The 57,671-nt window shown below is 75.9% G+C and carries 51 protein-coding genes (2 of these 51 running past the window's edge); 40 read left to right on the top strand and 11 right to left on the bottom strand.

Going from position 1 to position 57,671, the window contains the following annotated elements:
- A protein-coding gene (locus tag BLQ97_RS17010) for an ABC transporter ATP-binding protein (RefSeq protein ID WP_091367198.1) crosses the window boundary here: on the top strand, positions 1–753 show its 3' portion. It extends 363 nt beyond the left edge of the window; only the last 753 of its 1,116 coding nucleotides appear in the window; its start codon lies off the left edge, out of view; its stop codon occupies positions 751–753.
- A 45-nt stretch (positions 754–798) separates the two neighbouring features.
- On the top strand, positions 799–1,410 hold the full coding sequence (locus BLQ97_RS17005; protein WP_091367197.1) for a hypothetical protein: 612 nt from the start codon (positions 799–801) through the stop codon (positions 1,408–1,410).
- A gap of 112 nt (positions 1,411–1,522) precedes the next feature.
- Here the strand turns inward: BLQ97_RS17005 and ileS are convergent, their stop codons facing one another.
- Positions 1,523–4,666, bottom strand: a complete 3,144-nt coding sequence (ileS, locus tag BLQ97_RS17000) for an isoleucine--tRNA ligase (RefSeq protein WP_175471789.1) — start codon at positions 4,664–4,666, stop codon at positions 1,523–1,525.
- Between the two features lie 98 nt (positions 4,667–4,764).
- Here ileS and BLQ97_RS16995 point away from each other — a divergent pair, with 98 nt between their 5' ends.
- A complete protein-coding gene (locus tag BLQ97_RS16995; RefSeq protein ID WP_091367196.1) occupies positions 4,765–6,276 on the top strand; it encodes a potassium/proton antiporter in 1,512 nt (503 codons plus the stop codon).
- Positions 6,277–6,355: 79 nt separating this feature from the next.
- On the opposite strand, the gene mqo is transcribed toward BLQ97_RS16995, so the two are convergent.
- Positions 6,356–7,849 carry a malate dehydrogenase (quinone) gene (mqo, locus tag BLQ97_RS16990; protein WP_245692329.1) on the bottom strand — a complete coding sequence of 498 codons (1,494 nt, stop codon included), beginning with the start codon at positions 7,847–7,849 and terminating at the stop codon, positions 6,356–6,358.
- A 305-nt stretch (positions 7,850–8,154) separates the two neighbouring features.
- On the opposite strand from mqo, the gene lspA reads away from it, so the two are divergent.
- The 6 genes from lspA (at position 8,155) to BLQ97_RS16960 (ending at position 15,478) form a co-directional block, all read left to right on the top strand.
- Positions 8,155–8,679, top strand: coding sequence for a signal peptidase II (lspA, locus tag BLQ97_RS16985; protein WP_091367194.1), 525 nt, complete (start codon positions 8,155–8,157; stop codon positions 8,677–8,679).
- Positions 8,680–8,705: 26 nt separating this feature from the next.
- Positions 8,706–9,641, top strand: coding sequence for an RluA family pseudouridine synthase (locus tag BLQ97_RS16980; RefSeq protein ID WP_091367193.1), 936 nt, complete (start codon positions 8,706–8,708; stop codon positions 9,639–9,641).
- 32 nt (positions 9,642–9,673) lie between these two features.
- Positions 9,674–10,471: a CPBP family intramembrane glutamic endopeptidase gene (locus BLQ97_RS16975; protein WP_091367192.1), complete on the top strand. Its 798-nt coding sequence runs from the start codon at positions 9,674–9,676 to the stop codon at positions 10,469–10,471.
- Positions 10,468–10,902 (top strand): GNAT family N-acetyltransferase, encoded by a 435-nt coding sequence (locus BLQ97_RS16970; RefSeq protein ID WP_091367191.1) that lies wholly within the window; start codon positions 10,468–10,470, stop codon positions 10,900–10,902. The genes BLQ97_RS16975 and BLQ97_RS16970 overlap by 4 nt, the downstream gene beginning before the upstream one ends.
- 234 nt (positions 10,903–11,136) lie before the next feature.
- Complete coding sequence (gene dnaE, locus BLQ97_RS16965) at positions 11,137–14,718, top strand: DNA polymerase III subunit alpha (RefSeq protein WP_245692328.1); 3,582 nt, start codon at positions 11,137–11,139, stop codon at positions 14,716–14,718.
- 34 nt (positions 14,719–14,752) lie between these two features.
- On the top strand, positions 14,753–15,478 hold the full coding sequence (locus BLQ97_RS16960) for an LPXTG cell wall anchor domain-containing protein (protein ID WP_175471788.1): 726 nt from the start codon (positions 14,753–14,755) through the stop codon (positions 15,476–15,478).
- A gap of 57 nt (positions 15,479–15,535) precedes the next feature.
- On the opposite strand, the gene BLQ97_RS16955 is transcribed toward BLQ97_RS16960, so the two are convergent.
- On the bottom strand, positions 15,536–16,357 hold the full coding sequence (locus tag BLQ97_RS16955; protein WP_091367188.1) for a phosphotransferase: 822 nt from the start codon (positions 16,355–16,357) through the stop codon (positions 15,536–15,538).
- A 15-nt stretch (positions 16,358–16,372) separates the two neighbouring features.
- On the bottom strand, positions 16,373–17,203 hold the full coding sequence (locus BLQ97_RS16950) for an LON peptidase substrate-binding domain-containing protein (RefSeq protein WP_091367187.1): 831 nt from the start codon (positions 17,201–17,203) through the stop codon (positions 16,373–16,375).
- Between the two features lie 103 nt (positions 17,204–17,306).
- On the opposite strand from BLQ97_RS16950, the gene hisD reads away from it, so the two are divergent.
- The 5 genes from hisD to BLQ97_RS16930 are packed head-to-tail and all read left to right on the top strand — an operon-like array spanning position 17,307 to position 21,056.
- Positions 17,307–18,611 carry a histidinol dehydrogenase gene (gene hisD / locus BLQ97_RS16945; RefSeq protein WP_091367186.1) on the top strand — a complete coding sequence of 435 codons (1,305 nt, stop codon included), beginning with the start codon at positions 17,307–17,309 and terminating at the stop codon, positions 18,609–18,611.
- Positions 18,608–19,711 (top strand): histidinol-phosphate transaminase, encoded by a 1,104-nt coding sequence (locus tag BLQ97_RS16940; protein WP_091367185.1) that lies wholly within the window; start codon positions 18,608–18,610, stop codon positions 19,709–19,711. The genes hisD and BLQ97_RS16940 overlap by 4 nt, the downstream gene beginning before the upstream one ends.
- A gap of 5 nt (positions 19,712–19,716) precedes the next feature.
- The gene (hisB, locus tag BLQ97_RS16935) at positions 19,717–20,313 is read left to right on the top strand and encodes an imidazoleglycerol-phosphate dehydratase HisB (RefSeq protein WP_091367184.1); all 597 of its coding nucleotides are present in this window, start codon (positions 19,717–19,719) and stop codon (positions 20,311–20,313) included.
- Positions 20,314–20,490 (top strand): hypothetical protein, encoded by a 177-nt coding sequence (locus tag BLQ97_RS23425; protein WP_175471787.1) that lies wholly within the window; start codon positions 20,314–20,316, stop codon positions 20,488–20,490.
- A gap of 47 nt (positions 20,491–20,537) precedes the next feature.
- Positions 20,538–21,056, top strand: a complete 519-nt coding sequence (locus BLQ97_RS16930) for a nucleotidyltransferase family protein (protein WP_217637236.1) — start codon at positions 20,538–20,540, stop codon at positions 21,054–21,056.
- A 10-nt stretch (positions 21,057–21,066) separates the two neighbouring features.
- Here the strand turns inward: BLQ97_RS16930 and BLQ97_RS16925 are convergent, their stop codons facing one another.
- Positions 21,067–22,155: a GGDEF domain-containing protein gene (locus tag BLQ97_RS16925; protein WP_139173715.1), complete on the bottom strand. Its 1,089-nt coding sequence runs from the start codon at positions 22,153–22,155 to the stop codon at positions 21,067–21,069.
- 137 nt (positions 22,156–22,292) lie between these two features.
- On the opposite strand from BLQ97_RS16925, the gene hisH reads away from it, so the two are divergent.
- The gene (hisH, locus tag BLQ97_RS16920; protein ID WP_091367182.1) at positions 22,293–22,928 is read left to right on the top strand and encodes an imidazole glycerol phosphate synthase subunit HisH; all 636 of its coding nucleotides are present in this window, start codon (positions 22,293–22,295) and stop codon (positions 22,926–22,928) included.
- Between the two features lies 1 nt (position 22,929).
- Here the strand turns inward: hisH and BLQ97_RS16915 are convergent, their stop codons facing one another.
- Complete coding sequence (locus BLQ97_RS16915) at positions 22,930–23,976, bottom strand: molybdopterin-dependent oxidoreductase (protein WP_091367181.1); 1,047 nt, start codon at positions 23,974–23,976, stop codon at positions 22,930–22,932.
- A 63-nt stretch (positions 23,977–24,039) separates the two neighbouring features.
- Here BLQ97_RS16915 and BLQ97_RS16910 point away from each other — a divergent pair, with 63 nt between their 5' ends.
- A complete protein-coding gene (locus BLQ97_RS16910; RefSeq protein ID WP_091367180.1) occupies positions 24,040–26,349 on the top strand; it encodes a M20/M25/M40 family metallo-hydrolase in 2,310 nt (769 codons plus the stop codon).
- Positions 26,350–26,363: 14 nt separating this feature from the next.
- On the opposite strand, the gene BLQ97_RS16905 is transcribed toward BLQ97_RS16910, so the two are convergent.
- Positions 26,364–26,654: a hypothetical protein gene (locus tag BLQ97_RS16905; protein WP_091367179.1), complete on the bottom strand. Its 291-nt coding sequence runs from the start codon at positions 26,652–26,654 to the stop codon at positions 26,364–26,366.
- A 97-nt stretch (positions 26,655–26,751) separates the two neighbouring features.
- On the opposite strand from BLQ97_RS16905, the gene BLQ97_RS16900 reads away from it, so the two are divergent.
- From BLQ97_RS16900 to BLQ97_RS16885, 4 genes are all read left to right on the top strand, one after another.
- On the top strand, positions 26,752–28,257 hold the full coding sequence (locus BLQ97_RS16900) for an HNH endonuclease signature motif containing protein (protein WP_091367178.1): 1,506 nt from the start codon (positions 26,752–26,754) through the stop codon (positions 28,255–28,257).
- Between the two features lie 95 nt (positions 28,258–28,352).
- Positions 28,353–28,736 carry a hypothetical protein gene (locus tag BLQ97_RS16895; RefSeq protein ID WP_091367177.1) on the top strand — a complete coding sequence of 128 codons (384 nt, stop codon included), beginning with the start codon at positions 28,353–28,355 and terminating at the stop codon, positions 28,734–28,736.
- Entirely contained in the window at positions 28,678–30,264 is a 1,587-nt protein-coding gene (locus BLQ97_RS16890) for a sensor histidine kinase (RefSeq protein ID WP_245692325.1), read from the top strand. Before BLQ97_RS16895 ends, BLQ97_RS16890 begins: the two co-directional genes overlap by 59 nt.
- Positions 30,261–30,923 carry a response regulator transcription factor gene (locus tag BLQ97_RS16885; protein ID WP_091367175.1) on the top strand — a complete coding sequence of 221 codons (663 nt, stop codon included), beginning with the start codon at positions 30,261–30,263 and terminating at the stop codon, positions 30,921–30,923. The genes BLQ97_RS16890 and BLQ97_RS16885 overlap by 4 nt, the downstream gene beginning before the upstream one ends.
- Before the next feature lie 12 nt (positions 30,924–30,935).
- Here the strand turns inward: BLQ97_RS16885 and BLQ97_RS16880 are convergent, their stop codons facing one another.
- Together BLQ97_RS16880 and BLQ97_RS16875 are read right to left on the bottom strand one after the other, a co-directional pair.
- Positions 30,936–31,694, bottom strand: coding sequence for an SDR family NAD(P)-dependent oxidoreductase (locus BLQ97_RS16880; protein WP_091367174.1), 759 nt, complete (start codon positions 31,692–31,694; stop codon positions 30,936–30,938).
- On the bottom strand, positions 31,691–32,305 hold the full coding sequence (locus tag BLQ97_RS16875; RefSeq protein ID WP_091367173.1) for a nitroreductase family protein: 615 nt from the start codon (positions 32,303–32,305) through the stop codon (positions 31,691–31,693). The genes BLQ97_RS16880 and BLQ97_RS16875 overlap by 4 nt, the downstream gene beginning before the upstream one ends.
- Positions 32,306–32,364: 59 nt before the next feature.
- Between BLQ97_RS16875 and priA the strand changes: the two genes are divergently transcribed.
- Genes priA through hisF form a run of 3 tightly spaced genes read left to right on the top strand, consistent with a single transcriptional unit; the run spans position 32,365 to position 34,273 of the window.
- Positions 32,365–33,099, top strand: coding sequence for a bifunctional 1-(5-phosphoribosyl)-5-((5-phosphoribosylamino)methylideneamino)imidazole-4-carboxamide isomerase/phosphoribosylanthranilate isomerase PriA (gene priA, locus BLQ97_RS16870; protein ID WP_091367172.1), 735 nt, complete (start codon positions 32,365–32,367; stop codon positions 33,097–33,099).
- The gene (locus tag BLQ97_RS16865) at positions 33,096–33,482 is read left to right on the top strand and encodes a RidA family protein (RefSeq protein WP_091367171.1); all 387 of its coding nucleotides are present in this window, start codon (positions 33,096–33,098) and stop codon (positions 33,480–33,482) included. Before priA ends, BLQ97_RS16865 begins: the two co-directional genes overlap by 4 nt.
- Complete coding sequence (hisF, locus tag BLQ97_RS16860) at positions 33,479–34,273, top strand: imidazole glycerol phosphate synthase subunit HisF (protein ID WP_091367170.1); 795 nt, start codon at positions 33,479–33,481, stop codon at positions 34,271–34,273. The genes BLQ97_RS16865 and hisF overlap by 4 nt, the downstream gene beginning before the upstream one ends.
- A 9-nt stretch (positions 34,274–34,282) precedes the next feature.
- On the opposite strand, the gene BLQ97_RS16855 is transcribed toward hisF, so the two are convergent.
- A complete protein-coding gene (locus BLQ97_RS16855; protein ID WP_091367169.1) occupies positions 34,283–34,924 on the bottom strand; it encodes a TIGR03085 family metal-binding protein in 642 nt (213 codons plus the stop codon).
- A 118-nt stretch (positions 34,925–35,042) separates the two neighbouring features.
- Here BLQ97_RS16855 and BLQ97_RS16850 point away from each other — a divergent pair, with 118 nt between their 5' ends.
- From BLQ97_RS16850 to BLQ97_RS16770, 17 genes are all read left to right on the top strand, one after another.
- A complete protein-coding gene (locus BLQ97_RS16850) occupies positions 35,043–36,818 on the top strand; it encodes an ABC transporter ATP-binding protein (protein WP_091367168.1) in 1,776 nt (591 codons plus the stop codon).
- A complete protein-coding gene (locus BLQ97_RS16845; RefSeq protein WP_245692323.1) occupies positions 36,815–38,650 on the top strand; it encodes an ABC transporter ATP-binding protein in 1,836 nt (611 codons plus the stop codon). The genes BLQ97_RS16850 and BLQ97_RS16845 overlap by 4 nt, the downstream gene beginning before the upstream one ends.
- 26 nt (positions 38,651–38,676) lie before the next feature.
- On the top strand, positions 38,677–39,093 hold the full coding sequence (locus tag BLQ97_RS16840; RefSeq protein ID WP_091367167.1) for a hypothetical protein: 417 nt from the start codon (positions 38,677–38,679) through the stop codon (positions 39,091–39,093).
- 17 nt (positions 39,094–39,110) lie between these two features.
- The gene (locus BLQ97_RS16835; RefSeq protein WP_139173713.1) at positions 39,111–39,638 is read left to right on the top strand and encodes a hypothetical protein; all 528 of its coding nucleotides are present in this window, start codon (positions 39,111–39,113) and stop codon (positions 39,636–39,638) included.
- Positions 39,639–39,648: 10 nt separating this feature from the next.
- A complete protein-coding gene (locus tag BLQ97_RS16830; protein ID WP_091367369.1) occupies positions 39,649–41,301 on the top strand; it encodes an FAD-binding dehydrogenase in 1,653 nt (550 codons plus the stop codon).
- Complete coding sequence (locus tag BLQ97_RS16825; RefSeq protein WP_091367165.1) at positions 41,298–41,960, top strand: hypothetical protein; 663 nt, start codon at positions 41,298–41,300, stop codon at positions 41,958–41,960. The genes BLQ97_RS16830 and BLQ97_RS16825 overlap by 4 nt, the downstream gene beginning before the upstream one ends.
- 52 nt (positions 41,961–42,012) lie before the next feature.
- A complete protein-coding gene (gene hisI, locus BLQ97_RS16820) occupies positions 42,013–42,402 on the top strand; it encodes a phosphoribosyl-AMP cyclohydrolase (protein WP_091367164.1) in 390 nt (129 codons plus the stop codon).
- Entirely contained in the window at positions 42,389–43,912 is a 1,524-nt protein-coding gene (locus BLQ97_RS16815) for an anthranilate synthase component I (protein ID WP_091367163.1), read from the top strand. The genes hisI and BLQ97_RS16815 overlap by 14 nt, the downstream gene beginning before the upstream one ends.
- The gene (locus BLQ97_RS16810) at positions 43,909–44,574 is read left to right on the top strand and encodes a Trp biosynthesis-associated membrane protein (protein ID WP_091367162.1); all 666 of its coding nucleotides are present in this window, start codon (positions 43,909–43,911) and stop codon (positions 44,572–44,574) included. The genes BLQ97_RS16815 and BLQ97_RS16810 overlap by 4 nt, the downstream gene beginning before the upstream one ends.
- Positions 44,575–44,633: 59 nt before the next feature.
- Positions 44,634–45,443 (top strand): indole-3-glycerol phosphate synthase TrpC, encoded by an 810-nt coding sequence (gene trpC / locus BLQ97_RS16805; RefSeq protein WP_091367161.1) that lies wholly within the window; start codon positions 44,634–44,636, stop codon positions 45,441–45,443.
- 72 nt (positions 45,444–45,515) lie between these two features.
- Positions 45,516–46,865 (top strand): tryptophan synthase subunit beta, encoded by a 1,350-nt coding sequence (trpB, locus tag BLQ97_RS16800; RefSeq protein WP_091367160.1) that lies wholly within the window; start codon positions 45,516–45,518, stop codon positions 46,863–46,865.
- A complete protein-coding gene (gene trpA / locus BLQ97_RS16795; RefSeq protein ID WP_091367159.1) occupies positions 46,862–47,662 on the top strand; it encodes a tryptophan synthase subunit alpha in 801 nt (266 codons plus the stop codon). Before trpB ends, trpA begins: the two co-directional genes overlap by 4 nt.
- Positions 47,659–48,621 carry a prolipoprotein diacylglyceryl transferase gene (gene lgt, locus BLQ97_RS16790; RefSeq protein ID WP_091367158.1) on the top strand — a complete coding sequence of 321 codons (963 nt, stop codon included), beginning with the start codon at positions 47,659–47,661 and terminating at the stop codon, positions 48,619–48,621. Before trpA ends, lgt begins: the two co-directional genes overlap by 4 nt.
- A gap of 317 nt (positions 48,622–48,938) precedes the next feature.
- On the top strand, positions 48,939–53,603 hold the full coding sequence (gltB, locus tag BLQ97_RS16785) for a glutamate synthase large subunit (RefSeq protein ID WP_217637235.1): 4,665 nt from the start codon (positions 48,939–48,941) through the stop codon (positions 53,601–53,603).
- On the top strand, positions 53,596–55,083 hold the full coding sequence (locus BLQ97_RS16780; protein WP_091367157.1) for a glutamate synthase subunit beta: 1,488 nt from the start codon (positions 53,596–53,598) through the stop codon (positions 55,081–55,083). The genes gltB and BLQ97_RS16780 overlap by 8 nt, the downstream gene beginning before the upstream one ends.
- A 198-nt stretch (positions 55,084–55,281) precedes the next feature.
- Positions 55,282–56,697 carry a pyruvate kinase gene (pyk, locus tag BLQ97_RS16775; protein ID WP_091367156.1) on the top strand — a complete coding sequence of 472 codons (1,416 nt, stop codon included), beginning with the start codon at positions 55,282–55,284 and terminating at the stop codon, positions 56,695–56,697.
- The gene (locus BLQ97_RS16770) at positions 56,694–57,569 is read left to right on the top strand and encodes an acyl-CoA thioesterase (RefSeq protein WP_245692320.1); all 876 of its coding nucleotides are present in this window, start codon (positions 56,694–56,696) and stop codon (positions 57,567–57,569) included. Before pyk ends, BLQ97_RS16770 begins: the two co-directional genes overlap by 4 nt.
- Here the strand turns inward: BLQ97_RS16770 and BLQ97_RS16765 are convergent.
- On the bottom strand, positions 57,547–57,671 hold the 3' end of the coding sequence (locus tag BLQ97_RS16765; protein ID WP_245692317.1) for an aminotransferase class V-fold PLP-dependent enzyme. The gene runs 1,507 nt beyond the window's last position; 125 of the gene's 1,632 nt are visible here — the last part of the coding sequence; its start codon lies beyond the right edge, outside the window — the gene reads right to left on this strand; it ends in the stop codon at positions 57,547–57,549. The genes BLQ97_RS16770 and BLQ97_RS16765 overlap by 23 nt on opposite strands.

Below are 57,671 nucleotides of genomic sequence, written 5' to 3'. Positions count from 1 at the left end.
CTGCTCGACCTCGAGCAGTACCTCGACCGCAAGCCCAAGGCCCTCTCCGGCGGCCAGCGGCAGCGCGTGGCCATGGGTCGCGCGATCGTCCGCGACCCGCAGGTGTTCCTCATGGACGAGCCGCTGTCCAACCTCGACGCGAAGCTCCGGGTGCAGACCCGCACCGAGATCGCCGCGCTGCAGCGCCGCCTCGGGACGACGACGGTCTACGTCACCCACGACCAGGTCGAGGCCATGACCATGGGCGACCGGGTGGCGGTGCTCAAGGACGGCGTCCTGCAGCAGGTCGACACGCCCCGCGCCCTCTACGACCGGCCGGCCAACGAGTTCGTCGCGGGCTTCATCGGGTCCCCGGCGATGAACCTCGTCCCGGCGCCGCTGAGCGAAGGCGGCGCGGTCCTGGGTGGGCACCCGGTGCCGCTGTCGCGCTCGGTCGTGGGCTTCCTGGCCGAGGAGGGCGGCCGGACCGCCACGCTCGGCTTCCGCCCCGAGGCCGTCCAGTTCGTCGCGCCCGGCGAGGGCTTCCCCGTCGAGGTCCAGGTCGTGGAGGAGCTCGGCTCGGACGCCTTCGCCTACGGCCGGCTGCAGGCGGGGCCGGAGACCGGCGAGACCACCGACCGGCCGCTGGTCCTGCGGGCCGACGCGCGCCGCCCCCCGGCCAAGGGCGAGGTCGTGCACGTCGCCATCCGCCCGGGCGAGGCGCACGTGTTCTCCGCGCAGACCGGGCGCCGCATCGGGCATGCCGGCGACTGACCGCCGTCCCCGTCGCGCGGGGTCACCGGCGGCCGGGGGCGGCCGGTGATCCCCGCGGCGGCCCTGCTCGTCCTCGCCGGCCTCGGCCTGTTCGTCGCCGGGGTGCTGACCGGCGTCAGCGCCTGGTACTGGGCGTGCGTGGGCGCCTGCGGCCTGGCCGTGGTGCTGCTCGTGCTGGCCCGGCGGCGCACCCCGGCCGCCGCCCCGGCACCCGCCGGCGACGCCCGCCCGTCCGGCCCGCCCGCGGCGACCGGGCAGGCGCCCGCGGCGCCCGCCCGGCACGCTCCGGCACCCCCGCCCGACGAGCGGCCCGCCGCGGCGGAGGACCCCGCGGGGACCGGTGGCCCCCGGGACACCGCCCGCCCGGCCGCGCCTCCCGCCAGCACCGGCGCCGCCGACGCGTCCGGGGACCCCGCGGAGGAGGACGTCGAGGTCACCGACCTGCTGATCGTCGTCGACCTGACCGACGAGGTCCTCGTGGTCGACGAGCACCCGCGCTACCACCTGGGCGACTGCCGCTGGTTGACCGGCCGGGAGACCGTCCCGCTGCCGGTGGGCGAGGCGCGCGCCGACGGGTTCACCCCGTGCTCGGTGTGCGGCCCCGACCGGTACCTGGCCGGGGTCGAGCGCGCCCGGAGAGCCGCCCGCCGCGACTGAGGGTCCCCGCTCGATGATCAGGTGACCTGATCCCAGCGCGTCCCACCCGACGTCCCACGGTCGGGTAGGACACTCCACGATCAGGTCACCTGATCATCGCGTGCCCGGGCGGTCAGGCGCGGGCGATGGTGAAGCGCAGCCCGCCGGGGCCCTCGAACACCCCGTCGCCGTCGACGGCGCCCTCGCGCACCGTGGTGGCCAGCACCTCGCGACCGAGCGCGTCGGCGTGCTCGGTCAGCGCGGTGCGCATCGGCTCCTCGGCGGCCCACGACAGCGCGATCCGGTCGCTGACCTCCAGGCCGCTGCTCTTGCGGGCCTCCTGCACCAGCCGCACCGCCTCGCGGAAGAGCCCGGCGCGCTCCAGCTCCGGGGTGAGGGTCAGGTCGAGGGCGACGGTCAGCCCGCCGCCGCTGGCCACCGTCCAGCCCTCGCGCGGCGTCTCGGTGACCACCAGGTCGCCGTCCTCCAGCGGCACGGTCGCGCCGTCGACGTCGACCGACGCCGTCCCCGCCCGGTAGGCGGCGACCAGCGCGGGCGCGTCGGCGGCGGCGACGGCCCTCGCCACCGCCTGCACCTGCTTGCCGAGCCGCCGGCCCACGGCGCGGAAGTCGACCTTGACGCTGACGTCCACCAGGTCGCCGCCGACGGCGGACAGGTCGGCCAGCTCGGCGACGTTGAGCTCGTCGGCCACCTCGGCGACCAGGTCGCGGGGGAGCGCGCCGAACCCGGCCGCGGCGACCACGGCGCGCCCCAGCGGCTGCCGGGTGCGCACCTTCGCCGACGTCCGCGCCGAGCGGCCCAGCTCCACCAGCCGCCGGACCAGGTCCACCTGCGCCACCAGCTGCGGGTCGCGGGCGTCGGCGTCCACGGCCGGCCACGCGGCGAGGTGCACCGAGTCGGGGGCGTCCCCGGGCAGGCCGGGCGCGACGACCGTCGTCCACACGTGGTCGGTGAGGAACGGGGTGAACGGCGCCAGGAGGCGGGTCAGCCCGTCGAGCACCTCGTGCAGCGTGCCCAGCGCCGCCGGGTCGCCGTCCCAGAACCGGCGGCGCGAGCGGCGCACGTACCAGTTGGACAGGTCGTCGACGAACTGCGCCAGCAGCCGGCCTGCGCCCTGGGTGTCGAAGGCCTCCAGCGCGTCGGTGACGCCCTCGGTGACCGCGGCCAGCTGCGCCAGCGCCCACCGGTCGAGCAGCGGCCGCTGCGCCCGCGGCGGGGCCGGCGAGGTGGCCGGGTCCCAGCCGTTGGTCTCGGCGTACAGGGTGAGGAAGCTCGCGGTGTTCCAGTAGGTCAGCAGGACCTTGCGGACCACCTCGGACAGCGTCTCGTGCCCCACCCGGCGCGCCGACCACGGCGAGCCGCCGGCGAGCATGAACCAGCGGACGGCGTCGGCGCCGTGCCGGTCCATCAGCGGGATGGGCTCGAGGATGTTGCCCAGGTGCTTGCTCATCTTGCGGCCGTCCTCGGCGAGGATGTGGCCGAGGCACAGCACGTCCTCGTAGGAGCTGCGGCCGAACACCAGCGTGCCCACGGCCATGAGCGAGTAGAACCAGCCGCGGGTCTGGTCGATGGCCTCGGCGATGAACTGCGCCGGGTAGGAGGCCTCGAACTCCGCCTGGTTGCGGTGCGGCGCGCCCCACTGGGCGAAGGGCATCGAGCCCGAGTCGTACCAGGCGTCGATGACCTGCGGCACCCGCCGGTAGGTGCCCTCCTCGCCGGGGCGGGTGAAGGTCACCTCGTCGATGAAGGGCCGGTGGGGGTCCAGGCCGGTGAGGTCGCGGCCGGCCAGCTCCGACAGCTCGGCCAGCGAGCCGACGACGACCACCCGGTCGGGGTCGGCGTCGTTGCGCCAGATCGGCAGCGGGGTGCCCCAGTACCGGTCGCGGGACAGCGCCCAGTCGACGTTGTTGTTCAGCCAGTCGCCGTAGCGGCCCCACTGGATGGTCTCGGGGTGCCAGTGGGTCTTCTCGTTCTCGGCGAGCAGCTGGTCCTTGACCGCGCTGGTGCGCACGTACCAGGAGGGCTGCGCGTAGTACATCAGCGGCGTGTGGCAGCGCCAGCAGTGCGGGTAGCTGTGCTCGTAGCGCTGCTCGCGCCACAGCACGCCCCGGGCCTGCAGGTCCTCGACCAGCGCGGCGTCGGCGGCCTTGAAGAAGTGCCCACCCACCAGCGGCACGTCGGGCAGGAAGTGGCCGGTGGCGTCGATCGGGTTGACCACGGGCAGGCCGTAGGCGCGGCAGACGGCGAGGTCGTCGGCGCCGAAGGCGGGGGACTGGTGCACCAGGCCGGTGCCGTCGTCGGTGGTGACGTAGTCGGCGAGGACGACGAAGTGGGTGTCCTCCCCCTCGGGGAAGTCGACCAGCGCGAACGGACGGCGGTAGTGCGTCCGCTCCCAGTCGCGGCCGGGGGTGCGGGCGAGCACCTCGACGTCGTCGAGGTCCCCGAAGACGGCGCCCAGCAGCGGCTCGGCGACGACGAGGGTGTCCTCGCCGCGCCGCGCGACGACGTAGGTCACGTCGGGGTTGACCGCGACGGCGGTGTTCGACGGCAGCGTCCACGGCGTCGTCGTCCAGACCAGCAGGTCGGCCTCGCCCGCCCACTCGCCGTCGGTGACCGGCAGCCGGACGTACACCGACGGGTCGGTGATGCTCTCGTAGCCCTGGGCGACCTCGTGGTCGGACAGCCCGGTGCCGCAGCGCGGGCAGTACGGGGCGACCCGGTGGTCCTCGACCAGCAGGCCCTTGTCGAAGACCTGCTGCAGCGACCACCAGACGCTCTCGACGTAGTGCGGGTCCATCGTCCAGTAGGCGGTGGACATGTCCACCCAGTAGCCCATCCGGCGGGTGAGCTCGCTGAAGGCGTCGACGTGCCGCATGACCGACTCGCGGCAGCGGGCGTTGAACTCGGCGATGCCGTAGCGCTCGATGTCCGGCTTGCCGGCGAAGCCGAGCTCCTGCTCGACGGCGATCTCGACGGGCAGGCCGTGGCAGTCCCAGCCGGCGCGGCGGGGCACGTGCCAGCCCTGCATCGTCTTGAACCGCGGGAAGACGTCCTTGAACGCGCGCGCCTCGATGTGGTGGGTGCCCGGACGGCCGTTCGCGGTGGGCGGCCCCTCGTAGAACACCCACTGCGGCCGGCCCTCGGTGGCCGCCAGCGACCGGGCGAAGACGCCGCGCTCCTCCCAGCGCCGCAGGACGTCCTGCTCGAGCGCGGGCAGGTCGACCTGGGGCGGCAGCGCGCGGAACGGAGAGCTCACGCCGCCATTGTCCCCGAGCCGTCGAGCACCTCCCGGCGGCGGGGCGGCAGCCGGCGCGCGCGGGTACGAGAGACTGCCGCCGTGATCGGCGGCGGGCGGTGAACACCACGGTCACCGTCGCCCTCGCCGTCGGCGCGCTCGTGGTGCTGGTGGCCGCGATCGCCCTGCGGCTGGCCGACCGGCTCGGGCTGCCCAGCCTGCTGCTCTACCTGGCGCTCGGCGTCGCGCTGGGGGAGAGCGGCGCGGGCATCCAGTTCGAGGACTACGCGCTCACCCAGACCCTCGGCGTCGCCGCGCTCGTCGTCATCCTGGCCGAGGGCGGTCTGACCACCCGGTGGGGCGACGTCCGCAGCGCCGTCGGGCCGGGGTTGTCGCTGGCCACCGTGGGCGTCGTGGTGAGCGTGGCGACGACGGCGGCGGTCGCCGTCGCGCTGCTCGGCGTGGACTGGCCCTTCGCGCTGCTGCTGGGCGCCGTCGTCAGCTCCACCGACGCCGCGGCGGTGTTCGCCACGCTGCGCCGGCTGCCGCTGCCGCGCCGGGTGGCCGCGGCCCTGGAGGCGGAGAGCGGCCTCAACGACGCGCCGGTGATCCTGCTGGTGATGGTCCTGGCCGACACGCTGACCGGCGGCGCGGCGACGTCCTGGTGGCTGACCGCGGTCGTGGTGGTGGCCGAGCTGGTCGGCGGGTCGGTGATCGGCGTCGTGCTCGGGGCCGCCGGCGCCTGGCTGCTGCGCCGCTCGGCGTTGCCGCTGTCGGGCTTCTACCCGCTGGCCACCCTGGCGCTGTGCGTGCTGGCCTACGCCTCGGCCACGCTGGCGCACACCTCCGGCTTCGTGGCGGTGTACCTGTGCGGGCTGGTGCTCGGCAACGCCGCCCTGCCGCACCGGGCCGCCTCGATCGGGTTCGCCGAGGGCATGGCGTCGCTGGCCCAGATCGGGTTGTTCGTGCTCCTCGGGCTGCTGGTGTCGCCGGGGCGGCTGCCGGAGGCGATCGGGCCGGCGCTGCTGGTCGGTGGCGCGCTGCTGCTGGTGGCCCGGCCGCTGTCGGTGCTGGCCAGCCTGGTGTGGTTCCGGATGCCGTGGGCGCAGCAGGCCTTCATCTCCTGGGCGGGGCTGCGCGGGGCGGTGCCGATCGTGCTGGCCACCTTCCCGCTCACCGCGCAGGTGCCCGGGGCGACCTTCGTCTTCGACACGGTGTTCGTGCTGGTCGTCGTCTTCACCCTCGTGCAGGGCCGGTCGCTGCCGTGGGTGGCCCGCCGACTGGGCATCGCCACCCCGGTGACGCCCCGCGACGTCCAGGTGGAGTCCGCGCCGCTGGAGGAGCTCGACGCCGAGCTGATGCAGATGCGGGTGCCCGAGGGCTCCCGGCTGCACGGCGTCTACCTGCCCGAGCTGCGGCTGCCCGAGGACGCCGCGGTGGTGCTCATCGTCCGCGACGGCCGCTCGTTCGTGCCCGACGCGACGACCCGGCTGATGCGCGGCGACCAGGCGCTGCTGGTGTCGGCCCGCCGCTCCCGCTCCGAGGCCGAGCGGCGGCTGCGCGCGGTCAGCCGCGCCGGCCGGCTGGCCTCCTGGCGCGGCGAGCAGGGCGCGGCCACCGAGGCGGACTGAGCGAGGACCCGGCGCTGTCGGCCCTCCTGCAGGGGCCTGCCCCGAGCGTGCGAGGGGTGGGGGGCAGGAGGGCCCTCTCTCAGCCGTTGAGCTCCAGGGTGCGGGTGGTCTCCTCGCGGACGGCGGCCAGCAGGGCCGGGTCGCGGGAGAGGTCGCGGCCGTAGGAGGGGATGGCCTCCTCGAGGGCCGTGCGACGGGCGGCCACCCGGTCGGGGAAGCACCTCTCGACGAGGGACAGCATCGCCGAGACGGCGGTCGAGGCACCCGGGGAGGCGCCGAGCAGCCCGGCGATCGAGCCGTCGGCGCCGACGACCAGCTCGGTGCCGAACTGCAGCACGCCCTTGCCGGTCCTCGGGTCCTGCTTGATCACCTGCACCCGCTGGCCCGCGGTGATCATCTCCCAGTCGGCCTGCTCGGCCAGCGGCACGAACCCCTGCAGCGTGCGGTGCTTCGCGCCGCGGGAGGCCAGCACCTCGGTGACGAGGTACTTGGTCAGGTCCAGCTCGGTGCGGGCGACGCCGAGCATGGAGCCCAGGTTGTTCGGCTTGACCGACAGCGGCAGGTCGAACACCGACCCGGCCTTGAGGAACTTCGGCGACCAGCCGGCGTAGGGGCCGAACAGCAGCGAGTACTCGCCGTCGACCAGGCGCAGGTCCAGGTGCGGCACCGACATCGGCGGCGCGCCGACGGCGGCCTGCCCGTAGACCTTGGCCTGGTGCCTGGTGACCAGCTCGGGGGAGCGGGTGCGCAGGAACTTGCCGCTGACCGGGAAGCCGCCGAAGCCGCGGATCTCGGGGATGGCGGCCTTCTGCAGCAGCGGCAGCGCGCCGCCGCCGGCGCCGACGAAGACGAACCGGGTGCGCAGCGTGCGCTCCTCGCCGGTCCGCCGGTCGGCGACGGTCACCTTCCAGCGGCCGTCGGTCATCCGGTCGAGGTCGGTGACCCGCTGGGAGGTGTGCACCTGCACGCCGCGGGCCTCGCCCTGGGCGAGCAGCAGCCGGGTCAGGGCACCGAAGTTGACGTCGGTGCCGGCCACCGAGCGGGTCGCGGCGACGACCTCCTGCGGGTCGCGGCCGTCCATCACCAGCGGTACCCAGGAGGCCAGCTCGGCCGGGTCGTCGGTGTACTCCAGGCCCGCGAACAGCGGCTCGGCCGAGAGCGCGGCGTGCCGGTTGCGCATGTAGTCGCGGCCCTGCTCGCCGGTGACGAAGCCGACGTGCGGGACCGGCGTGATGAAGTCCTTGGGCGAGCCGGTCAGCCCGGTGCGCACCAGGTGCGACCAGAACTGGCGCGAGACCTGGAACTGCTCGTTGATCGCCCGCGCCTTGGTGGTGTCCACCCGGCCGTCGGGGCCGGCCGGCGTGTAGTTGAGCTCGCACAGCGCGGCGTGGCCGGTGCCGGCGTTGTTCCACGCGTCCGAGCTCTCGCCGGCCACGTCGGCCGCGGACTCGAACACGGTGACGCTCCACTCGGGCGCGAGGACACCGAGCAGCGACGCCAGGGTCGCGCTCATGACGCCGCCGCCGACGAGGACGACGTCGGGGTCGGTGGCTGATGCGAGGTCGGTGGACACGACTGCCTTCCTGACGTGGACGTGTGCCATCTCCGACCATCGGCGGGAAACGGTCCGGACACGCCTCGTTCACGGTGTGAGATGCGTCCGCAGGGCTGTGAGATGTCTCACCCGCGCCCCGGGTGGCGGGCCCGGCCGGTGTCTGCGGCGGTCGCGGGCCCCGCCGCGGCTATCGTCGGACGACGCCCCACGGCCCCCGACCGCGAGCAGGAGACCCCGCCCTGACCGAGCAGCCCGCGCAACCGCCCGCCGTCCCCGAGGGGACGACGGCGCCGGTCCGCCGTCCCCGCACCCGGCTGCTGCTCGTGCTCGCCGCGCTGGTCCTGCTCGCCGACCTGGCCACCAAGCTGCTGGTGGTGGCCACCGTCGCGCCCGGCGCCGACATCCGCCTGCTCGGCGGCCTGGTGTACCTCACCCAGGCGCGCAACACCGGCGCCGCGTTCTCCTTCGCCGAGGGCTTCACCGTGGTGTTCACGCTCATCGCCGTGGCGGTCGCCGTGGTGATCGTGCGGACGGCGCGGCGGCTGACCTCCCTGGGCTGGGCGGTGGCCCTGGGCCTCGTGCTCGGCGGCGCGGTGGGCAACCTCCTCGACCGGGTGTTCCGCGACCCCGGCTTCCTCCGCGGCGGCGTCGTCGACTTCGTCTCGGTGTTCGCCCCCGACGGCGAGGTCTACCCGATCTTCAACCTGGCCGACTCGGCGATCGTCTGCGGCGGGGTGCTCGGCGCCGTGCTGGCGCTGCGCGGGATCGAGTTCGACGGCACCCGCGGCGGCACCCGCGGCGGCACCCACGGCACGGACCGCGGGGACGACGCGGTCTCCCGCGGCTGACCGCCGCGGCCTGGGACGATGACCCCGTGACCTCCTCCGGCCCGCACCGGGCGCTGCCGGTCCCCGACGGGCTCGAGGGCCAGCGGGTCGACCAGGCGCTGGCGCGGCTGTTCGGCCTGTCGCGGGCGGTCGCCGCCGAGCTCGCCGACGCCGACAAGGTGTGGGTCGACGGCCGCGCCCGCGGCAAGGGCGACCGGCTCACCGGCGGGAGCTGGCTGGAGGTCGAGCTGCCCCCGCCGCCGGGTGAGCCGCCCGCGCCGGAGCCGGTGCCCGGGCTGACCGTCGTCCACGACGACGACGACGTCGTGGTCGTCGACAAGCCGGTCGGCGTCGCCGCGCACCCCAGCCCCGGCTGGGAGGGCCCGACCGTCGTGGGCGGGCTGGCCGCGGCCGGCTACCGGGTCTCCACCTCCGGGGCCCCCGAGCGGCAGGGCGTGGTGCACCGGCTGGACGCCGCGACCACCGGGCTGATGGTGGTGGCCAAGAGCGAGCGCGCCTACACCGTGCTCAAGGCCGCGTTCAAGGAGCGCACGGTCGACAAGGGCTACCACGCGCTGGTGCAGGGCCACCCCGACCCCTCGCGCGGCACGATCGACGCCCCCATCGACCGCCACCCGCGGCACGACTGGCGGTTCGCCGTCGTCAGCGGGGGGCGGCCCTCGGTGACCCACTACGAGGTCGTCGAGGCCTTCGCCGCCGCCAGCCTGGTCGACGTCCACCTCGAGACCGGGCGCACCCACCAGATCCGGGTGCACTTCTCCGCGATGCGCCACCCCTGCGTCGGCGACGCCACCTACGGCGCCGACCCCACCCTCGCCGCCCGGCTGGGCGTGTCCCGGCAGTGGCTGCACGCGGTGCGGCTGGGCTTCGCCCACCCGGCCGACGGGCACTGGGTGGAGTTCACCAGCGCCTACCCGCCCGACCTGGCCGGCGCGCTGGCCGTGCTGCGCGCCGAGTCCTGAGGCGGGGGCCGTCACCCGGTGAGCGCCGCCCCGTGACCGCGCTGCCCGACCAGCTCGCCGCCTTCGGGCCGGCGGCGCTGTCGGCCGTCGTCGTGGCCTGCTACCTCGTGGTCGGCGAGCCGCTCGTCGGGCACGTGCTGCACCGCCGCTTCGAGGGCCGGCTGCGCACCGACGGCTCGGCCCGGCAGTCCTTCTACCGGCGGCTGCTGGTGCTCGAGTGGGGGCTGGCGGTGCTCGCCGCCGTCCTGTGGCTGTCCGCCCCGGGCGTGGACGCCGCTGCGGTCGGGCTGGCCTGGCCCACCGGTTGGCCGGGCCCGGTGACCGGGACGGCGACCGTGCTGGTGCTGGTGCTCTCCCTGGTCTCGGTGCGCGCGCTGCGCGGCGGCGCGCTGGCGCGGGTGCAGCGGCCCGGCGAGGGGCGGCACGCCGAGCCGGAGGGACACGCCACCTTGGCGCTGCTGCCGCGGACGACGGCCGAGCGGCGGCTGTTCGGCGTCGTCGGGGTCACCGCCGGTGTCTGCGAGGAGTGGCTCTACCGCGGGTTCTTCCTCGCCGTCGTCGCCGCGGTCGGCCCGGACCTCCCGGCGCCGGTGCTCGTGCTGGTCGCGGCGGTCGCCTTCGGCCTGGCGCACGCCTACCAGGGGCCGCCGGGGGTGGTGCTCACCGGCGTCCTGGGCGGGGTGTTCGCCGCGCTCTACCTCGACACCGGCTCGCTGCTGCTGCCCGTGCTGCTGCACGCCGCCGTCGACCTGCGCTTCCTGCTGGTGCCGGCCTCGGCGCTGCCCGGCGGGCTGCCCGCGCCCCGCGCGGCCGGGGGAGCGGCCGCGTGACCGCCCGGCCCACCGCCCGCGTGGCGGGCCCCGAGGACTGGCCGCAGGTGGTGGCGCTGCGCACCCGGGTCTTCGTCGACGAGCAGGGCGTGCCGCCCGAGGTCGAGCAGGACGCCGCCGACGCCACCGCCGTGCACGCCGTCGCCCTCGACCCCGCCGGGCGGGTGGTGGCCACCGGCCGGCTGCTCGAGCGCGGCGGGCGCGCGGTGGTCGGCCGGATGGCGGTCGACGCGGCCGCCCGCGGCGGCGGGTACGGCGCCGCGGTGCTCGCCGAGCTGCACCGGCAGGCTGCGGCCCGTGGCCTGCCCGAGGTGGAGCTGCACGCCCAGGTCGGCGCCCGCGGCTTCTACGAGCGGGCCGGCTACACCGCGGTGGGCGGCGAGTACGAGGAGGCCGGCATCCGCCACGTGACGATGCGCCGCCGGCTGTAGCCCCCGCCGCCGCCGGCTGTGACGCTGCGCACGCGGACCGCGGCAGCCGTGCTCCGAGGCCGAGACACGTCCTGTCAGACCCTCGGCGTAGACAGGCGCCAGTGCGAGGATCGACGGCACCGGCCCGGGCCGCCGTCGGTCCGTCGCACCGCACCGCCCGGTCTTCCCCGCCGGTCGCCCGCCGGAGCACCCGACGGCTGGGCCAGCACGACCCGTGAGGAGCGCCGCAGCACCGTGAGCAGCCCAGGCCATCGAGCAGCGACCAGCTCGTTCGTGCACCTGCACACCCACACCGAGTACTCGATGCTCGACGGGGCGGCCAAGCTGCCCGAGGTCACGAAGGCCGCCGCCGAGTACGGCATGCCGGCGCTGGCGATGACCGACCACGGCAACGTGTTCGGCGCCTACGACTTCTACAAGCAGGCCAAGGCCGCCGGCGTGAAGCCGATCATCGGCATGGAGGGCTACTACACGCCCGGCTCGCGCTTCGACCGCGCGCCGTTCGACTTCGGCGACAACCTCGTCGACGAGGACGGCGAGGGTGGCTCCTCCCGCGGCAAGGCCGCCTACACGCACATGACGCTGCTGGCCCGCACCACCGAGGGGATGCACAACCTCTTCCGCATCTCCTCGATGGCCAGCCTCGAGGGCCAGTACCGCAAGCCGCGCTTCGACCGCGACCTGCTCGAGCGCCACGGCGCCGGCCTCATCGCCACCACCGGCTGCCCGTCGGGCGAGGTCAACATGTGGCTGCGCGCGGGCAAGTACGACCGCGCGCGGCAGGCCGCCGCCGACTTCCAGGACATCTTCGGCAAGGGGAACTTCTACGCCGAGCTGATGGACCACGGCCTGACGATCGAGCAGAAGACCCGCCCGCAGCTCATGCAGATCGCGCAGGAGCTCGGCATCCCGCTGCTGGCCACCAACGACCTGCACTACACGCGCAAGGAGGACGCCGAGGCGCACGACGCCCTGCTGTGCATCCAGACCGGCGCGCGGCTCAACGAGACCAACCGCTTCAAGTTCAACGGCGACGGCTACTACCTCAAGAGCGCCGAGGAGATGCGGGCGCTGTTCCCCGGTGAGCTCGCCGCGGCGTGCGACAACACGCTGCTGGTCGCCGAGCAGTGCGAGGTGGAGTTCACCGAGGGCGCCGACCTGATGCCCCGGTTCCCGCTGCCGCCGGGGGAGGACGAGACCTCCTGGTTCGTCAAGGAGGTCGAGCGGGGCCTGCACAAGCGCTACCCGAGCGGCATCCCCGACCACGTGCGCAAGCAGGCCGACTACGAGGTCGGGATCATCACCCAGATGGGCTTCCCGGGGTACTTCCTCGTGGTCGCCGACTTCATCAACTGGGCCAAGGACAACGGCATCCGCGTCGGCCCGGGCCGTGGCTCGGCCGCGGGCTCCCTGGCCGCCTACGCCATGGGCATCACCGACCTCGACCCGCTGGCGCACGGGCTGATCTTCGAGCGGTTCCTCAACCCCGAGCGCGTCTCGATGCCCGACGTCGACATCGACTTCGACGACCGCCGCCGCGGCGAGGTCATCCAGTACGTCTCGCAGAAGTACGGCGAGGAGCGGGTCAGCCAGATCGTCACCTACGGGACGATCAAGGCCAAGGCCGCCATCAAGGACGCCGCGCGCGTGCTCGACCGGCCCTACTCCGTGGGCGACGAGCTCACCAAGCTCATGCCGCCGGACGTGATGGGCAAGGGCATCCCGCTGTCGGGGGTGTTCGACCCGGCCCACCCGCGCTACAAGGAGGCCGCGGAGTTCCGCGCCCGCTACGAGTCCGACCCGGGCGCGGCCGAGGTGGTCGACCAGGCGCGCAAGCTGGAGGGCCTCAAGCGCCAGTGGGGCGTGCACGCCGCCGGCGTGATCATCGGCCGCTACCCGCTGATCGACTCGATCCCGATCATGCGGCGCGAGGCCGACGGCGCGATCATCACGCAGTTCGACTACCCGACCTGCGAGACGCTCGGCCTGCTGAAGATGGACTTCCTCGGCCTGCGCAACCTCACGGTCATCGACGACGCGCTGCGCAACATCGAGCTCAACGGCAAGGAGCCGATCGACCTCGACGAGATCAGCAAGGACCTCACCGACAAGGCCACCTACGACCTGCTGGCCCGCGGCGACACCCTCGGCGTCTTCCAGTTCGACGGCGGGCCGATGCGCTCGCTGCTGCGGCTCATGCGGCCGGACAACTTCGAGGACATCTCCGCCGTCGGCGCGCTCTACCGGCCCGGCCCGATGGGCGCGAACTCGCACACCAACTACGCGCTGCGCAAGAACGGCCAGCAGGAGATCACGCCGATCCACCCCGAGCTGGCCGAGCCGCTCGAGGAGATCCTGGGCGGCACCTACGGCCTGATCGTGTACCAGGAGCAGGTCATGGCGATCGCGCAGAAGGTCGCCGGGTACTCCCTCGGCAAGGCCGACCTGCTGCGCCGCGCCATGGGCAAGAAGAAGAAGTCGGTCCTCGACGCGGAGTTCGTCGGCTTCGAGGCCGGAATGAAGGAGCGCGGCTACTCCGACGCGGCGATCAAGACGCTGTGGGACATCCTCGTCCCGTTCGCCGACTACGCGTTCAACAAGGCGCACTCGGCCGCCTACGGCCTGGTCAGCTACTGGACGGCGTACCTCAAGGCGAACTACCCGGCCGAGTACATGGCCGGCCTGCTCACCAGCGTCGGCGACGACAAGGACCGCCGGCCCATCTACCTGGCCGAGTGCCGGCGGATGGGCATCAAGGTGCTCCCGCCCGACGTCAACGAGTCCTCCTGGGACTTCACCGCCGTCGGCACCGACATCCGCTTCGGCCTGGCGTCGGTGCGCAACGTGGGCACCAACGTCGTCGACTCGATCGTCCGGGCGCGCGAGGAGAAGGGCGCGTTCAAGGACTTCGCCGACTTCATGCGCAAGATCGACACCGTCGCCTGCAACAAGAAGGTGATCGAGTCCCTGGCCAAGGCCGGCGCGTTCGACTCCCTCGGCCACTCGCGGCAGGGCATCGCCGCCATCCACGCCCAGGCCGTCGACGCCGCCATGTCGCTCAAGCGCAAGGAGGCCGAGGGGCAGTTCGACCTGTTCGGCAGCTTCGGAGGCGACGGCGACGGCGGCGGCGACGACCCGTTCGGCGGCGCGCTGGACGTCGCCGTCCCGACGGCGGACTGGTCGAAGTCCGAGCGGCTGGTCTTCGAGCGCGACATGCTCGGCCTCTACGTGTCCGACCACCCGCTGCACGGGGTGGAGCACGTGCTGGCGGCCAACGCCGACACCCCGATCGCGGAGATCAACGCCGGCGGCGTGGAGGACGGCGCGAACGTCACCATCGCCGGCATACTCACCGCGGTCGCGCCGCGCACGAACAAGCAGGGCGCGCCGTGGGCGATCGCGACGCTGGAGGACCTGGAGTCCGGCATCGAGGTGCTGTTCTTCCCCAAGACCTGGGCCGAGGTCTCGGAGAAGGTGGTCCGCGACCAGATCGTCGTGGTCAAGGGCCGGATCAGCCGCCGCGACGACCAGCCCTCGCTGTTCGGCTCGGAGGTGAGCATCCCCGAGCTCACCGAGGGCCCGCGCGGGCCGGTGCTGGTGTCGATGGCCGCGGCCCGTTGCACGCCGCCGGTGGTGGAGCGGCTGCGCGAGGTGCTCGGCAGCCACCCGGGCACCACCGAGGTGCACCTCAAGCTGCTCAACAACGGCCGCGAGACCGTGCTGCGGCTCGACCAGGGGCTGCGGGTCCGGCCGAGCACGGCGCTGATGGGCGACATCAAGGCGCTGCTCGGGCCCACCAGCGTCGCGCTCCTGTGAGCGTCGTCCCGGCCGGGCGGGTTCACTGGGGCTTGTGAGCAGTCCCTCCCCGCTCCCCGACGGCCCGGGGGTGTCCCGCGGCGGCCCGGCCCACGGCGGCACGGTCGTCCCGGCGGTGGTCGCGGCGGCCGGCAGCACGGCGGCCGGCGCGGCAGGCACCCACGCGCCCGCCGCCGCGGCCCCGGCCCGGCACGCGGCCTGGCGCGCCGAGCTGCGCTCGGACCTGCGCGGCGCCGTGGTGTGGGCCGGGCTGCTGGCGCTGGCCGGGCTGCCGGCGGGGCTGCTGTGGCTGTGGCTGGCGCCGCGGGCCCGCTTCGAGGTCGTCGAGGGCGGCGCGGTGCCGCTCGGGCGGCCCTCGGCGGAGCTGCTGGTCGGCGACGACGCGGTCCTGGTGCTCGTCCTCGCCGGCCTCGGGCTGCTCGCCGGCGGGGGAGCCTGGGCGGTGCGCCGCCGCCGCGGTGTGGCCTGGCTGCTGGCGACGGCGCTGGGCACCACGCTGGCCGGGGTGCTGGCCTGGCAGCTGGGGGAGGGGCTGGCGCCCGGTCCCACGGCCGCGCAGCTGGCCGACGTCGGCGCCCGGGTGACCACCGGGCTGGACCTGTCCTCGCTGCCCGCGCTGGCGGTCGCGCCGTTCTGCGCGCTGCTGGTCTACGTCGTCGCCGCGCTGTTCGCCAGCAGCGACGACCTCGGCCGCGGCACCGCGGAGACGCCCGGCGCCCCCCGGCCCGGACCGACCGCGGACGGCGTGCCGGTCCGCTGAGCCCGGCCGGGGGCGTCCCCCGCGACGGGCGCCGCGCGCACGGCTCGTGGCGCGGGGTCAGGACCGCGCGGCGGGGCGCCGCCAGAAGGACCCCGGGAGCCCGTCCACCTGCCGGGCCGACCGGTCGAGGTCGTCGGCCTGGCCGCGGAGCGCCTGGAAGACCGGGTCGCCGCCGTCGGCGAGCCGGCGGGTCACCTCGGCGTTGCGCCGGGCGCGCGCGAGCACCGCTGCCCGCAGCGCGGAGCGGTCCTCGCCGTACCCGTAGCCGTCCAACAGCAGGTGCAGGCGCCGGCGGCGCTCGGCCACCGGACGGGGGACGACGGGCCACGCGGACCCCGCGGCGAGCAGCGGCACCCACAGCAGCGCCGACCAGGCGAGGTCGAACTCCCGGGAGGAGGGCCCCGCGAGGTCCCAGTCGACGAACCCGACCAGCCGGCCCTCCTGCCAGACCGCGTTGTACGGCGCCGCGTCGTGGTGCCCGACGACCAGGCCCGGTCGCCAGGGCCGGCCGGAGAACCACACCGCGTCCTCCGGCGGCACGAAGCCGGCCGTCGCGTCGTGCAGCCGCCGCAGCCAGGCGCCGACCTGGGGCAGGGCCTCGTCCGAGGACACCCACGCCGGCCACGGCGCCTCGCCGGCCACCTCGCCCGCCAGCCAACCGAGCACCTCCCGGCCCGCGTCGTCGAACCCGAGCACCCGGGGCGCGCCGGGGAAGCCGACCCGTTCCAGGTGCCGCAGCACCGCGTGCACCGTGGTCGTCCAGCGGCGGACCGGGCGGCGCACCGTGTCCCCGACGCGGACGACGCCGGGCGACGTCCTGCCCCCGGCGAGCAGCTCGCCGCCCGCGTCCCCGGCCGGCGGTGCCGGGTCCCCGCCCACGCCCGGCCCCGGGTCCTAGTTGAGGCCGAGCGGGCCGGCGAACTGGTGCAGCGGCGCGGGCACCGCGCCCACCGTCTCCAGCAGGGTCAGCTCCCGGCGCAGCAGCCGGGCCTCGGCCGCCAGCCGGCGCCGGGTGGCCGACTCGGCCAGCAGCGCCTGGCGGTCCTCGGTGGTCAGCAGGGCCGCCGAGGCGACCAGCCAGGACAGCGCCCGGGGGTCGCCGGCCACCGCCTCCAGCAGTGCCTCGGCGCCGGCCAGCTCCTCGGCCGCGCCGGCCGCGGCGGTCTCCTCGCGGCCGGTCTGCAGCGCCGCGACCGCCGCGACGTAGCGGGTGAACAGGCCGCCGACGCCGCGCTCCAGCACGCCGAGCGACCCGCTGGCCACCTCCCGCACCAGGCCCTCGTCGAGCCCGGCGGCGGGGGAGCCCAGCACCTGCTCCTGGTCACCGGCCGCCTCCTCGGCGGCCTCCTCGTCGGTCAGCCACTCCACCTCGGCCTGCAGGTAGGGCTTGTCCTCCTCGTCCTCGCCGCCGACGACGACGTCGAGCAGCCGGAACCGGTCGCCGCCCACGGTCACCAGGCGGAACCCGCCGTCGGGCTGCGGGCGCACCACCTGCAGCTCCGCGGTGCAGCCGACGTCGTAGAGCGCCTCGGCCGGCGCCACCCGCTCGACCTCCCAGCCCTGGCGGATCGCGACCACGCCGAAGCGCCGGCCGCCGCCGTCCTCGGGCAGGGCCAGCAGGTCGCGGACCAGGGCCCGGTACCGGGGCTCGAACACCTGCAGCGGCAGCACGATCCCCGGGAACAGCGGCGACCCGAGCGGGAACAGCGGGACGAGGTCACCCACGCCGCGAGCGTACGGGCGCGGGGGCCGCCCCGGCGGCGGTGACGAGGGACGGCGCCGCCGCTACTACCCTGGGGCTCTCCCCGAACTCTCCCCGGAGGTCCCCGTGCTCGCCCGCATCGACCTGCGCGGTTCCGCGCTGCCGGGGGTCCGCGACCTGGCCGGCCTGCTGCCCCGCGCCGCCACCGACATCGACTCGGTGCTGGCCACCGTCCGCCCGCTGTGCGAGGACGTCAGGATCCGCGGCGCGCAGGCGGTCCGCGAGATCACCGCCCGCCTCGACGGCGTCGACGCCGAGGACTTCACCGTCCCGCCCGCGGCGCTGCAGGCCGCCCTCGACGGCCTCGACCCGGCGGTGCGCGCCGCGCTGGAGGAGTCGATCGCCCGGGTCCGGACGGTGCACGCCGACCAGGCCCGCACCGACGTGACCACCCAGGTGGTGCACGGCGGCACGGTCACCGAGCGGTGGGTGCCGGTGCGCCGGGTCGGCCTCTACGTGCCCGGCGGGCTCGCGCCGCTGCTGTCCAGCGTGGTGATGAACGTCGTCCCGGCGCAGATCGCCGGCGTCGAGTCGATCGCGGTCGCCTCCCCGCCGCAGCGGGACAACGGCGGGCTGCCCGACCCCGGCGTGCTGGCCGCGTGCGCGCTGCTGGGCGTCACCGAGGTGCACGCGGTCGGCGGCGCGCAGGCGATCGCCGTCTTCGGCTACGGCGCGGGCGCCTGCGAGCCGGTCGACCTGGTCACCGGTCCCGGCAACGTCTACGTCACCGCCGCCAAGCGGCTGCTGCGCGGGCTGATCGGCATCGACTCCGAGGCCGGCCCCACCGAGGTCGCCATCCTCGCCGACGACACCGCCGACCCGGTGCACGTCGCCGCCGACCTGGTCAGCCAGGCCGAGCACGACCCGCTGGCCGGCGCGGTCCTGGTGACGACGAGCGAGGCGCTCGCCGACGCCGTCCTCGACCTCCTGCCGGCGCAGGTCGCGGCCACCAAGCACTCCGAGCGCATCCTCACCGCGCTCGACGGCAGCCAGTCCGGCGTCGTGCTGGTCGACGACGTCGACGCCGGCCTCGCCGTGGTCGACGCCTACGCCGCCGAGCACCTGGAGATCCAGACCCGGGACGCCCGCGCGGTGGCGCTGCGGGTGCGCAACGCCGGCGCGGTGTTCGTCGGCGCCTGGTCGCCGGTGTCGCTGGGCGACTACATCGCCGGCTCCAACCACGTGCTGCCCACCGGCGGCTGCGCCCGGCACTCCAGCGGCCTGTCCGTGCAGACGTTCCTGCGCGGCATCCACGTCGTCGAGTACGACGAGCAGGCGCTGGCCGCGGTGGCCGGGCACGTCGACGCGCTCGCCCACGCCGAGGACCTGCCCGCGCACGCGGCCGCCGTCCGGGTCCGCCAGCAGTCGTGACCACCCTCGACGAGCTCCCGCTGCGGCCGGAGCTGCGCGGCCGCACGCCCTACGGCGCCCCCCAGCTGCAGGTCACGCACCGGCTCAACACCAACGAGAACCCGCACCCGCTGCCCGACGAGCTGCTGGCCACGCTCGGCGAGGCGCTGGGGCACGCGGCGGTGGACCTCAACCGCTACCCCGACCGGGACGCGGTCGCGCTGCGCGCCGACCTGGCCGCCTACCTGTCCCGCGGCGGGGAGCGCATCGAGCCGGCGCAGGTGTGGGCGGCCAACGGCTCCAACGAGGTGCTGCAGCAGCTGCTGCAGGCCTTCGGCGGGGCGGGGCGGACGGCGCTGGGCTTCACGCCGTCGTACTCGATGCACCCGATCATCTCCGCCGGCACCGGCACGTCGTGGGTCGACGGGCACCGGCGCGCGGACTTCACCATCGACGCCGCGCAGGCCGTCGCCCAGGTGCGCGAGGTGCGCCCCGACGTCGTGTTCGTGACCAGCCCGAACAACCCCACCGGGACGGCGGTGGCGCTGGAGACGATCGAGCGGGTCCACGACGCCACCGAGGGCGTGGTGGTGGTGGACGAGGCCTACGCGGAGTTCGCCCGCACCGGGACCCCGTCGGCGCTGACCCTGCTGCCGGGCCGGCCGCGGCTGGTGGTCAGCCGCACGATGAGCAAGGCGTTCGGCATGGCCGGGCTGCGGCTGGGCTACCTGGCCGCCGACCCCGCCGTCGTCGACGCCGTCCAGCTCGTCCGGCTGCCCTACCACCTCTCGTCGCTCACCCAGGCCGCGGCGCGGGCCGCGCTCGCCCACACCGACGCGCTGCTGGCCACCGTCGACGCGGTCCGCCACCAGCGCGACCGGATCGTCGCCACGCTGCCGTCGCTGGGCCTGACCAGCGTGCCCAGCGACGCCAACTTCGTCCTGTTCGGCCGGTTCGCCGACGCGCCCGCGGCCTGGCAGGCGCTGCTCGACCGCGACGTGCTGGTCCGCGACGTCGGCATCCCCGGCTGGCTGCGGGTCACCGCCGGCACGCCCGCCGAGACCGACGCCTTCCTCGCCGCCCTGGGCGAGGTGGCCCCCGACCACCGCCTGGGAGACTGAGACCCATGAGCCGTACTGCACGCGTCGAGCGGGCGACCAGCGAGACCAAGCTCGTCGTCGAGGTCGACCTCGACGGCACCGGGACGAGCTCGATCAGCACCGGCGTCGGCTTCTACGACCACATGCTGACCGCGCTGTCCAAGCACAGCGGCATCGACCTCACCGTGCAGGCCGACGGCGACCTGCACATCGACGCCCACCACACGGTCGAGGACGTCGCCATCGCACTCGGCCAGGCGTTCGGCGAGGCGCTCGGGGACAAGAAGGGCATCACCCGCTACGGCGACGCCACCATCCCCATGGACGAGGTGCTCGTGCAGGCCGCCGTCGACCTGTCGGGCCGGCCCTACTTCGTGCACGCCGAGCCCGAGACGATGACGCCGGTGATCGGGCCGGACTACCCGACGTCGCTGACGAAGCACGTGCTGGAGTCGTTCGCGTTCAACGCGCGGATCACCCTGCACGTGCGGGTGCTCTACGCCGGCCGCGACGCCCACCACATCGTCGAGGGCCAGTTCAAGGCGCTCGCGCGGGCGCTGCGCACCGCGGTCGCCATCGACCCCCGGGTCGCCGACGTGCCCTCCACCAAGGGCGCCCTCTAGGTGTCCTCCGGCGCCGTCCTCGTCGTCGTCGGCGGGTTCCTGCTGGGCGGGGCGTGGAGCATCTGGCGGGCCGACCACGACACGAAGGGCCGCACCGGACCGCAGGTGGTGTTCGCGCTCGTCCTGCTGGTCGCGGCGCTGCTGGCGACGGCGTCGGGGATCCTGCGGTTGATCTGAGCGGCCGGTTCCTGGCGCTCGTCCTCGCCGACCCGGTGGTGGCCGCGGTGCTCGACCGGGCACCGGCTCTGGGACTCGGGGAGTGGTGGCTGACCGCCGGGGTGCTGTTCCAGGCGGCGTGGAACGGGCTCACCGGCCGGCCGCCGGGCACCGGCGTCCGCGACGCCGACCTCTTCTACTGGGACGCCGACACCTCGTGGGAAGCCGAGGACGCCGTCATCCGCCGCGCCGCGGACCTCTTCGCGGACGTGCCCGTGCCGGTCGAGGTGCGCAACGAGGCGCGGGTGCACCTCTGGTACGCCGGCCGCTTCGGCACCGCGGCGCCTCCGGCCTTCCGCTCGTGCACCGACGCCGTCGACGTCTTCGCCGCGGTGTGCTGCTCGGTGGCGCTGACCACGGAGGACGGCCGGCCGCGGCTGTACGCGCCGTACGGCCTCGACGACGCCCTCGGCATGGTCGTGCGGCCCAATCCGGACAGTCCCGCCCCCCGGGAGGTCTACGAGACCAAGGCCGCCCGCTGGCAGGCCGTGTGGCCCGAGCTCACCGTGCTGCCCTGGGACCGCTGACCCGGGCGGCTCAGGGGACGGGGACGGCGGTGTCCTCGGTGCTGTGCGCGGTGCCCTCGGTGCCGTCCGCGGCGGTGACCACCCGGTCGCGGCCACCGCGCTTGGCGCGGTACGCGGCCGCGTCGGCGGCGGCGTGCAGCGCGGTGGCGTCGGGGGCGGTGGCCGTGGCGACGCCCACGCTGAGGGTCGCGCCGAGCGCGGCGTCGGCGGAGCCGACCCGGGCCCGCAGCCGCTCGGCGATCGCGGCGGCCTCGGGCGTGGCGGTGCCCGGCAGCAGCAGCGCGAACTCGTCACCGCCGAGGCGGCCGGCGACGTCGCCGGGGCGGGTCAGCTCGGTCAGCGTGGCGCCCACCAGCTGCAGCACGCCGTCACCGGCCGGGTGGCCGAAGGTGTCGTTGACGGTCTTGAACGAGTCGACGTCGACGATGAGCAGGCTGACCGGGTGGTCGGCCGCGGACCGCCGCACGTGGGCGTCCAGCCGCTCGTGGAAGGCGCGGTGGTTCAGCGTCCCGGTGAGCCCGTCGCGCCGGGCGAGCGCGGCGATCTCCTGGGCGTAGGCGGCGGTGCGCTCGTAGGCGCGGACGTGGTTGGCCGAGGCGAAGGCGCAGGTGCCGGTGGCCACGGCCAGCGCCAGGACGCCGACGAGCAGGTCGGAGGGGCGCAGGCTGCCGTCGACCAGGCCCATCGTCAGGTAGCCCGCGACGATCGTCGTCCCGGCCAGCGCCACGCCGATCGGGGGGTAGGCGAGCGCGGCGTGCGCCAGCAGCACGAACAGGAACAGCACGTAGGGGCTCGTCGTCCCGCCGTCGAGCAGGCACAGCACGATCACCAGCGCGATGCCGGCGGCCTCCCAGGCGTCGTAGAACAGCCGGCCGCGGGGGTGGCGGACCAGCCGCTCCACGGGGACCAGCAGCAGCAGGGGCGCCGGGACAGCGACGGCCAGCGCGATGGGCACGATCACCGCGGCGTTGGGCACTCCGGCGGTGATCCAGGTGCGCACCAGGACGATGACGGGCAGCACGACGCAGAGCACGACACCGCCGATCGTGTGCCGGCGCCAGAAGTCGACGCGCTCCTCGTCCTGTGCCAGTGGTCGCATGACCGGCACATCGCCCGGCCGGGGGCCCGTCTTGAGCCGGGTGCGCCCGGCGCTCACCCCCGAGGGTGGGGCGGGTCCCCGTTCCCGGGCCGGGAATCCCGCCGGGGCCCGCGGCGCTGCTCGGTACCGTGGCAGGCGTGAAGAAGGTGGTCGTCCTCGACTATGGTTCGGGCAACCTGAGGTCGGCCGAGCGGGCGCTGCACCGCGTCGGCGCCGAGGTCACCGTGACCGCCGACCGGGAGGCGGCGCTGGAGGCCGACGGTCTCGTCGTCCCCGGGGTCGGTGCCTTCGCGCACTGCGTCCAGGAGCTGCGCGCCGTCGACGGGCCGCGCACCATCGGCCGCCGGCTGGCCGGCGGGCGCCCGGTGCTGGGCATCTGCGTGGGCATGCAGGTGCTCTTCGAGCGCGGCGTCGAGCACGGCCACGACGCCGAGGGCTGCGGCGAGTGGCCCGGCACGGTCGAGCAGCTGCAGGCGCCGGTCCTGCCGCACATGGGCTGGAACACCGTCTCCGCACCCGCCGACAGCGTGCTGTTCGCCGGCCTGGCCGACGAGCGCTTCTACTTCGTGCACTCCTACGGCGTCCGCGAGTTCCCCCTCGGCCAGGACGGCCGTCCCGGCCCGCTCGCGCCGCCGAAGGTGACCTGGGCCGAGCACGGCGACCGGTTCGTCGCCGGGGTGGAGAACGCGGCCCTGTCGGCCACCCAGTTCCACCCCGAGAAGAGCGGCGACGCCGGCGCGCAGCTGCTCACCAACTGGTTGGCCACCCTCTGAGTCACCGGAGGGGGACCGGCGGCTGCGCCCACCACGGCGCGTCCACGACCTCCACCCGCCGCACCCACTTCACCCACCAGTAGCCGCGCCGGCCGGGCGCCACCAGCCGCACCGGCGCGCCGTGCCCGGCCGACAGCGGCCGGCCCGCGCAGTGGGTGGCCAGCAGCAGCGACCCCGCGTCGCGGAGCGGCAGTCGCCGCCGGTACCCGCTGACGGCGACCACGTCGACGCTGCCGCCGTCGGGCAGGTCCAGCCCGGCGAGCAGCCTGTCCAGCCGCACCCCGCGCCACTGCTGCTCGGCGTACCAGCCGCCGGTGCAGTCGAGGACGGCGGTGACGCGGTCGCCGCGGTCGAGGTCGGCGGCGCGCAGCCGGGTGGTGCGGCTGCCCGCGACCAGCTCGACGGTGTCGTCGGGGTCGGAGCCGGCGTCGGCGGGGACGGTGTCGGTGAACCACTGGGTGACCGGCATCGCGGCGGGGTCCCCGCTGCCGCGCTCGTGCGAGCCGGTCCCGAGCCGCCGGGCGCCCGGCGCGCCGGCCAGCCGCAGGCCGCCCTCGACCGCGCCCCACAGCGCCACGGACCCGGCGGCCAGCGCGCCGGCGCGCAGCAGCGCCCGCCGGGACAGGTCGGCCGGGCGCGGCCGCTGCCGGCTGCCGACCGCGTGCACGACGAGCAGCGCGCCGGTGCCGACGCCGGCGGCGACGTGCACCTGCAGCAGGCCGACGCCGCCCAGCGTGGCGCCCGTCGCGGTGTGCACCACCCCGGTGACCAGCGTGAGCAGCAGGAGGACGGCCAGCGCCCAGGCGGCGACCGGGTCGCGGCGCCCGGCCGGGCGCGACCGCGACCGCCGGACGACGACAGCCTTCCACGGCACCAGCAGCAGCAGGCCCAGCCCCGCGGCGCCGTGCGCGGCGGCCACCAGCCGGGCGGGCAGCGGCGTCCCGACGCCGAAGGCGAGCACGCCGGTGCCGCCGGCCAGCAGCAGGAGGGCGAGCAGGCCGAGGTTGGTGCGCCGCCCGGCGCGGCGCGGGAGGTGCACGGCCGGCATCCCCGGAGTGTCCCCCCGCCCGACCTAGGGTGACCCGGTCCCGGCCCGGTCGAGGAGGACCCGTTGCCCGCCGCCCGTCCCCCCGTCCCCGAGCGGGGGCTGCTCGCCCCGCTCCTCGCGCTGGCCCTGCTGGCCGGCCTGGCGGCGTGGAGCGTGCTGGCGCTGCAGCCGCCGGCACCGGCTCCGGCCGACGCGCCGGCGACGTCGTTCAGCGCGGCGCGGGCGTTCGAGCACGTCGAGCGGTTCGCCGCGGAGACGCACGTCGCGGGCAGCGACGCGCACGGCCGGGTGGTCGACGGGCTGGTCTCCGCCCTGACCGACCTCGGCCTGGACACCCGCGTGCAGAACGCCGTCGGCACCTGGCAGTCCGCGCCGGGCGGGGCGGAGATGGCCCGCGTCCGCAACGTCGTCGCCGTCCTGCCGGGCAGCGAGCCCACCGGGCGGCTGTTCCTCGTCGCGCACACCGACTCGGTGGAGACCGGTCCGGGCGCGAGCGACGACACCGCCGGGGTCGCCACGCTGCTGGAGACGGTGCGGGCGCTGCGCGAGGGCGGGTCGCTGCGCAACGACGTCGTGCTGGTGCTCACCGACGCCGAGGAGGCCTGCCTCTGCGGCGCCGAGGCGTTCGCCGCGAGCCACCCGCTGGCCCCGCAGGGCGGCGTGGTGCTCAACCTGGAGGCGCGCGGCACCACCGGCCCGCCGATCACGTTCGAGACCTCGCTGGGCAACGCGGGCCTGGCCGCGCGGTACGCCGCCGCGGCGCCGCACCCGGTGGCCACCAGCTTCGCCGTCGAGGTGTACCGGACGCTGCCCAACGACACCGACTTCAGCGTGCTGCTGGCGCGCGGCTTCACCGGCCTCAACACCGCCTTCATCGACGGCAACGCCGCCTACCACACGCCGCAGGACACCCCCTCGCGGCTCGACCGCAGCACGCTGCAGGCGCTCGGCGACAACACCCTGGCGCTGACCCGCGAGCTCGGCGACGCCGACCTGACCGACCTCGCCCGGCCCGGGGACGGCGACGCCACCTACTTCCCGCTGCTGTCGGGGCTGGCCCGCTACCCGGGGTGGCTGGTGTGGCCGCTGGCCGCGGCGGCGGTGCTCGGGGCGGCCGCGCTGGCCGTCGTCGACCGGCGGCGGGGCTCCCCGCTGCCGCGGACGCTGCTGGGCACCGCGGCCGCCGTCGTGCCGCTGGTGCTCGCGCCGCTCGGCGTGGTCGGGCTGTGGCGGTTGCTGGTGCTGCTGCGGCCGGGGTACGCCTCGATGCTCGACCCGTGGCGGCCGGGGTGGTTCCGGCTGGCCGCGGTCGCCGTCGTCCTGCTGGTGGTGCTGGCCTGGTACGCGCTGCTGCGGCGGCGGCTGGGTGCGCCGGCGCTGCGCACCGGCGCGCTCGCGCTGCTCGCCGTCCTCGCGGTCGTGCTGGCGGCGCTGGCGCCCGGCGGCTCCTACCTGGCGGCGCTGCCCGCGCTGGCCGGGGCGCTGGTCGCGCTGCTGCCCGCGGGGTCGCGGTCGCTGCGGCTGGCCGCCGGGCTGCTGGCCGGGGCGGTCGCCGTGGTCGTGCTGGCGCCCACCGTGGCGCTGTTCTTCCCGGCGCTCGGGCTGGCCGGCGGGGCGGCACCGGCGGCGGTGACGACCCTGCTGGTGCTCGCGCTGCTGCCGGTGGTCGAGGAGCTGTTCCCGGCCGGTCCCGGACGGCTGCGCGCGCTGGCGGTGCCCGGTGCGGCCGCGGTGCTGGTGGTCGCGCTGACCGTCGTGGGGATCGCCGTCGACCGGTTCGACCAGCAGCACCCGGTGCCCAGCCAGCTGGTCTACGCGCTGGAGGCCGACACGGGCGAGGCGTGGTGGGCCAGCACGGAGTCGCAGCCGGGGGAGTACACGTCGCGCTACGTCGGCACGCCGCGGACGCTGCCGCACGAGTACCCCTACCTCGCCGGCCGCGCGGTCGCGGTCGGGCCGGCGGAGGTGGCCGACCTGCCGCCGTCGACGGTCGAGGTGCTGGAGGACTCCGTCGCGGACGGCCGGCGGACGGTGACCGTGCGGGTGCGGCCGCAGCGCGACGTCCGGCTGGTGGTGCTCGACCTCCGCACCGGCGGCGGGCGGGTGGTCGCCGCCCGTGCCGAGGCCCGGGACGTGCCCGAGGACGCGCTGGGGGCCGACCGGCTGTGGCTGACCTTCCACGCGCCGCCGCGCACGGGCCTGGAGGCGACGTTCACCGTGGAGGGTGGCGGCCCGCTGAGCCTGCGGGTGGTCGACGGCAGCGACGGGCTGGCGGGCCTGCCGGGCTTCGAGCCGCGGCCGGCCGGCGTCGACGCGGCCGGCACGCACAGCTCCGACCTCGTGGTCGTGGGGGCGACGACCGACCTCGGCTGACGGCGGTGTCTGCCTCAACCGGCGTGGGTCAGCGCCGCCAGCGTGCGCAGCCGCTCGACGTACGCCCGCTCCTGCTCGTCGAGCGTTCCCAGCCCGCCGAGCGCGGCCTCGGCGTCCCGCAGCAGGCCGGTGTCGTCAGGGCCGAGCCGGCCCCCGGCGAGGACGGTCCGGACACAGCCGGCCACACCGGCGTCGAGGGTGACCAGGTCGACGCCGTCGACGTCAGCTTCCCGGAGGCGGGTGGGGAACGGGCTGCGCCGGTGCTCCTCCCAGAGGTCGGCCAGCGACGACGGTCCGGACGGCACGTCACGAGCCTGCCAGCCGGCGTGCGGATCTGTGGACGACGTCCTGACCTGGGGATTCACCGAGCGGAGGCCAGGATGATCGGCTAGTGTCGAACACGTGTACGAACGTGCGGAGGTCCACCCCGACGGGACGGTGCGGTCCCTCGGCTGCTTCGCCGACGACGGCACCCCGGTCTCGCGGGAGGAGCTGCGCGCGGCGATCGGGCCGTTGCCGTCCACCGACGAGTTCATGGCACGGATGTGCCCGCCCGGCAGCGCCGAGCGCGCCGCCCTGCCCGACCACTGGGTGGTCCGCCTCCTCCAGCTCGCGGAGCGCCGGGCCGCCGCCCTGGCCGCCGAGAGGGCGGAGCTGGTGGGCCGGCTGGCCGACCAGCGACCCGCCGACGGCGGGCGGCCGGTGCGCGAGGTCATGGACGTCAGTGAGTGGCTGCCGTGCGAGCTCGCGCTGGTCCACCCGTACGGCGAGCGGCGGGCGAGCCGAGTGATCCGCACGTCGTTGGCCCTGACGTCGCGCTTCCCGGCGACGCTGCGGCTGCTGGCCCGGGGCGAGATCGACGAGGCGCGCGCCGAGGCGGTCGTCGACCTGCTCGAGCCGCTCGCGGACGACCTGGCCGCCCGGGTCGAGGCCCAGGTGCTGGCGCGGGCGGGGGAGCAGACGCCGACGAGCCTGCGGGCGAGCATCCGCCGCTGCATCGACCGGCTGGACCCCGCCGCCCGGGAGCGGCGGCACCGTCAGGCCCGGGCCGACGCGGACGTGCGCTGGTGGGCCACCGAGGACGGGATGGCCCGCCTGGCCACCGACCTCCCGCTCGCGGCCGCGGTAGCCTGCGGCAAGGCCGTCGACGGCCTGGCCCGGCAGCTGCGGGCCGACGGCGACGAGCGCCCGATCGGCCAGCTGCGCGCCGAGGTGCTCCAGGACCTGGTGCTGCGACCGTGGGCCACCCGCCCCGGCGTCGCCGTCTCCCTGGTCGTGCACGCGAACCTGGCCACGCTGCAGGGCGGGGACGAGCCGGCCGAGGTCGACGGCCACCCGGTGAGCGCCGCGGAGTGCCGGGCGCTGCTCGCCCAGGTGGGCGCGCTGTCCCTGCACCGGCCCGACGGCGGCACGCTCGAGTTCGCGCTGCACGACCACACCGGCGACCTGGTGACGGCCGTGACCCCGCGAGAGCTGCAGCGCGGAGCCCGGGGGAAGGGACTCCGGCGCCCGCCACGCACCCGCCGGTACCGGCCCACGCGAGGCCAGCGCCGGGTGGTGCACGCCCGCGACCGGCGCTGCCGCCACCCGCACTGCACCCGGCCGGTGGGCCGGGTCGACGCCGACCACGTCGTGCCCTGGCCGCAGGGCCACACCGACTGCGACAACCTCTGCTGCCTGTGCCGCAGACACCACCGGCTCAAGACCCACGCCCGCGGCTGGCGCTTCCGGCTGCTGCCCGGAGGGCGGCTCGAGGTGACCGCGCCCTCCGGGGTCACCCGGGTCACCGACCCGCCACGGGTGCTGCCCGACGCCTCCGCGACCGGGACGGCGCCGCGTCGAGGCGGCGGGGGTGACCCGCCCGCCGCGGACGACGCGCCGCCGGACGTGTCCTGCTGCCCCTCCTGAGCCGGGTGGGTCCGGAACCGGGACGACCGCTCCCGTGAGAGCCCTCTCATCCGGATCTCACGGGTCCGTCACCGGCGCGGCCGAACCTCGGCGGCGTGCGCTCCCGTCCGCTGCTCGCCGTGCTGGCCGGACTGGCCGCCGTGCTGCTCGCCGGCGCGACGGCGTGGGCGCTGCTCGGCGGCTCCGGCGGCAGCGGCGGTGCGGGGCGGGCACCGGTCCCGCCGCCGATCGACGTCCCGGCCCGCGAGGCGCCCGGCGACACCCCGGCCGACGGTCGCTCGGACCCACCGGCCGGCACCGGTGCGCCGGGGCCCGCGCCCGAGTCCACGCCACCGCCCACGCCGCAGCAGACCGACGTCGTCCCCCCACCACCACTACCGGACGACGACAGCGACGCCGATGACGACGACGATGGCGGCGATGACGACGGGCCCCGTGACACCGCCGATGCCGACGGCGTCGGCGACGGTGCCGGCTGATCAGCCGACGCCGGTCGGGTGGCGCGGTCGCGTCCGGAGCCGTCTGGCGCCCCGGGCCGCCCGGACGCGGATCATCGGCTGGGTCCTGCTCATGGTGCTGATGGCGCTGGCCGTGGTCACGCTGGTCACCTGGCAGCTGCTCGTGCGCGCCACCGACGATCGCATGGACGTCGCGCTGCGGGCCGAGGTCGGCGAGTTCCGGCGGATCATCGAGGGGGACGTCGACCCGCGCAGCGGCGAGCCGTTCGCCTCGGTGGCCGACGTCCTGCAGACGATGATCACCTACAACCTCGCCCGGCCGAACGAGAAGTTCCTCGGCTACGTCGACGGCGGGTACCGCTTCCAGAGCCGCATCGAGGCGCCCGTCCTGCTCAGCGAGGACGCCGCGTTCACCGCGCTCGTCGGCTCGGTCGAGGAGACCACCTGGGGGCGCTACGCCAGCGGGGCGGGGGAGGTCCGCTACCTCGCCGTCCCGGTGACGCTGGAGGGCGACCCGTCACGCGGTGTCGCCGTCGTCGCCTACTTCGCCGACCAGGAGCGCCAGGCCGCCGACGACACCGCCACGCTCATGCTCGGCGTCGGCGCGGTCACGCTGCTGCTGGCCGCGGCCGGCGCGTGGGTGGTCGCCGGACGGGTGCTCGCCCCGGTGCGCGCGGTGGCCGGCACCGCCCAGGGCATCACCGAGACCGATCTGTCCGGGCGCATCCGCGTCGACGACCGGCCGCCCGACGAGCTCACCGACCTCGCCGTCGCCGTCAACGCCATGCTCGACCGGGTGGAGTCCGGCGTCGCCGCGCAGCGCCGCTTCCTCGACGACGCCGGCCACGAGCTGCGGACGCCGATCACCATCGTCCGCGGCCACCTGGACGTCCTCGACCCCACCGACCCCGACGACGTCCGGCAGACCGTCGCCCTCGTCGACGACGAGCTCGAGCGGATGAACCGCATCGTCTCCGAGCTGCTGCTGCTCGCCCGCGCCGAGCAGCCGGAGTTCGTGCGCCCCCAGCCGGTCGACGTCGCCGAGCTCACCACCGAGGTCCTCGGCAAGGTGCGCCGCCTCGGCGACCGCGACTGGCAGCTCGCCGGCACCGCCCGTGCCGACCTCCTGCTCGACCCGCAGCGGCTCACCCAGGCGCTGGTCGCGCTGGCCGACAACGCCGTCCGCTACACCGAGCCCGGCGACCGCGTCGTCGTGGGCAGCCGGCTGACCGGCGGCGAGCTGCTCGTGTGGGTCGAGGACACCGGCCCGGGCATCGCCGAGGCCGACCAGGCGCGGGTGTTCGAGCGCTTCGCGCGGGGCAGCTCCGGCGCCCGCCGCGGCGACGGCGCCGGCCTCGGCCTGTCGATCGTGCGGGCCATCGCCGCCGCGCACGGCGGCCGCGTCGAGCTGGACAGCCGCCCGGGCGAGGGAGCGACCTTCACCCTCGTCCTCCCGGCCCGGCCGGCACCACCGCGGGACGCCGACACCGACGCCTCCGACCCTCTTGCCACACTGCCGCCGGCCGCCGTCGAGGGAGGAGCCCGGTGAGCAGGGTGCTGATCGCCGAGGACGAGCCGCGGATCGCCGCGTTCGTCGAGAAGGGCCTGCGGGCCAACGGGTTCGCCACCGCGGTGGTCGGCGACGGGCTGACCGCCCTCGACCGCGCCCGCAGCGGCGAGTTCGACCTCGTCGTCCTCGACATCGGCCTGCCCCTGCTCGACGGGTTCGCCGTGCTGCGCGCCCTGCGCGCCGAGCGCTGCGCCGTGCCGGTGGTCGTGCTGACCGCCCGCGACAGCGTCCAGGACACCGTGGCCGGCCTGGAGGGCGGCGCCGACGACTACGTGCCCAAGCCCTTCCGCTTCGAGGAGCTGCTCGCGCGGGTGCGGCTGCGGCTGGCCGGCGCGCGCCAGGGCGAGGTGGCCGTGCTGACGGTCGGCGACCTGTCGCTGGACCTGCGCACCCGCCGGGCCAGCGTGGGCGGCCGCACGGTCGACCTCTCGGCCCGCGAGTTCGCCCTCGCCGAGACCTTCCTGCGCCACCCCGGCCAGGTGCTGGCCCGTGAGCAGCTGCTCAGCCACGTCTGGGGCTACGACTTCGACCCCGGCTCCAACGTCGTCGACGTGTACGTCCGCTACCTGCGCAGGAAGCTCGGCGCCGGGCGGATCGAGACGGTGCGCGGCATGGGGTACCGCCTGGCCGCCGCGTGAGCGGGTGCCCGCTCAGCTGCGCAGGTAGGACGCCCCGTTCACGTCGACGATCGTGCCGGTGCTGAACCGTGCCTCCGGCGAGGCCAGCCACAGCACCGCCGCGGCCACCTCCTCCGGCCGCGCGACCCGCCCGTACGGCGACTGCGCGCGGACGGCGTCGCCGCCCGGCCCGTCGAGCACCTCGCGCGCCATCTCGGTCTGCACGAAGCCCGGCGCCACGGCGGTCACCGAGATGCCCAGGGGCGCCAGCGCGAGCGCCATCGACTGGGCGAGGGCGTTCATGCCGGCCTTCGACGCGCCGTAGGCCGGGTTGTCCGGCTCGCCGCGGAACGCCCCGCGGCTGGACACGTTCACCACCGCGCCGCCCCCGGCGGCCCGCAGGTGCGGCACCGCGCGGAAGGTCGCGTTGGCCGCGCCCACCAGGTTCACCGCGAGCGTCTCCGCCCACACCTGCTGCCAGTGCTCGTAGGAGGAGGTCAGCGGCGGGGAGGCCACGAAGACGCCGGCGTTGTTGACCAGCACGTCCAGCCCGCCCAGCGCCCCGGCCGCGTCGTCGACCATCACCCCGACGGACTCCGCGTCGGCCAGATCGGCCTGCACCAGCACGTGCCCGGACCCCGGGAGCTCGGCGAGCACGGCCTCGGCGCGGTCGCGGGAGGCACCCCAGTGCACGGCCACCCGGTCGCCCCGCTCGGCGAAGGCCCGGGCGACCGCGCGGCCGATGCCGCGGGAGCCACCGGTGACGAGGACGGCGCGTGAGGAGGAGGTCACGGGCCGGGAGTCAACCAGCGCCCCCGGTGGACGACCTCGTCGAGGCTCCGCCGGCCCCTGCGCAGCGACGGTGAGCGGCGGTCGTCCGCGCCCGGGTAGCCGACCGACACGACGCCCACCGGCCGGTGGGACGGCGGGACGCCGAACGCCGCGCGGAAGCCGTCCACCCGCTCCGCCGGGACGCCGAACAGGCAGGCGCCCAGCCCCTCGTCGACGGCGGTGAGCAGGATCAGCAGCGCCGCCATCCCGGCGTCGACGTCCCAGTAGGGCACCGGCCAGCGCGCCTCCTCCCGGTCGGTCCAGCCCTTGTCGGGCTCGGCGTAGCGGTCGAGGTAGGCGTCCTTCGACGACAACGGCACCACCAGCAGCGGTGCCCGCCGCATCCGGGTCAGCCAGGCGTCGGGCGCCCCCTCGGACGCCGTCACCGACCAGAACAGCTCCCGGTCGGCCGCCGACTCGAGCACCAGGAACGCCCAGCCCTGGGTGAACCCGGCCGACGGCGCCCGGGTGGCGTGCTCGAGCAGCCGGTCGCGCACCTCCGGGGGCACCGGCCGGTCGGGGTCGTAGTCGCGCACCATGCGGCGCCTGCGGACGACGTCGGCGAACTCCACGCCCGGCAGCCTGCCCGGGGCGGTCGGGGCGCCCGGACCCGGTCCCTAGGCTGGACGCCGTGCCGACCCTGCAGCTGCTCCCCGCCGTCGACGTCGCCGACGGCCAGGCCGTCCGCCTCGTGCAGGGGGAGGCCGGCAGCGAGACCTCCTACGGCGACCCCCTCGACGCCGCCCTGCAGTGGCAGCGCGACGGCGCCGGCTGGGTGCACCTCGTCGACCTCGACGCCGCCTTCGGCCGCGGCAGCAACCGCGAGCTGCTCGCCCGCGTGGTCGGCGAGCTCGACGTCGACGTGGAGCTGTCCGGGGGCATCCGCGACGACGAGAGCCTCGCCGCGGCGCTGGCCACCGGCTGCCGCCGCGTCAACCTGGGCACTGCCGCGCTGGAGTCGCCCGAGTGGTGTGCCCGCGCCATCGCCGAGCACGGCGACCGCATCGCCGTCGGCCTCGACGTCCGCGGCACCCGGCTGGCCGCCCGCGGCTGGACCCGCGAGGGCGGCGAGCTCTACGAGACCCTCGCCCGCCTCGACGCCGAGGGCTGCGCCCGCTACGTGGTCACCGACATCACCAAGGACGGCACGCTGCGCGGCCCCAACCTCGACCTGCTGCGCGAGGTCTGCGCCGCCACCCCGAAGCCGGTGATCGCCTCCGGCGGGGTCAGCTCCCTCGACGACATCCGGGCGCTGGCCGGGCTGGCCGCCGTCGGCGTCGAGGGCGCCATCGTCGGCAAGGCCCTCTACGCGGGCGCCTTCACGCTGCCCGAGGCGCTCGCCGTCACCCGCGAGGCGTCGGCGTGACCGTGCGGCGGATCGGCTCCGGCGGACCCTGGGAGGACGTCGTCGGCTACAGCCGGGTCGTCGTCGCCGCGGACTCCGCGTGGGTGAGCGGCTGCACCGCCACCGTCGACGGCGAGGTCGTGCACCCCGGCGACGTGGCCGCGCAGGCGCGGGTGGCCTTCGGCGTGCTGGTCGACGCGCTCGCCTCGGCCGGGTTCGCCCCTGCCGACGTCGTCCGCACCCGCATGTACGTCACCGACACCTCCCGCTGGGAGGAGGTCGGGCGCGTCCACGGCGAGGTGTTCGGCGCCGTCCGCCCGGCCACCGCGATGATCGGCGTCGCCGCCCTGCTGCACCCCGACATGCTCGTCGAGGTCGAGGCCGACGCGGTGCGGCTGCCGTGACCCTCGCCGTGCGGGTGATCCCGTGCCTGGACGTCGACGCCGGCCGGGTGGTCAAGGGCGTCAACTTCGTCGACCTGCGCGACGCCGGCGACCCGGTGGAGATGGCCCGCGTCTACGACGCCGAGGGCGCCGACGAGCTCACCTTCCTCGACATCACCGCCAGCTCCGGCGACCGCGAGACCACCTACGACGTCGTCCGCCGCACCGCCGAGAGCGTCTTCATCCCGCTCACCGTCGGCGGCGGCGTGCGCAGCCCCGACGACGTCGACCGGCTGCTGCGGGCCGGCGCGGACAAGGTCGCGGTGAACACCGCCGCCGTCGCCCGGCCGGAGCTGATCAGCGAGATCGCCGACCGCTTCGGCAGCCAGGTGCTCGTGCTCTCCCTCGACGCCCGCCGGGTGCGCGACGGCGCGGTCACCGACTCCGGCTTCGAGATCACCACCCACGGCGGCCGCCGCGGCACCGGCCGCGACGCCGTCGAGTGGGTGGTGCGGGCCGCCGAGCTCGGCGTGGGCGAGGTGCTGCTCAACTCCATGGACGCCGACGGCACCCGCGCCGGGTTCGACACCGAGCTCATCCGCGCGGTGCGCCGCGAGGTGCGCGTGCCGGTGGTGGCCAGCGGGGGAGCGGGCGCGGTCGAGCACTTCCCGCCGGCGGTCGAGGCCGGCGCCGACGCGGTGCTCGCCGCCAGCGTCTTCCACTTCGGCACGCTGCGGATCGGCGACGTCAAGGCCGCGCTCGCCGGCGCCGGCGTCCCCGTCCGGCACGAGCGGGACACCCCGTTGGCCTGAGCCCGCAGCTCACTCCGCCGGGGCGCCGCCCCGCACGGCCACCCGGGCGACGTCGGTCCGGCCGCTGGTCCACAGCAGCACCTCCAGCGGCTCGCCCTCCACCGTGGTCGGCGAGGACCCCGCGCGGATCCGCCTGCCCGGACCGGGGACGTCGCTGCGCTGCAGCACCAGCCCGCCGGGGTGGCGCGGGGCCGCGGTGCGGGCGAACAGCTGTGCGGCGCCCCAGAGCGTGTCGGCGTCGGCCAGCGGCAGCGCGCGGGGCTCCCAGCCGGGCTGCGCGCGGCGGGCGTCCTCGTGGTGGACGGCGAACTCGACGCCGTTGACGACGTCGCCCAGGCCCGGCCAGCCCGTGGGCAGCCACCGCGGCGGACCGGACCGCACCCGGGCCACCAGCTCGGGGTAGGGCGTCGAGGCGCGCAGCCGGTCCTCCAGCCGGGTGGCGTGGGCGTGCAGCGCGCCCCCGACCGGCATCTTCTCCAGCGCGTAGCCGGGCCCGGCGTCCGGCCGCCGGTCGCGGGTGACCAGGTGCGCGGCCAGGTGTGCCGTCGTCCACCCCTCGCAGCAGGTGGGCGCGTCCGGGCCGAGCGCGTCGAGGAGGTCGGCGAGGGCCGCCCGCTCGCGCGCGGCGAGGGAGCGGGAAGAGGTCGTCACCGCGGCGGGTTACCGACCGTGCCCGCCGTCGAAACCGCGCGCCCCCTCGCGCCGAGGTGGTTAGCCTGGCTGACGACGTGCGGAGCGCCGCCGTCGCCGCACCACCCCGAGGAGACCCGTGCCCCGCGCCCGAGACGCCGTCGTCCGGCGCGGACTGCGCCACGTCGGCCTGGCCGTCCGCGAGCAGCGGGGGATGTTCACCCTGGCGGTGCTGGCCAGCAGTCTCTACGCGGGCATGACCGTGCTGTCGGCCTTCGTCATCGGCGGCATCACCGACCGCGTCGTCCTCCCGGCCTTCGCCGACGGCGAGACCACCGCCGGCGCGCTCACCCTCGCCGTCACGGTCCTGCTCGGCGTCGCCGTCCTCAAGATCCTCGGCATCCTCGGCCGCCGGCTGTTCGCCGGGATCATGGCCTACCGGCTGCAGGCCGACTACCGCCGGCGGGTCACCGGGCAGTACCTGCGGCTGCCGCTGGCCTGGCACCAGCGCCACCCGACCGGCCAGCTGCTGAGCAACGCCAACTCCGACGTCGAGTCCGCCTGGTACTTCGTCTCCCCGCTGCCCTTCGCCTGCGGCACCCTGGTGATGATCGCGATCACCGTCGTCGCGCTGGTCCTCACCGACCCGCTGCTGGCGGTCGTCGGCCTGGTCGTCTTCCCGCTGGTCTTCGTCCTCAACGCCGTCTACTCGCAGGTGATGAGCCCGCGCATGCAGCGTGCCCAGCAGCTGCGCGCCGAGGTCAGCGAGATCGCGCACGAGAGCTTCGACGCCGGCCTGGTGGTCAAGACCCTCGGCCGCGAGGACGTCGAGAGCGCCCGGTTCACCGAGCGCGCGGAGGAGCTGCGCGACGGGCTGGTCGCCGTCGGCCGGGTGCGCGGCCTGTTCGACCCGATGATGGAGGCGCTGCCCAACCTCGGCACGCTCGCCGTGCTGCTGGTCGGTGCCGGGCGGGTCGCCTCGGGCGCCACCGACGCCGGCGACCTGGTCAGCGTCGCCTACCTGTTCACCCTGCTGGCGCTGCCCATCCGCGCCATCGGCTGGGTGCTCGCCGACCTGCCGCGGGCGCTGGCCGGCTTCGACCGGGTCACGCCGGTGCTCGACGCCACCGGCGAGACGCCGCACGGCCCGGAGACCGCGGCCGGCGGCACGGGGGGCGCGGGACTGGGCCTGCGCGCGGTCGACCACGTCTTCGACGGCACCGACCGGCCGGTGCTCTCCGGGGTCACCTTCGACGTCGCGGCCGGGTCCACGGTCGCCGTCGTCGGGCCCACCGGCTCGGGCAAGTCCACCCTCGCCGGGCTGCTGGTGCGCCTGGTCGACCCGGCGAGCGGCGCGGTGCTGCTCGACGGCGTCGACGTGCGCCGGCTGCGCGAGGGCGAGGTCAGCGCGCAGGCCGCCTTCGTGCCGCAGGGCACCTTCCTCTTCGACGACACCGTGCGCGGCAACGTCACCCTGGGCGCCGACCTCCCCGACGAGGAGGTCCGCGAGGCGCTGCGGGTGGCCGCCGCCGACGAGTTCGTCGACCGGCTGCCCGAGGGCCTCGACACCCGTGTCGGCGAGCGCGGCGCCACCCTCTCCGGCGGGCAGCGGCAGCGGCTGGCGCTGGCGCGCGCGGTCGTCCGCCGGCCCCGGCTGCTGGTCCTCGACGACGCCACCAGCGCCGTCGACCCCGCGGTGGAGGCCCGGATCCTCGACGCCCTCCGCTCGGCCGACCGGCCCTCGACGGTGGTCGTCGTCGCCTACCGGCAGGCCACCATCGCGCTGGCCGACGAGGTGGTCTGGCTGGAGGAGGGCCGGGTCACCGCCCGCGGCACCCACGACGAGCTGCTGGCCACCGTCCCCGGCTACGCCGCGCTGGTCCGCGCCTACGCCCAGGCGGAGGTCGCGGCGTGAGCGCCGCCGCCACCGCCGTCACCGCCGCCGCGCCGCGGCAGGGCGCGCTGGCCACGCTGCGCCGCGGGCTGCGCACCATGCCCGAGTTCCGCCGCGGCCTGCCCGCCACCTTCGCCCTCGCGCTGGTGGCCACCGCCGGGCGGGTGGTCGTGCCGATCGCCGTCCAGCAGGTCATCGACCGCGGCCTGCTCGCCCCCGGCGGCCCCGACCTCGGCCTGGTCCGCACGCTGGTGCTGGTCTGCGCGGTCGTCGTGCTGGTCACCGGCGTGGCCGTGTACCGGATGAACGTGCGGCTGTTCCGCACCACCGAGACCGCGCTCGCCGGCCTGCGCTCGCGCGCCTTCCGGCACGTGCACGACCTGTCGGTGCTGCACCAGCAGGGCGAGCGCCGCGGCTCGCTGGTCTCCCGCGTGACCAGCGACGTCGACCAGCTGTCCACCTTCATGCAGTGGGGCGGCGTCATCGGCGTGGTGAGCCTCGGTCAGCTGGTCGTGGCCACCGTGGTCATGTCGGTCTACTCCTGGCAGCTCACCCTGCTGGTGATCGCCTGCTTCGTGCCGCTGGCCGTCGCCGTCCGGTGGTTCGCCCGCCGGCTGCAGGTGGCCTACGGCATCGTGCGCGAGCGGGTCGGGGACGTCCTCGCCGCGGTGTCGGAGTCCGTCGTCGGGGCCTCCACGGTGCGCGCCTACGGCATCCGCGAGCGGACGGCGGCCCGCCTCGACCGCGCCATCGGCCGGCACTACCGCGCCCAGGTCGACGCGCAGAAGGTCACCGCCGCGGTGTTCGTCAGCGGCGAGCTCGTCGCCGCGCTCGCCAACGCCGCGGTCGTCGTCGTCGGCGTGCTGCTGGGGCTCGCCGGCGAGGTGAGCGCGGGCACCCTCGTCGCCTTCCTGTTCCTCGTCACGCTCTTCGTCGCGCCGGTGCAGACCGCCACCGAGGTGCTCAACGAGGGGCAGAACGCCGTCGCCGGCTTCCGCCGCGTCCTCGACGTCCTCGACACCGAGCCCGACGTCCGCGACCCCGCCGCCACCGGCGCCGCCCGGGAGCTGCCGCCAGGCCCCCTCGGCGTGCGGCTCGAGCACGTCACGTTCCGCTACGCGCCCGGCGCCCGCGCCGCCCTCGACGACGTCGACCTGGCCCTCGCCCCGGAGCGCAGCTACGCCGTCGTCGGGGAGACCGGCTCGGGCAAGACCACCTTCGCCAAGCTGGTCACCCGGCTCATGGACCCCACCGGGGGGCGGGTGCTGCTCGGGTCGGACCGGGCCGGCTGGGTGCCGCTGACCGAGGTCGCGTTCGCCTCGCTGCGCCACCGGGTCGGGATGGTGCCGCAGGACGGTTTCCTCTTCGACGCCACCGTCGCCGACAACGTCCGCTACGGCCGGCCCGACCTCACCGACGAGCAGGTCGCCGCGGCGTTCGAGGAGCTGGGCCTGGGCGACTGGGTGCGCGGCCTGGCCGACGGCGTCGCCACCTCGGTCGGCCAGCGCGGCGAGTCGATGTCGGCCGGCGAGCGGCAGCTGGTCGCCATCGCCCGCGCGCACGTGGCGGCACCGGACCTGCTCGTGCTCGACGAGGCCACCAGCGCCGTCGACCCGGCCACCGAGCGGCGGCTCACCCACGCCCTCGAGCGGCTCACCGAGGGCCGCACGACGCTGACCATCGCGCACCGGCTCTCGACCGCCGAGCGCGCCGACGAGGTGCTCGTCGTCGACGCCGGCCGGGTGGTGCAGCGCGGCACGCACGGCGAGCTGGTCGACGTCGTCGGCCCGTACGCCCGGCTGCACGCCTCCTGGCGCCGCTCCTCGGCCGGCACGCCCGACCGGGTCGGCTGACGCTGCGTCGCCCTAGGCTGCCGGTCGTGACGACGTCCGCCCGGCTGCCCTCCGGGATGCCCGTCCTCGTGCTCGCCGCCCTGGTCGTCGCGGGCATCGGGGTGCTGCCGCTCACCCTCGTCGGGGCCACCGCCGTGCTGCTCGGCAACGACAGCGGCGGCGGCCGCGACTGGTGGACGCTGCTGCTGCTGGCGCCGCCGGTGCTCGAGCTGCTCGGCATCGTCTGGCTGCTCACCCGCCGCGGCCGCTGGCCCCTGGTGCTGGCCGCCGCCGCGTCCCTCGCGGTGACCGGGCTGGTGCTCGGCATGGCCGCCCGGGTCGGCCAGTCGGTCGGCGTCTGGCCGTTCCTGCTCGTGGTCTGCCCGCTGGCCGCCGCGGTCCTGGCGATGACGCCGGCCGGCGGGGAGTGGGTGGCGGCCCGCCGGCGCGGCGCCGCGGACTGAGCCCCGCGCCGCCCGCCGTGCCCCCGCCACCCCGCCGGACCACCACCCGCCGCTCCCCGCGGGCCGCCGCCGCGCCGCCGGGAGCGGTCCGTCGCGGCGCCCCGCCCGCGCCCCCGGCCGGGCGCCCGCCGGCCGCCCCGTTCGCCTTCGTCTTCGGGCTGCTGGTCGCCGCCGAGGACCTCTACCTCGGCTGGCTGCTGCTGGAACCCGACCCGGGCTGGCACTGGTACGTGTTCGCGTCCGCGGGGCTCGCGCTGCTCGCCGTGGTGGGGGCGGTGCTCGTGCTGCGGGGCCGGGCGCGCGGCTGGCTGGTGCTCGCCGTCGCCGCCGTGCTGCCGGCCCTGCTGCTGCTCGGTGTCGCGGGGCTGTTCGCCGCGCTCGGGGACGGCGGGTCCGTCGGCTGGGCGCTGCTGCTGCTCGCCGGGCCGGTCGGCGCCCTCGTGCTGGCCCTCGGCCGCCCGATCCGGCAGTGGACCCACCCCGCGCGGAGGACACCGCCGCCGGGACGGGCGGGGACGGGCCGGGGCGGCGCCGCGGGCCGCTAGCGTGCCGACCGTGACAGACACAGACGTCGTCGTGGTCGGGTCCGGCCTGGCCGGGCTGGTGGCCACCGCCGAGCTGGCCGACGCCGGCCGGCGGGTGGTGCTGCTCGAGCAGGAGCCCGAGGCGTCCTTCGGCGGGCAGGCGTGGTGGTCCTTCGGCGGCCTGTTCCTCGTCGACTCGCCCGAGCAGCGGCGGCTGCGGGTCCGCGACTCCCTCGAGCTGGCCCGCCAGGACTGGTTCGGCACCGCCGCCTTCGACCGCCCCGAGGACCACTGGCCGCGCCAGTGGGCCGAGGCCTACCTGGACTTCGCCGCCGGCGAGAAGCGCGCCTGGCTGCGCGAGCAGGGCGTCGGCTTCTTCCCGGTCGTCGGCTGGGCCGAGCGCGGCGGCTACACCGCCACCGGGCACGGCAACTCGGTGCCCCGCTTCCACATCGTGTGGGGCACCGGCCCCGGCCTCGTCGAGCCGTTCGCCCGGCGGGTGCGCGCCGCCCTCGACCGCGGCCTGGTCGAGCTGCGCTTCCGGCACCGGGTGACCGAGCTGGTGGTCACCGGCGGCACGGTCACCGGCGTCCGCGGCGGGGTGCTCGAGCCGAGCGACGCCGCCCGCGGAGAGGCCAGCTCGCGCACCGAGGTCGCCCCCTTCGAGCTGTCGGCGCAGGCCGTCGTCGTCACCTCCGGCGGCATCGGCGGCAACCACGACCTGGTCCGCCGCAACTGGCCGGCGCGCCTGGGCCCGGTGCCGCAGCGGCTGCTCTCCGGCGTCCCCGCGCACGTCGACGGGCTGATGCTGGAGGCCACCGAGAAGGCCGGCGCGAACCTCATCAACCGCGACCGCATGTGGCACTACACCGAGGGCATCGCCAACCACTCGCCGGTGTGGGCGCGGCACGGCATCCGCATCCTGCCCGGGCCGTCGTCGCTGTGGCTCGACGCCACCGGCCGGCGGCTGCCGGTGCCGCTGTTCCCCGGCTTCGACACCCTCGGCACGCTCGCCCACATCGGGCAGACCGGCCACGAGCACACCTGGTTCGTGGCGACCAGGAAGATCGTCGAGAAGGAGTTCGCGCTCTCGGGCTCCGAGCAGAACCCCGACCTGACCGGCCGCGACCTCCGGCTGCTGCTCGAGCGGGTCAGGGCCGGGGTGGCCGCGCCCGTGCAGGCCTTCCTCGACCGCGGCGAGGACTTCGTCACGGCCACGACGCTGCCCGAGCTGGTCGCCGGGATGAACCGCGTCACCGGCGGCCGCCCCGGGCTCGACCCGGCCGCCGTCGAGCGGGAGGTGCTCGCCCGCGACCGCGAGGTGGCCAACGAGTTCACCAAGGACCTCCAGCTGACCGCGGTCCGAGGCGCGCGCAGCTACCTCGGGGACAAGCTGATCCGGGTCGCGCCGCCGCACCGCCTGCTCGACCCGGCGGCCGGCCCGCTGGTCGCCGTGCGGCTCAACCTGCTCACCCGCAAGACCCTCGGCGGGCTGGAGACCGACCTCGACGGGCGGGTGCTGCGGCCCGGCGGCGAGGTGTTCCCCGGCCTGTACGCCGCCGGCGAGGTCGCCGGCTTCGGCGGCGGCGGCGTGCACGGCTACCGCTCGCTGGAGGGCACCTTCCTCGGTGGCTGCCTGTTCTCCGGCCGGGTGGCCGGCCGGGCGCTGGCGGCGGCGCTGTGAGCAGCCCCTGGGCCGACCCGTCGGCGCCGGCCGGCTACGCCGGGCCGCCGGTCACCGCGCCACCGGCGTTCGCCCCGCCCGCGGCGTACGCCGCGCCCGGCTGGCCGGCGGGCCCCGGCTGGCCGGGGTATCCGCCCGGCCTCTCGCCGTGGGGCCCGCCGGCGCCGCCGCGGCCGCGGCGACCCGGGCCGGTCACCACCGCCGCCGTGCTCGGCTTCGTCCAGGCCGGCGTCGTGGCGCTGTCGTCGGCCTACGTGCTCCTGCTGGCCAGCACGCTCGGCACGCTGGCCGTCCTGGGCGGGGAGAGCGGCAGCGAGGCCGAGAGCCTGGTCACCGAGGCCACCGTGCTCTGCGTGGTCCAGCTGGTGTCGGCGGCCGCGCTCGTCGTCGGCGGTGTGCTCGCGCTCACCCGCCACGGCCGGGTGCCCCGCGGAACGCTGCTCGCCGCGCTCGGCGCGCAGCTGGCCATCGCCCTGTACTGGGCGGTGCGGCTGCTCACCCTCGACGGCCTCACCGACGGCGTCTCCGGCCCCGGCCCGGTCGCGGTGCTCCTCGTCCTCGTGCTCTTCTACGCCGTCCTGCCGGGCGTGGGCGTGGGCCTGCTGCTCGCCCGGGACGCCCGGCGCTGGTTCGACGGCGCCGGGCCCGCCGCCGGCTGACCGCGCGGGGCCGCCGACCGGGGCGGCCCCGGGCCGGTGGGACGATCGGGGCGTGCCCGCCGCCGACGCCCTCCCCGTCCCCGCCGCCGTCCCCGCGCTCGACCCCGCGGTCGTCGCGCTGCTGCGCCGCGACCCCGCCGGGCTGGTCGCCGCCGTCGTCCAGCAGCACAACACCGGCGAGGTGCTCATGGTCGCGTGGGTGGACGACGAGGCGCTGCGCCGCACCCTGACCACCGGCCGGGCCACCTACTGGTCGCGCAGCCGCCGCGAGTACTGGGTGAAGGGCGAGACCTCCGGCCACCGCCAGTGGGTGCGCGACGTGCGCCTCGACTGCGACGGCGACGCGCTGCTCCTGCTCGTCGACCAGGAGGGCCCGGCCTGCCACACCGGCGAGCGCTCCTGCTTCCACCGGCCCCTGGAGGTCACCCGTGCGGCTCGGTGAGACCAGCCCCGCCCGCGAGGAGTTCACCGCGCCCGACCCGGCCGGCCCGGCCGGCGCCGTGGTGCCCGTCACCCGGCGGCTGCTGGCCGACGGCGAGACCGCGGTCGGCGTCTACCGCAAGCTCGCCGGCAACCGCCCCGGCACGGTGCTGCTGGAGTCCGCCGAGCAGGGCAAGCGGTGGTCGCGCTACAGCTTCGTCGGCGTCCGCTCCGCCGGTGTGCTCACCGAGCGCGACGGCGCCGCCGTCTGGCTCGGCGACCCGCTGCCCGGGCTGACCGACGACCTGCCCGCCGACCCGCTGGCCGCCGTCCGCGCGCTGGCCCGCCGGCTGCGCTCCCCGCGGCGCCCCGACCTGCCCCGGCTCACCGGCGGGCTGGTCGGCTACCTCGGCTACGACGTCGTCCGGCGGCTGGAGCGGCTGCCCTCCACCGCCACCGACGACCTGGGCATGCCCGAGCTCGCGCTCACGCTGGTCACCGACCTCGCCGTCCTCGACCACACCGACGGCACCGTGCTGCTCATCGCCAACGCGCTGCCCGGCGCCGCCGACCCCGGCGCGGCGTGGGACGACGCGGTGGCGCGGCTGGACGCGATGACCGCCGACCTGACCAAGGCCGTGCCTCCGGGCGTGGCCGCGTTCACCCCGGCCGACCCGCCGCCGGTGCGCAGCACGATGGCGCCGGGGGAGTACGAGGCCGGGGTGGAGGCGATCCGCGAGCACATCCGCGCCGGCGACGCCTTCCAGGTGGTGCTCGCCCAGCGCTTCGAGACCGAGACCGACGTCGACGCGCTCGACCTCTACCGGGTGCTGCGGGCGACCAACCCCTCGCCGTACATGTACCTGCTGCGCTTCGCGGGGCGGGAGTCGCCGTTCGACGTCGTCGGCTCCTCGCCCGAGGCACTGGTCACCGTGACCGGCACCGGCGCGGTCGTGCACCCGCCGGCCGGCACCCGCCCGCGCGGCGCCACGGAGGAGGAGGACGTGCGGCTGGCCGAGGGCCTGCTCGCCGACCCCAAGGAGCGCGCCGAGCACGTGATGCTGGTCGACCTCGCGCGCAACGACCTCGGCCGGGTGTGCGTGCCCGGCACGGTCGAGGTGCCCGACTTCATGCGGGTCGAGCTCTACAGCCACGTCATGCACCTGGTGTCGACGGTCGCCGGGCAGGTCGCCCCCGGCCGCGACGCGCTCGACGTCTTCGACGCCACCTTCCCGGCCGGCACCGTCTCCGGCGCCCCCAAGCCGCGGGCCATGCAGATCATCGAGTCGCTCGAGCCCACCCGGCGCGCGCTCTACGCCGGCACCGTCGGCTACGTCGACGCCGGCGGTGACATGGACATGGCCATCGCCATCCGCACCGCCGTGCTGCACCAGGGCCGGGCCTACGTGCAGGCGGGCGCCGGGATCGTCGCCGACAGCGACCCGGCCACCGAGGAGGCCGAGACCCGGCACAAGGCGCGCGCGGTGCTCTCGGCGATCGCGACCGCGGAGGGCATGCGGGAGGTGCGGTGAGCGGACGGCGCGAGCGGGGGACGGCGCTGGCCGGCTGCGCGCTCGCCGGCGCGCTCGCGCTGTCGGCGGCCGGGCAGACCTGGTCGACGGTGACCGTCACCCGCCGCCCGCCGCTGCCCCCGGGCACCGAGGCGCTGACCGGGTCCTCGCTCGCGCCGCTGGTGCCGGCCTCCGGCCTGCTGCTGCTCGCCGCGGCCGTCGCGGTGCTGGCGGTGCGCGGCGCCGGGCGGATCGCCGTCGGGGTGCTCGTGGTGCTGGCCGGCGCGGCGCTGGCCTGGTCGGGACTGCGGGTGCTCACCGGCGGCGCCGACCCGGGCACCGCGGCGCCGGGGGAGGAGCGCACCGCGGAGGTGGCCGCCGCCTGGCCGGTGCTGTGCCTGCTGGCCGCCGCGCTCGCGGTCGCGGCCGGGGTGCTCGTCGTGCTGCGCGGGCGGCGCTGGCCGGGCATGGGCCGCCGCTACGAGCGCGCCGCCGCGCCCCCGCCCGCCCGGCCGCGCACCGACGAGGACCGGGCGCTCGACGCGTGGCGGGCCCTCGACCGCGGCGACGACCCGACCGCCGACCCGGCCGACGACGACCCGGCCGACGACGACCCGGCCGACGACCCGGCCGACGACCCGGCCGACGACCCGGCGGCCGGGCCCCCGCGCCGCCGTCGCTAGGCTGGGTCCACCGTCCGACCGGCACCGGACCGGCCGACCCCCAGCAGCGAGGAGGCGGTGTGACCGTCCTCGACGACATCGTCGCCGGCGTCCGTGAGGACGTCGCGGCGCGCGAGGCGGCCACCCCGCTGGCCGAGGTGAAGGCCGCCGCCCGCGACGCCCGCCCGGCCCGCGACGCCCTGGCGGCCCTGCGCGAGCCCGGCGTCGGCGTCATCGCCGAGGTCAAGCGGCGCAGCCCCAGCAAGGGCGCGCTGGCCGACATCCCCGACCCCGCCGTCCTCGCCGCGCAGTACGCCGCGGGCGGCGCGCGGGTGATCAGCGTGCTCACCGAGCGGCGCCGCTTCGGCGGCTCGCACGCCGACCTGGCCGCCGTCCGCGCCGCCGTCGACGTGCCCGTGCTGTGCAAGGACTTCGTGGTCAGCAGCTACCAGGTGCACGAGGCCCGCGCGCACGGCGCCGACGTCGTCCTGCTCATCGTCGCGGCCCTGGAGCAGAACGCGCTCACCGGCCTGCTCGAGCGGGTCGAGTCTCTGGGCATGACCGCGCTGGTCGAGGTGCACACCGAGGCCGAGGCCGACCGCGCGCTGTCGGCCGGCGCCGCGGTCATCGGCGTCAACGCCCGCGACCTCACCACGCTGTCGGTCGACCGCTCGACCTTCGAGCGGATCGCGCCGGGCCTGCCCTCGGAGGTGGTCAAGGTCGCCGAGTCCGGTGTCCGCGGCCCGCGTGACCTGCTGGCCTACGCCGCCGCCGGTGCCGACGCCGTCCTCGTCGGCGAGGGGCTGGTCACCGCCGGCGACGCCCGCCAGGCCGTCGCGGACCTGGTGACCGCCGGGTCGCACCCGGCCACCCCGCGCACCACCCGCTAGCCCGGCCTCCCGGCAGGGACCCGCCGCGAGCCTGCGAGGGGAGGGGGGCCGGGAGGTCCTTACGCTGGGGGCATGACGACCAGCGCCGTGCACCCACCCGAGCAGCGACTCGAGTCGGCGCAGCCCGCGTGGCCCGACGCCACCGGCCACTTCGGCGTCTTCGGCGGCCGCTTCGTCCCCGAGGCCCTGGTGGCCGCGCTCGACGACCTCACCGCCGCCTTCGAGGCCATGCGGGTCGACCCGGCCTTCGTCGAGGAGTTCGCCGCGCTGCAGCGCGACTACACCGGCCGCCCGAGCCCGCTCACCGAGGTGCCGCGGTTCGCCGAGCACTGCGGCGGCGCCCGCGTGCTGCTCAAGCGCGAGGACCTCAACCACACCGGCTCACACAAGATCAACAACGTGCTGGGCCAGGCGCTGCTGACGAAGCGCATCGGCAAGCAGCGGGTCATCGCCGAGACCGGCGCCGGGCAGCACGGCGTCGCCACCGCCACCGCCGCGGCGCTCATGGGCCTGTCGTGCACCGTGTACATGGGCGAGGAGGACACCCGCCGCCAGGCGCTCAACGTCGCCCGGATGCGGCTGCTCGGCGCCGAGGTGGTGCCGGTGACCACCGGCTCGCGCACCCTCAAGGACGCGATCAACGAGGCCTTCCGCGACTGGGTCACCAACGTGGAGACGACGAACTACGTCTTCGGCACCGTCGCCGGCCCGCACCCCTTCCCGCTGATGGTGCGGGAGTTCCAGCGGGTCATCGGCGACGAGGCCCGCGCCCAGGTCCTCGAGCGGGAGGGCCGGCTGCCCGACGCCGTCCTGGCCTGCGTGGGCGGCGGGTCCAACGCGATCGGGATCTTCACCGCCTTCGTCCCGGACGAGGGCGTGCGGCTGGTGGGCCTGGAGGCGGCCGGCGACGGCGTCGAGACCGGCCGGCACGCGGCCACGATCACCGGCGGCTCGCCCGGCGTGCTGCACGGCGCCCGCTCCTACCTGCTGCAGGACGACAACGGCCAGACCGTCGAGTCGCACTCGATCAGCGCCGGCCTCGACTACCCGGGCGTCGGCCCCGAGCACTCCCACCTGCACGACACCGGCCGCGCCGAGTACCGGCCGGTCACCGACGCCGAGGCCATGGAGGCCTTCGCGCTGCTGTCGCGCACCGAGGGCATCATCCCGGCGATCGAGTCCGCGCACGCCCTGGCCGGCGCGATGCGGCTCGGGCGGGAGCTGGGACCGGACGCGGTGCTGCTGGTCAACCTCTCCGGCCGCGGGGACAAGGACGTCGAGACCGCCTCCCGCTGGTTCGGCCTCGGCGACCGCAGCGAGGTCGACCCCGGCCCCGGCATGGACACCGACCAGCACGCCACCGAGGGCGCCGTCACCTCCGGCGAGGCGGTCCGCGGCCGGGACGCGGGGAGCCAGGCGTGAGCGCCCTGGAGGACCGCATCGGGGCGGCCCGCGCCGAGGGCCGCGCCGCGCTGGTGGCCTACCTGCCGGTGGGCCACCCGACGGTCGAGGACTCGATCGCCGCGATGACCGCCGCGGTCGAGGGCGGGGCCGACGTCGTGGAGATCGGCGTCCCCTACAGCGACCCCGGGATGGACGGGCCGGTCATCCAGCAGGCCGTCGACGTCGCCGTCCGGGCGGGTGTCGGCATGCGCGACGTGCTGCGCGCGGTCGAGGCGGTGGCCGCGGCCGGCGCCGTCCCGGTGGTGATGAGCTACTGGAACCCGATCGAGCGCTACGGCGTCGAGCGGTTCGCCACCGACCTGGCCGCCGCCGGGGGAGCGGGCGCGATCACGCCCGACCTGATCCCCGACGAGGCCGGGCCGTGGCTGGCCGCCTCCGACGCCGCCGGCCTCGACCGCGTCTTCCTCGTCGCGCCGTCGTCCACCGACGCCCGGCTGGCGGCCACCACCGCGGCCTGCCGCGGGTTCGTCTACGCCGCCTCCACCATGGGCGTGACCGGCACCCGCGCCACCGTCGGCGACGCCGCCGAGCGGCTGGTCGCGCGCACCCGCGCGGTCACCGACAAGCCGGTCTGCGTGGGCCTCGGCGTCTCCGACGGCGACCAGGCCGCCGAGGTGGCCGGCTTCGCCGACGGCGTGATCGTCGGGTCGGCCTACGTGCGCGAGCTGCTCGAGGGCCGCGGCCCCGAGGGCGTGCGCGCGCTGTCGGCGCAGCTCGCCGAGGGCGTCCGCCGCCGCTCGACGGTGGCGCCGTGACCGTCCAGGCGGTGATCCCGAGCCCCACGCAGGGCGTCTGGGAGCTCGGGCCGTTCCCGATCCGCGCCTACGCGCTGTGCATCATCGCCGGCATCGTGGCCGCCTGCTGGATCGCCGAGAGGCGCTGGGTGGCCCGCGGCGGCCGCCCGGGCGAGGTGCTCGACATCGCCGTGTGGGCGGTGCCCTTCGGCATCCTCGGCGGCCGGCTCTACCACGTGATCACCACGCCGCAGCCCTACTTCGGCGAGGACGGCGACCCGCTGCGCGCCTTCGCCATCTGGGAGGGCGGCCTGGGCATCTGGGGCGCGATCGCGCTCGGCGGCGTCGGCGCGTGGATCGCCTGCCGCCGCCGCGGCATCCCGCTGCCGGCCTTCGGCGACGCGATCGCCCCGGGCCTGCTGGTGGCCCAGGCGGTCGGCCGGCTGGGCAACTGGTTCAACAACGAGCTCTACGGCGGCCCGACCGACCTGCCGTGGGCGCTGCGCGTGTACGAGTGGGACGGGCGGGAGGCGGTGCTCGGCGCCGACGGCCAGCCGGTCGTGCTCGGCACGTTCCACCCGACGTTCCTCTACGAGCTGCTGTGGAACCTGGCCGCCGCGGCCGTCGTCGTCTGGGCCGACCGCCGCTTCCGGCTCTCGCACGGGCGTGCCTTCGCCCTGTACGTGGCGCTCTACTGCGCGGGGCGGTTCTGGATCGAGCTGCTGCGCATCGACCCGGCCAACACGATCCTCGGCGTGCGGCTCAACGTGTTCACCGCGGCGGTCGTGGGCCTGCTCGCGGTGGCCTACCTGGTGTGGCAGCGCGGCCGCCCCCGGGAGGTCCTCGACCGCGCCGGGGGTGACGACGACCACTCCGCGGCGACCGACGGGGACGAGGCGGACGGCGCCCCCACCAGCACCGACCCCGGGGTGCCGGACCGGCCGCGTGACCGGTCTCACGACACGCCGGGGACACCCTGACGGGACGCGCCGCCGCGGGGTTCCGGCCGCGGGGACGGGGGGTGTCGGCTGTGTACCCTCCTCTGCAGATCCCCCAGTGATCCTGGGTGGTCCCCGCGTCGGAACCGGGCCAGCGCTGCCCCGCGGACGACGACCCCACGGCACCACCCCCGTGGGCTCGCGAGCCGGACCGTCCCGGGTCACCGTGTCCCGGCCGGTCGACGGCTCACCGCAGTCCTCCGCCTGCACCCTCCGCCGCCCCTTGACCACCGGCCGGGCAGCCCTGCCCCCGCGCCGTCGCCCGCGCGACGGCGCGGCAGCCGACGACGGGAGTGATCATGTCCGGGTCCCGCACCCCCGCCCCCCGCTCCACCACCGGCTCGGCCGTGCCGTTCTCCGCGGTGCCCCCCGCCGCCGGTCTCTACGACCCGGCCAACGACTCCGACGCCTGCGGCGTCGCCCTGGTCGCCGACGCCCGCGGGCGCAGCTCGCGCTCCATCGTGGCCGCCGGCCTGACCGCGCTGCACAACCTCGACCACCGCGGCGCCGCGGGCGCCGAGCCGAACTCCGGCGACGGCGCCGGGATCCTCACCCAGGTGCCCGACCGGCTGCTGCGGGCCGCCGTCGACTTCGACCTGCCGCCGGTGGGGGAGTACTCCGTCGGCATCGCCTTCCTGCCCGTCGACGCCGACGAGCGGGCCGCCCGGCGCGACGACGTCGCACGCATCGCCGCCGAGGAGGGCCTGACCGTCCTCGGCTGGCGCGACGTGCCGGTCGACCCCGACGGCGCCGACCTCGGGCCCACCGCGCGGGCGGTCATGCCGCACTTCGCCCAGCTCTTCGTCGCCGAGACCATGGGCGCCCGCGCCGACGCCGCGGCCTTCGGCGGCCCGGTGTCGGTCAACGGCGTCACCCGGCTCGAGCGGCGCTCCTTCGTGCTGCGCAAGCGCGCCGAGCGGGCGGCCCGCGAGGCGGGCAGCTCGATGTACGTGGCGTCGCTGTCCTCGCGCACCATCACCTACAAGGGCATGCTGACCACCGACCAGCTGCCGGCGTTCTTCCCCGACCTGCGCGACGAGCGCTACGAGTCGGCGATCGCCCTGGTGCACAGCCGGTTCTCCACCAACACCTTCCCGAGCTGGCCGCTGGCCCACCCGTTCCGCTTCATCGCGCACAACGGCGAGATCAACACCATCAAGGGCAACCGCAACCGGATGCGGGCCCGCGAGGCCAAGCTCGAGACCGAGCTGTTCGACGGCCCCGCCGGCCCGGCCTCCGAGCTCGGCCTGGAGCGGGTCTTCCCGGTCACCGCGAGCGACTTCAGCGACTCGGCCACCTTCGACGAGGTGCTCGAGCTGCTGCACCTGTCGGGCCGCTCCCTGCCGCACGCCGTCCTGATGATGATCCCGGAGGCGTGGGAGAACCACGACGAGATGGACCCGGCCCGCCGGGCCTTCTACCGGTTCCACTCCTCGATCATGGAGCCCTGGGACGGGCCGGCCTGCGTGGCCTTCACCGACGGCACCATCGTCGGGGCGGTCCTCGACCGCAACGGCCTGCGCCCGGGCCGCTGGTGGAAGACCAAGGACGACCTGGTCGTGCTCGCCAGCGAGGCCGGCGTCCTGGAGATCCCCGCGGGCGACGTCGTCGCCAAGGGGCGGCTGCAGCCGGGCCGGATGTTCCTCGTCGACACCGCCTCCGGGCGGATCGTCTCCGACGAGGAGGTCAAGGGCGCCCTGGCCGCCGAGCACCCCTACGAGGACTGGCTGCACGCCGGCCTGGTGCACCTGCCCTCGCTGCCCGAGCGGCGGCGGGCCCGGCCCAGCCACGAGTCCGTCGTCCGCCGGCAGCTGCTGTTCGGCTACACCGAGGAGGACCTGCGCGTCCTGCTCACCCCGATGGCGTCCTCGGGTGCCGAGCCGATCGGCTCGATGGGCACCGACACCCCGATCGCGGCGCTGTCGGACCGTTCCCGGCTGCTCTACGACTACTTCGGCCAGCTGTTCGCCCAGGTGACCAACCCACCCCTGGACGCCATCCGCGAGGAGCTGGTGACCAGCCTGGGCCGCACCTTCGGTCCCGAGCAGAACCTGCTGAGGGCCACCCCGGCGTCCTGCCGGCAGGTGTTCCTGCCCTACCCGGTCATCGACAACGACGAGCTCGCCAAGATCCTGCACATCGACGACGACGGCGACCTGCCGGGCTTCGCCGCAGTGCGGATCACCGGCCACTTCGACGTCACCGGCGGCGGGCCCGCGCTGGTGCAGGCCGTCGAGGAGCTGCGCAGCAAGGTCAGCCGGGCCATCGCGGCCGGCGCGCGGGTCATCGTGCTCTCCGACCGCGACTGCGACGAGCGGCGCGCGCCGATCCCGTCGCTGCTGATGACCGCCGCCGTCCACCACCACCTGGTGCGCGAGCGCACCCGCATGGAGGTGGGCCTCGTCGTCGAGACCGGCGACTGCCGCGAGGTGCACCACGTCGCGCTGCTGCTCGGCTACGGCGCGGCCGCGGTCAACCCCTACCTGGCCTTCGAGTCGATCGAGGACCTCATCCGCGACGGCGTGCTCACCGGCGTGCAGCCGGCGCAGGCGGTGCGCAACGTGGTCAAGGCGCTGGGCAAGGGCGTCCTGAAGGTCATGAGCAAGATGGGCATCAGCACCGTCGGCTCGTACACGATGGCGCAGATCTTCGAGGCGGTCGGCCTCTCCCAGGAGGTCGTCGACGAGTACTTCACCGGCACCTCCGCGCCGCTGGGCGGGGTGGGCGTCGACGTGCTCGCCGAGGAGGTCGCCATGCGGCACCGGCGCGCCTACCCGGAGAACCCGACCGAGCGGGCGCACCGCCGGCTGGAGACCGGCGGGGAGTACCAGTGGCGCCGCGAGGGCGAGGTGCACCTGTTCAACCCCGAGACGGTGTTCCTGCTCCAGCACTCCACCCGCTCCCGGCAGTACGAGGTCTTCGAGCGCTACACGCAGACCGTCGACCAGCTCTCGGAGGACGCCGCGACGCTGCGCGGCCTGTTCACGCTGCGCACGGGCGTGCGCGACCCCGTGCCGCTGGAAGAGGTGGAGCCGGCCAGCGAGATCGTCAAGCGCTTCCAGACCGGCGCGATGAGCTACGGCTCCATCTCGCAGGAGGCGCACGAGACCCTCGCCATCGCCATGAACCGGCTCGGCGGGCGGTCCAACACCGGGGAGGGCGGCGAGGACCCCGACCGGTTCGTGCCCGACCCCAACGGCGACCTGCGCCGCTCGGCGATCAAGCAGGTGGCCAGCGGCCGCTTCGGCGTGACCAGCGAGTACCTGGTCAACGCCGACGACATCCAGATCAAGATGGCGCAGGGGGCCAAGCCCGGCGAGGGCGGCCAGCTGCCCGGCGGCAAGGTCTACCCGTGGGTGGCCCGCACCCGGCACTCGACGCCGGGCGTGGGCCTGATCAGCCCGCCGCCGCACCACGACATCTACTCGATCGAGGACCTCAAGCAGCTGATCCACGACCTGAAGAACGCCAACACCGAGGCGCGGGTCAACGTCAAGCTGGTCGCCGAGGTCGGCGTCGGGACGGTCGCGGCCGGGGTGAGCAAGGCGCACGCCGACGTCGTCCTCATCTCCGGGCACGACGGCGGCACCGGTGCCGCGCCGCTCACCTCGCTCAAGCACGCCGGCTCGCCGTGGGAGCTGGGCCTGGCCGAGACGCAGCAGACGCTGCTGGCCAACGGCCTGCGCGACCGCATCGTGGTGCAGGTCGACGGGCAGATGAAGACCGGCCGCGACGTGATGGTGGCGATGCTGCTGGGTGCGGAGGAGTACGGCTTCGCCACCGCCCCGCTGGTCGTCTCCGGCTGCATCATGATGCGGGTCTGCCACCTCGACACCTGCCCCGTCGGGGTGGCCACCCAGAACCCGGAGCTGCGCAAGCGGTTCACCGGCCGGCCCGAGTTCGTCGTCACCTTCTTCGAGTTCCTCGCCGAGCAGGTGCGCGGGTACCTCGCCGAGCTGGGCTTCCGCTCGGTCGACGAGGCCGTCGGGCACGTCGAGCTGCTCGACACCCGCCCCGCGGTCGACCACTGGAAGGCCCGCGGCCTGGACGTGTCGAAGATGCTGGCGGTGCCCGAGCTGCCCGAGGGGACGCCGCGGCGCGCGGTCCGCACCCAGGACCACGGCCTCGACGTCGCGCTGGACCAGACGCTGATCCAGCTGTGCGAGGGCGCCCTGCTCGACGCCCGGCCGGTCACCCTCGAGCTGCCGGTGCGCAACGTCAACCGCACCGTCGGCACGATGCTCGGCTCGATGGTCACCCGCCGCTTCGGTGGCGAGGGCCTGCCCGACGGCACCATCGACCTGACCTTCACCGGGTCGGCCGGCCAGTCCTTCGGCGCCTTCGTGCCGTGCGGGGTCACCATGCGGCTGCTCGGGGACGCCAACGACTACGTCGGCAAGGGCCTCTCCGGCGGGCGGATCGTCGTCCGCCCGGCGCGCGAGGCGACCTTCGCCGCCGAGGACAACGTCATCGCCGGCAACGTCATCGGCTACGGCGCGACCGGCGGCGAGCTGTTCCTGCGCGGCCGGGTCGGCGAGCGGTTCTGCGTGCGCAACTCCGGCGCGCTCGCCGTCGTCGAGGGCGCCGGCGACCACGCACTGGAGTACATGACCGGCGGCCGCGCGGTGGTCCTCGGGCCGACCGGGCGCAACGTGGCGGCCGGCATGTCCGGCGGCATCGGCTACGTGCTCGACCTGGCCCGCCACCGGGTGAACACCGAGATGGTGGACGTCGAGCCGCTGGACGGGGAGTCCGCGCAGTGGCTGCGCGAGGTCCTGGTCCGCTACCAGGCCGAGACCGAGTCGCCGGTGGCCGCCGCGCTGCTGGCCGACTGGGGCCGCTGGTCCGAGCAGTTCAGCACGATCATGCCGCGCGACTACCGCCGCGCACTGGAGGCCCGGCGCGCCGCCGAGGCCGCCGGGACCGACGTCGACCGAGCAGTGATGGAGGCCGCACGTGGCTGACTCCACGGGGTTCCTGAAGTACGAGCGGGCGCTGCCGCCGCGGCGGCCCGTCGACGTCCGCATCCTGGACTGGAAGGACGTCTACCTCTCCCGGCAGAGCGGGGAGGACGCCGTCTACCCGGTCGCGGCGCTGCGCCAGCAGGCCGCCCGGTGCATGGACTGCGGCATCCCGTTCTGCCACCACGGCTGCCCGCTGGGCAACCTGATCCCGGAGTGGAACGACCTGGCCCGCCGCGAGGACTGGCAGGAGGCCATCGAGCGGCTGCACGCGACGAACAACTTCCCGGAGTTCACCGGGAAGCTGTGCCCCGCGCCCTGCGAGGGCTCCTGCGTGCTGAACCTGCAGGACTCGCCGGTCACGATCAAGCAGATCGAGTGGGAGATCATCGACCAGGCCTTCGAGCGGGGCCACGTGCAGCCGCAGGCCCCGGCCGAGCGCACCGGCCGGAAGGTCGCCGTCGTCGGGTCCGGCCCGGCCGGGCTGGCCGCCGCCCAGCAGCTCACCCGCGCCGGCCACGAGGTCACCGTCTACGAGCGCGCGGACAAGGTCGGCGGCCTGCTCCGCTACGGCATCCCCGAGTTCAAGATGGAGAAGGCCGTGCTGGACCGGCGGCTGGACCAGATGCGCGCCGAGGGCACCCGCTTCGTCACGGGTGTCGAGGTCGGCGGCAGCGGCGAGGGCGACCTGTCGGCCGAGCAGCTGCGGGCCGAGTTCGACGCCGTCGTCCTGGCTGGCGGGGCGACCGTCGGCCGCGACCTGCCGGTCCCCGGCCGTGAGCTGGCGGGCATCCACCTGGCGATGGAGTTCCTGCCCTTCGGCAACCGGCAGGCGCTCGGCGAGCTCGACGACCCGCCGATCAGCGCCCGGGGCCTCGACGTCGTGATCATCGGCGGCGGGGACACCGGCGCCGACTGCCTGGGCACCTCCCACCGGCAGGGCGCCCGCTCGGTCACCCAGCTGGAGATCATGCCGGCGCCGCCGGACAAGCGCGCCGAGGGCAACCCCTGGCCGACCTACCCGATGATCATGCGCATCTCCTCGGCCCACGAGGAGGGCGGCGAGCGGCTGTACTCGGTCAACACCGAGCGCTTCCTGGGCGACGACGACGGCCACGTGCGCGCCCTGCTCATCCACGAGGTGCGCCGGGTCGACGGCCGCTTCGAGAAGGTGGAGGGCACCGAGCGCGAGCTGCCCGCCCAGCTGGTGCTGCTGGCCATGGGCTTCACCGGCGCCCAGCGCGAGGGGCTGGTGGAGACCCTGGGGCTGGAGCTCGACGCCCGCGGCAACGTCGCGCGCGACGGCGAGTTCATGGCCACCGTGCCCGGCGTGTTCGTCGCCGGGGACGCCGGCCGCGGCCAGTCGCTCATCGTCTGGGCCATCGCCGAGGGCCGCGCCGCCGCCGGCGCCGTCGACGCCTACCTGACCGGCAGCTCCATGTTGCCGCGCCCGGTCACCCCGACGGCCGTCGCGCTGCGATAACACCGTCGTCCTCCGGACGACACCGCCACCAGGTGCCGTCCCGGCCGGGCGGAGCCCTGCGGTCGCGTCCTCCTCGGGGGACCCTCCGGGCCCCCGCTCGTCGGACGACACCACGGCCAGGGGCCGCTCCCGCGACACCGCGGGAGCGGCCCCTGCCCGTTCCACGGGTCCGGCAGGCCGCCCACTAGCGTTCTCCCCATGTCCCGCCGCGCGAAGATCGTCTGCACCCTGGGCCCCGCGACCAGCTCCCTGGAGCAGATCACCGCCCTCGTCGAGTCGGGCATGGACGTCGCCCGGCTCAACTTCAGCCACGGGTCGCACGCCGACCACGAGGCCTCCTACCTGAAGGTGCGCCAGGCGTCGGACCGGACCGGTCACGCCGTGGCCGTCCTGGCCGACCTGCAGGGCCCCAAGATCCGCCTGGGCACCTTCGCCGACGGCCCGGTCACCTGGGAGACCGGCAGCCGCGTGTGCGTCACCGTCGAGGACGTCGAGGGCACCGCCGAGCGCGTCTCGACCACCTACAAGGGCCTGGCCGCCGACGCGCGCGTGGGCGACCGGCTGCTGGTCGACGACGGCAAGCTGGCGCTGTCCGTGGTCGCCGTCGACGGCCCCGACGTCTGGTGCCTGGTGGTCGAGGGCGGCCAGGTGTCGAACAACAAGGGCCTGTCGCTGCCCGGCGTCGCGGTGAGCGTCCCCGCGCTGTCGGAGAAGGACGAGGAGGACCTCCGCTTCGCCCTGCACCTGTCGGTCGACTTCATCGCCCTGTCCTTCGTCCGCTCCCCGGCCGACGCCGAGCTGGTGCGCGACGTCATGCGGCAGGAGGACATCTACCTGCCGGTCATCGCCAAGCTGGAGAAGCCCGAGGCGGTGGAGAACCTCGAGGCGATCGTCGAGGCCTTCGACGGGATCATGGTGGCCCGCGGCGACCTCGGCGTGGAGCTGGCGCTCGAGCAGGTGCCGCTGGTACAGAAGCGGGCCGTCCAGGCCGCCCGGGAGCGCAACAAGCCGGTCATCGTGGCCACCCAGATGCTCGAGTCGATGATCGAGAACTCCCGGCCCACCCGCGCCGAGGCCTCCGACGTCGCCAACGCCGTCCTCGACGGCGCCGACGCGGTGATGCTGTCGGGGGAGACGTCGGTCGGGCGCTTCCCGGTCGGCGCGGTCCGCACGATGGAGCGGATCATCGACGCCGTCGAGAGCGACGAGGCGTGGGTGCCCGAGCTGCACCGCAAGTCGCGCTCCCGCTCCGGGGCCATCGTGCGCGCGGCCCGCGACATCGCCGAGAGCCTCGACGTCAAGGCGCTGGCCACCTTCACCCAGACCGGCGACACCGCCCGCCGCCTGGCCGCGCTCCACCCGCGCCAGCCGCTGCTGGCCTTCACCGTCGACGCGCGGGTGCGCAGCCAGCTGGCGCTGTCGTGGGGCGTGGAGACCTTCATCGTGCCCTCGGTGCAGCACACCGACGACATGGTCCGGCAGGTGGACTTCTCGCTGCTGTCGATCGGCCGGCTGCGGGAGGGCGACCGGGTGGTCGTCGTCGCGGGCAGCCCGCCCAACACCGTCGGCTCGACCAACCTCATCCGCGTCCACGAGGTCGGGACCGACTCGTGAGCGGTGGCGACTCCCAGGCCGCCGCCCTCATGACCGTCCTCGGACTCGAGGAGCGGGACACCGACGTCTTCGTCGGCAGCACGCCCCGCACCCGCCTGCAGCGCATCTTCGGCGGGCAGGTGGCCGGGCAGGCGCTCATGGCCGCCGGGCTGACCGTGCCGGGCGAGCGCGGGGTGCACTCGCTGCACTCCTACTTCCTGCGGCCCGGTGACCCGCACGAGGAGCTGCGCTACCGCGTCGAGCGCATCCGCGACGGTCGGTCCTTCTCCACCCGCCGGGTCATCGCGTGCCAGCGCCGCGGCACCGAGGACGTCGCCGTCTTCGCGCTCACCGCCGACTTCCACGGCGGCGAGCCGGCCGTCGTCGCGCACGCCCGGCCGATGCCGGAGGTCCCCGGGCCCGAGGAGCTGCGCTCGCTGGCCGACCACGCGGCCGGGCACGGCGACCTCGCCGCGCCCGCGCTGGAGATCAGCCGCGCGGTGGAGCAGCGCCCGCTGGCCGACCCGTTCGCCCCCGACCCGAAGTCGCCGCCGGACACGCGGTCGCACGCCTGGTTCCGGGTGGCCGGGCGGCTGCCGGAGGACGCCGCCGTGCACGCCGCGGCGCTCACCTTCGTCACCGACCTGACGCTGCTGTCGGCCGGCCTGGCCCGGGTGGGCGGCGGCTGGGGCGGGCGCTACGTGGGCGCGAGCCTCGACCACGCCGTGTGGTTCCACGCGCCGGTGCGCGCCGACGAGTGGTTCCTCTACGAGACCGACAGCCCGGCGGCCTCGGCCGGCCGCGCGCTGTGCTTCGGCAGCATCTGGTCGGCCGACGGCACGCACGTGGCCACCGTCGCCCAGGAGGGGCTCATCCGGTCACTGGGGGACTGACCGGCTCCGGCTCGGTCTGCCGCCGGGCCTCCGCGTCGGCTTCGCGCTGCGCCTCCCGCTCGGACTCCCGCTGAGCCTCGGCCTGCGCCTCCCGCTCGGCCT

Source organism: Geodermatophilus telluris (assembly GCF_900102745.1).
Lineage (GTDB): Bacteria > Actinomycetota > Actinomycetes > Mycobacteriales > Geodermatophilaceae > Geodermatophilus > Geodermatophilus telluris.
The sequence above is the reverse complement of the archived record's forward strand: the minus strand, read 5'-3'. Positions and strand labels throughout refer to the sequence as shown.

Coding starts and splice junctions, on each gene's coding strand:
- trpB (WP_091367160.1), top strand. CDS start 45,516: ATGACGACCAGCGCCGTGCACCCACCCGAGCAGCGACTCGAGTCGGCG.
- hisB (WP_091367184.1), top strand. CDS start 19,717: ATGAGCCGTACTGCACGCGTCGAGCGGGCGACCAGCGAGACCAAGCTC.
- BLQ97_RS16915 (WP_091367181.1), bottom strand. CDS start 23,976: ATGCCGGCCGTGCACCTCCCGCGCCGCGCCGGGCGGCGCACCAACCTC.
- BLQ97_RS16925 (WP_139173715.1), bottom strand. CDS start 22,155: ATGCGACCACTGGCACAGGACGAGGAGCGCGTCGACTTCTGGCGCCGG.
- pyk (WP_091367156.1), top strand. CDS start 55,282: ATGTCCCGCCGCGCGAAGATCGTCTGCACCCTGGGCCCCGCGACCAGC.
- BLQ97_RS16890 (WP_245692325.1), top strand. CDS start 28,678: ATGACGACGGGCCCCGTGACACCGCCGATGCCGACGGCGTCGGCGACG.
- gltB (WP_217637235.1), top strand. CDS start 48,939: ATGTCCGGGTCCCGCACCCCCGCCCCCCGCTCCACCACCGGCTCGGCC.